The 57,671-nt window shown below is 45.2% G+C and carries 46 protein-coding genes and 4 pseudogenes (1 of these 50 running past the window's edge); 14 read left to right on the top strand and 36 right to left on the bottom strand.

The window, feature by feature from the left end; genetic code table 11:
- The 15 genes and pseudogenes from IEW93_RS16665 to IEW93_RS16605 all read right to left on the bottom strand — a co-directional run.
- Positions 1 to 279, bottom strand: partial view of a hypothetical protein gene (locus IEW93_RS16665; RefSeq protein WP_223419152.1) — the 5' portion only. The gene continues 114 nt to the left of window position 1, outside the view; only the first 279 of its 393 coding nucleotides appear in the window; its start codon is at positions 277 to 279; the stop codon falls past the left edge of the window.
- A gap of 176 nt (positions 280 to 455) precedes the next feature.
- A complete protein-coding gene (locus IEW93_RS16660) occupies positions 456 to 3,584 on the bottom strand; it encodes an efflux RND transporter permease subunit (protein ID WP_188740409.1) in 3,129 nt (1,042 codons plus the stop codon).
- A 2-nt stretch (positions 3,585 to 3,586) separates the two neighbouring features.
- Positions 3,587 to 5,125, bottom strand: a complete 1,539-nt coding sequence (locus tag IEW93_RS16655) for an efflux RND transporter periplasmic adaptor subunit (protein WP_150138785.1) — start codon at positions 5,123 to 5,125, stop codon at positions 3,587 to 3,589.
- Positions 5,122 to 6,555 (bottom strand): TolC family protein, encoded by a 1,434-nt coding sequence (locus IEW93_RS16650; RefSeq protein ID WP_188740408.1) that lies wholly within the window; start codon positions 6,553 to 6,555, stop codon positions 5,122 to 5,124. The genes IEW93_RS16655 and IEW93_RS16650 overlap by 4 nt, the downstream gene beginning before the upstream one ends.
- A 119-nt stretch (positions 6,556 to 6,674) precedes the next feature.
- Entirely contained in the window at positions 6,675 to 7,061 is a 387-nt protein-coding gene (locus IEW93_RS16645; protein ID WP_188740407.1) for a hypothetical protein, read from the bottom strand.
- Positions 7,062 to 7,232: 171 nt separating this feature from the next.
- A complete protein-coding gene (locus IEW93_RS16640) occupies positions 7,233 to 7,595 on the bottom strand; it encodes a cation transporter (RefSeq protein WP_188740406.1) in 363 nt (120 codons plus the stop codon).
- A gap of 195 nt (positions 7,596 to 7,790) precedes the next feature.
- Positions 7,791 to 8,141 (bottom strand): cupredoxin domain-containing protein, encoded by a 351-nt coding sequence (locus IEW93_RS16635; protein ID WP_188740405.1) that lies wholly within the window; start codon positions 8,139 to 8,141, stop codon positions 7,791 to 7,793.
- 10 nt (positions 8,142 to 8,151) lie between these two features.
- The gene (locus IEW93_RS16630) at positions 8,152 to 10,398 is read right to left on the bottom strand and encodes a heavy metal translocating P-type ATPase (protein WP_188740417.1); all 2,247 of its coding nucleotides are present in this window, start codon (positions 10,396 to 10,398) and stop codon (positions 8,152 to 8,154) included.
- Positions 10,398 to 10,868 (bottom strand): MerR family transcriptional regulator, encoded by a 471-nt coding sequence (locus IEW93_RS16625; RefSeq protein ID WP_160056747.1) that lies wholly within the window; start codon positions 10,866 to 10,868, stop codon positions 10,398 to 10,400. Before IEW93_RS16625 ends, IEW93_RS16630 begins: the two co-directional genes overlap by 1 nt.
- Positions 10,869 to 10,988: 120 nt before the next feature.
- Positions 10,989 to 11,423: a DUF2057 family protein gene (locus IEW93_RS16620; RefSeq protein ID WP_188740404.1), complete on the bottom strand. Its 435-nt coding sequence runs from the start codon at positions 11,421 to 11,423 to the stop codon at positions 10,989 to 10,991.
- 91 nt (positions 11,424 to 11,514) lie between these two features.
- Entirely contained in the window at positions 11,515 to 11,856 is a 342-nt protein-coding gene (locus IEW93_RS22055; RefSeq protein ID WP_229706706.1) for a hypothetical protein, read from the bottom strand.
- Positions 11,857 to 12,081: 225 nt separating this feature from the next.
- Positions 12,082 to 12,306: pseudogene (locus IEW93_RS16615) on the bottom strand (ISAs1 family transposase); the annotation flags it as partial.
- A 76-nt stretch (positions 12,307 to 12,382) separates the two neighbouring features.
- Positions 12,383 to 13,630, bottom strand: a complete 1,248-nt coding sequence (gene ltrA / locus IEW93_RS16610) for a group II intron reverse transcriptase/maturase (protein WP_188740403.1) — start codon at positions 13,628 to 13,630, stop codon at positions 12,383 to 12,385.
- 596 nt (positions 13,631 to 14,226) lie between these two features.
- Positions 14,227 to 14,440, bottom strand: a pseudogene (locus IEW93_RS22050) (ISAs1 family transposase); the annotation flags it as partial.
- A 359-nt stretch (positions 14,441 to 14,799) separates the two neighbouring features.
- Positions 14,800 to 15,849 (bottom strand): DNA-binding protein, encoded by a 1,050-nt coding sequence (locus IEW93_RS16605; RefSeq protein WP_140907661.1) that lies wholly within the window; start codon positions 15,847 to 15,849, stop codon positions 14,800 to 14,802.
- A 205-nt stretch (positions 15,850 to 16,054) separates the two neighbouring features.
- Here IEW93_RS16605 and IEW93_RS16600 point away from each other — a divergent pair, with 205 nt between their 5' ends.
- The 3 genes from IEW93_RS16600 to IEW93_RS16590 all read left to right on the top strand — a co-directional run bounded on the left by IEW93_RS16600 (position 16,055) and on the right by IEW93_RS16590 (position 18,785).
- Positions 16,055 to 17,068: a tyrosine-type recombinase/integrase gene (locus IEW93_RS16600; protein ID WP_188740402.1), complete on the top strand. Its 1,014-nt coding sequence runs from the start codon at positions 16,055 to 16,057 to the stop codon at positions 17,066 to 17,068.
- 26 nt (positions 17,069 to 17,094) lie between these two features.
- Positions 17,095 to 17,850, top strand: coding sequence for a helix-turn-helix domain-containing protein (locus tag IEW93_RS16595; protein ID WP_050991421.1), 756 nt, complete (start codon positions 17,095 to 17,097; stop codon positions 17,848 to 17,850).
- A gap of 74 nt (positions 17,851 to 17,924) precedes the next feature.
- Positions 17,925 to 18,785 carry a sterol desaturase family protein gene (locus IEW93_RS16590; protein ID WP_188740401.1) on the top strand — a complete coding sequence of 287 codons (861 nt, stop codon included), beginning with the start codon at positions 17,925 to 17,927 and terminating at the stop codon, positions 18,783 to 18,785.
- Between the two features lie 66 nt (positions 18,786 to 18,851).
- On the opposite strand, the gene lspA is transcribed toward IEW93_RS16590, so the two are convergent.
- The 7 genes from lspA to IEW93_RS16555 all read right to left on the bottom strand — a co-directional run bounded on the left by lspA (position 18,852) and on the right by IEW93_RS16555 (position 26,815).
- Entirely contained in the window at positions 18,852 to 19,388 is a 537-nt protein-coding gene (gene lspA, locus IEW93_RS16585) for a signal peptidase II (RefSeq protein ID WP_140907663.1), read from the bottom strand.
- A 4-nt stretch (positions 19,389 to 19,392) separates the two neighbouring features.
- Positions 19,393 to 19,713 (bottom strand): P-II family nitrogen regulator, encoded by a 321-nt coding sequence (locus tag IEW93_RS16580; protein WP_188740400.1) that lies wholly within the window; start codon positions 19,711 to 19,713, stop codon positions 19,393 to 19,395.
- Between the two features lie 77 nt (positions 19,714 to 19,790).
- Positions 19,791 to 22,931 carry an efflux RND transporter permease subunit gene (locus IEW93_RS16575; protein WP_188740399.1) on the bottom strand — a complete coding sequence of 1,047 codons (3,141 nt, stop codon included), beginning with the start codon at positions 22,929 to 22,931 and terminating at the stop codon, positions 19,791 to 19,793.
- Between the two features lie 83 nt (positions 22,932 to 23,014).
- Entirely contained in the window at positions 23,015 to 23,956 is a 942-nt protein-coding gene (locus tag IEW93_RS16570) for an efflux RND transporter periplasmic adaptor subunit (protein ID WP_188740398.1), read from the bottom strand.
- The gene (locus tag IEW93_RS16565) at positions 23,953 to 25,293 is read right to left on the bottom strand and encodes a TolC family protein (RefSeq protein WP_188740397.1); all 1,341 of its coding nucleotides are present in this window, start codon (positions 25,291 to 25,293) and stop codon (positions 23,953 to 23,955) included. Before IEW93_RS16565 ends, IEW93_RS16570 begins: the two co-directional genes overlap by 4 nt.
- An 83-nt stretch (positions 25,294 to 25,376) precedes the next feature.
- Positions 25,377 to 25,724: a hypothetical protein gene (locus IEW93_RS16560; protein ID WP_188740396.1), complete on the bottom strand. Its 348-nt coding sequence runs from the start codon at positions 25,722 to 25,724 to the stop codon at positions 25,377 to 25,379.
- Between the two features lie 191 nt (positions 25,725 to 25,915).
- Positions 25,916 to 26,815, bottom strand: coding sequence for a cation efflux transmembrane domain-containing protein (locus IEW93_RS16555; protein ID WP_011711494.1), 900 nt, complete (start codon positions 26,813 to 26,815; stop codon positions 25,916 to 25,918).
- A gap of 77 nt (positions 26,816 to 26,892) precedes the next feature.
- Here IEW93_RS16555 and cadR point away from each other — a divergent pair, with 77 nt between their 5' ends.
- Complete coding sequence (gene cadR / locus IEW93_RS16550; protein ID WP_188740395.1) at positions 26,893 to 27,300, top strand: Cd(II)/Pb(II)-responsive transcriptional regulator; 408 nt, start codon at positions 26,893 to 26,895, stop codon at positions 27,298 to 27,300.
- On the opposite strand, the gene IEW93_RS16545 is transcribed toward cadR, so the two are convergent.
- The 6 genes from IEW93_RS16545 to IEW93_RS16525 form a co-directional block, all read right to left on the bottom strand.
- Positions 27,278 to 29,278: a cytochrome c/FTR1 family iron permease gene (locus IEW93_RS16545; protein WP_188740394.1), complete on the bottom strand. Its 2,001-nt coding sequence runs from the start codon at positions 29,276 to 29,278 to the stop codon at positions 27,278 to 27,280. The two genes, cadR and IEW93_RS16545, sit on opposite strands and share 23 nt — an antisense overlap.
- Positions 29,279 to 29,508: 230 nt before the next feature.
- Positions 29,509 to 29,742, bottom strand: a complete 234-nt coding sequence (locus IEW93_RS22045) for a GDCCVxC domain-containing (seleno)protein (protein ID WP_140907623.1) — start codon at positions 29,740 to 29,742, stop codon at positions 29,509 to 29,511.
- A complete protein-coding gene (merP, locus tag IEW93_RS16540) occupies positions 29,742 to 30,029 on the bottom strand; it encodes a mercury resistance system periplasmic binding protein MerP (RefSeq protein ID WP_188740393.1) in 288 nt (95 codons plus the stop codon). The genes IEW93_RS22045 and merP overlap by 1 nt, the downstream gene beginning before the upstream one ends.
- 17 nt (positions 30,030 to 30,046) lie before the next feature.
- Complete coding sequence (locus IEW93_RS16535; RefSeq protein ID WP_188740392.1) at positions 30,047 to 30,406, bottom strand: mercuric transporter MerT family protein; 360 nt, start codon at positions 30,404 to 30,406, stop codon at positions 30,047 to 30,049.
- Between the two features lie 76 nt (positions 30,407 to 30,482).
- On the bottom strand, positions 30,483 to 30,887 hold the full coding sequence (gene merR / locus IEW93_RS16530; protein ID WP_188740391.1) for a mercury resistance transcriptional regulator MerR: 405 nt from the start codon (positions 30,885 to 30,887) through the stop codon (positions 30,483 to 30,485).
- Positions 30,884 to 32,122 (bottom strand): ATP-binding protein, encoded by a 1,239-nt coding sequence (locus IEW93_RS16525; RefSeq protein ID WP_188740390.1) that lies wholly within the window; start codon positions 32,120 to 32,122, stop codon positions 30,884 to 30,886. The genes merR and IEW93_RS16525 overlap by 4 nt, the downstream gene beginning before the upstream one ends.
- 181 nt (positions 32,123 to 32,303) lie before the next feature.
- Between IEW93_RS16525 and IEW93_RS16520 the strand changes: the two are divergent.
- Positions 32,304 to 35,189: pseudogene (locus IEW93_RS16520) on the top strand (Tn3 family transposase).
- Positions 35,190 to 35,783: 594 nt separating this feature from the next.
- The gene (locus IEW93_RS16515) at positions 35,784 to 36,467 is read left to right on the top strand and encodes a sulfotransferase (RefSeq protein ID WP_188740416.1); all 684 of its coding nucleotides are present in this window, start codon (positions 35,784 to 35,786) and stop codon (positions 36,465 to 36,467) included.
- On the opposite strand, the gene IEW93_RS16510 is transcribed toward IEW93_RS16515, so the two are convergent.
- Positions 36,464 to 37,909, bottom strand: a complete 1,446-nt coding sequence (locus tag IEW93_RS16510) for an MFS transporter (protein ID WP_188740389.1) — start codon at positions 37,907 to 37,909, stop codon at positions 36,464 to 36,466. The genes IEW93_RS16515 and IEW93_RS16510 overlap by 4 nt on opposite strands.
- 465 nt (positions 37,910 to 38,374) lie before the next feature.
- Between IEW93_RS16510 and IEW93_RS16505 the strand changes: the two genes are divergently transcribed.
- Complete coding sequence (locus IEW93_RS16505) at positions 38,375 to 39,256, top strand: hypothetical protein (RefSeq protein ID WP_188740388.1); 882 nt, start codon at positions 38,375 to 38,377, stop codon at positions 39,254 to 39,256.
- A 58-nt stretch (positions 39,257 to 39,314) separates the two neighbouring features.
- Here IEW93_RS16505 and IEW93_RS16500 read toward each other — a convergent pair whose 3' ends face one another.
- The 6 genes from IEW93_RS16500 to argC all read right to left on the bottom strand — a co-directional run bounded on the left by IEW93_RS16500 (position 39,315) and on the right by argC (position 46,007).
- On the bottom strand, positions 39,315 to 39,950 hold the full coding sequence (locus tag IEW93_RS16500; protein ID WP_188740387.1) for a chromophore lyase CpcT/CpeT: 636 nt from the start codon (positions 39,948 to 39,950) through the stop codon (positions 39,315 to 39,317).
- 503 nt (positions 39,951 to 40,453) lie between these two features.
- On the bottom strand, positions 40,454 to 41,818 hold the full coding sequence (gene argH / locus IEW93_RS16495) for an argininosuccinate lyase (protein ID WP_188740386.1): 1,365 nt from the start codon (positions 41,816 to 41,818) through the stop codon (positions 40,454 to 40,456).
- A gap of 178 nt (positions 41,819 to 41,996) precedes the next feature.
- The gene (locus tag IEW93_RS16490) at positions 41,997 to 43,220 is read right to left on the bottom strand and encodes an argininosuccinate synthase (RefSeq protein ID WP_188740385.1); all 1,224 of its coding nucleotides are present in this window, start codon (positions 43,218 to 43,220) and stop codon (positions 41,997 to 41,999) included.
- Between the two features lie 76 nt (positions 43,221 to 43,296).
- On the bottom strand, positions 43,297 to 44,202 hold the full coding sequence (locus IEW93_RS16485; protein WP_188740384.1) for an ornithine carbamoyltransferase: 906 nt from the start codon (positions 44,200 to 44,202) through the stop codon (positions 43,297 to 43,299).
- Between the two features lie 14 nt (positions 44,203 to 44,216).
- Positions 44,217 to 44,996 carry an acetylglutamate kinase gene (argB, locus tag IEW93_RS16480; protein ID WP_188740383.1) on the bottom strand — a complete coding sequence of 260 codons (780 nt, stop codon included), beginning with the start codon at positions 44,994 to 44,996 and terminating at the stop codon, positions 44,217 to 44,219.
- Between the two features lie 30 nt (positions 44,997 to 45,026).
- Complete coding sequence (gene argC, locus IEW93_RS16475) at positions 45,027 to 46,007, bottom strand: N-acetyl-gamma-glutamyl-phosphate reductase (protein WP_188740382.1); 981 nt, start codon at positions 46,005 to 46,007, stop codon at positions 45,027 to 45,029.
- 263 nt (positions 46,008 to 46,270) lie between these two features.
- On the opposite strand from argC, the gene argE reads away from it, so the two are divergent.
- The 4 genes from argE to IEW93_RS16455 all read left to right on the top strand — a co-directional run bounded on the left by argE (position 46,271) and on the right by IEW93_RS16455 (position 53,993).
- Positions 46,271 to 47,422 carry an acetylornithine deacetylase gene (gene argE, locus IEW93_RS16470; protein WP_188740381.1) on the top strand — a complete coding sequence of 384 codons (1,152 nt, stop codon included), beginning with the start codon at positions 46,271 to 46,273 and terminating at the stop codon, positions 47,420 to 47,422.
- Positions 47,423 to 47,575: 153 nt separating this feature from the next.
- Positions 47,576 to 50,224, top strand: coding sequence for a phosphoenolpyruvate carboxylase (ppc, locus tag IEW93_RS16465; RefSeq protein WP_188740380.1), 2,649 nt, complete (start codon positions 47,576 to 47,578; stop codon positions 50,222 to 50,224).
- Positions 50,221 to 50,760 carry a YceB family lipoprotein gene (locus tag IEW93_RS16460; RefSeq protein WP_188740379.1) on the top strand — a complete coding sequence of 180 codons (540 nt, stop codon included), beginning with the start codon at positions 50,221 to 50,223 and terminating at the stop codon, positions 50,758 to 50,760. Before ppc ends, IEW93_RS16460 begins: the two co-directional genes overlap by 4 nt.
- A 176-nt stretch (positions 50,761 to 50,936) precedes the next feature.
- The gene (locus IEW93_RS16455) at positions 50,937 to 53,993 is read left to right on the top strand and encodes a DUF2339 domain-containing protein (RefSeq protein ID WP_188740378.1); all 3,057 of its coding nucleotides are present in this window, start codon (positions 50,937 to 50,939) and stop codon (positions 53,991 to 53,993) included.
- 36 nt (positions 53,994 to 54,029) lie between these two features.
- Here IEW93_RS16455 and IEW93_RS16450 read toward each other — a convergent pair whose 3' ends face one another.
- Complete coding sequence (locus IEW93_RS16450; RefSeq protein ID WP_188740377.1) at positions 54,030 to 55,304, bottom strand: CinA family nicotinamide mononucleotide deamidase-related protein; 1,275 nt, start codon at positions 55,302 to 55,304, stop codon at positions 54,030 to 54,032.
- Between the two features lie 600 nt (positions 55,305 to 55,904).
- Here IEW93_RS16450 and IEW93_RS16445 point away from each other — a divergent pair.
- From IEW93_RS16445 to tnpC, 3 genes and pseudogenes are all read left to right on the top strand, one after another.
- Positions 55,905 to 56,240 (top strand): IS66 family insertion sequence element accessory protein TnpB, encoded by a 336-nt coding sequence (locus tag IEW93_RS16445; RefSeq protein WP_188740376.1) that lies wholly within the window; start codon positions 55,905 to 55,907, stop codon positions 56,238 to 56,240.
- Positions 56,237 to 56,587, top strand: a complete 351-nt coding sequence (tnpB, locus tag IEW93_RS16440) for an IS66 family insertion sequence element accessory protein TnpB (protein WP_188740375.1) — start codon at positions 56,237 to 56,239, stop codon at positions 56,585 to 56,587. The genes IEW93_RS16445 and tnpB overlap by 4 nt, the downstream gene beginning before the upstream one ends.
- Before the next feature lie 80 nt (positions 56,588 to 56,667).
- Positions 56,668 to 57,546, top strand: a pseudogene (gene tnpC, locus IEW93_RS16435) (IS66 family transposase); the annotation flags it as partial.
- Between the last annotated feature and the right edge of the window lie 125 nt (positions 57,547 to 57,671).

The following is a 57,671-nucleotide window of genomic DNA, read 5'->3' as shown; positions in this document are numbered from 1 at the left end:
CATAGTTAAAGCGACTGATAAACATGATCCGACAGGACAATGGCACGCTTGGGCGCAGCAACTATCATCCGCATCATCACTCATATCCATGTTCATGTTCATATCCATGTTCATGTTCATTTGCATACTAGCGTCATGACATGCTTTGCCATTTTCAGCAGGCATATTTGAAGTCGTCATTGAATTCATTGGCATAGTACCAGGCATAATCACAGACGCAAAAGTTTGACCGACAAACGTCAGTAAAACAAACATCATGATTAAGTGGATTCTACGCAAAATATATCTCCAATGATTATCAAATAATAGTAGTGAAAAATACTGCATTTAGCAATGAAAATTTATTTGAAAAACATAATTTAATGAAAATAAAAAAAATATGATAAAAATCAATCCAATATAAAATAACGATGCAATTTTTTATCTGCATCGTTATCCTAATCAACTAAATATTATCATTCCTCATGTATCAATTTAGTACGACGCCATAAAAAGAATACAACGGGGACAATTAATAGTGTCAGTATGATTGCACTAACCATTCCGCCGACCATTGGTGCAGCAATCCTACTCATCACCTCGGAACCGGTTCCAGTACCATAAAGGATAGGCAATAATCCAGCTATGATTGCTGCTGCCGTCATCATTACAGGACGTACGCGCATACCTGCACCTTGAATAACAGATTGAGTCAACTTTAGTTCATCAAATTTTTCTAGCTGCTGTGAACTATGATCAATCGCTTCTCTATAGGCTTGGTTTAAATAAACAAGCATAATGACGCCGATTTCGACAGCGACACCCGCCAATGCAATAAAACCGACTCCTACTGCAACTGAAAAATTAAAACCTTGTATATACATTAACCAAATACTGCCCACCATGGCAAAAGGCAATGTCCCCACAATAATTCCAACTTCAACAACATTGCGGAAATTCATGAACAATAAAATAATGATAATAAATAAAGTAAATGGTACTACGTAAGTAAGCTTTGCTTTAGCTCTTTCCATATACTCATATTGACCAGCCCAAGTAATAGAGTAACCGGCGGGTAATATCAATTTATCATCCACAACTTTTTGTGCTATATCAACATAACTACCAATATCAACATCCTCAATATCAATGTAAGCCCAACCATTAAGGCGAGCATTTTCACTTTTGATACCCGGAGGTCCATTTTCAATAATAACGTCCGCAACGTCACCCAAAGAAATTCTCAAACCTTGCGGAGTCACTATAGGCAATAAAGCTAATGCTTCAGGTGAATTGCGATAATCCTGAGGATAGCGTAGGTTAATGGGGTATCGCTCTAACCCTTCAACGGTTTGTGAAATACTCATACCACCAATCGCTGTGGCCACAACCTGTTGAACATCCGCTATATTCAAACCATATCGAGCAGCATTCTCACGCTGGATATCAACTTTAATATAACGTCCGCCTGCAACTCTTTCAGCATAAACTGACGAAGTCCCCTTAACATCTTTAAGGATTTCTTCTAACTGTTTACCAATTTTTTCAATTTCCTTGAGATTAGGTCCAGCAATTTTAATGCCTACAGGTGTTTTGATCCCTGTCGCCAACATATCTATTCGGGTTTTAATTGGCATTACCCATGCGTTAGTCACACCTGGTAACTTAACTAATGAGTCTAGTTCTTGTTTTAAACTCTCTGTAGTCAGGCCTTCTCTCCACTCGCTTTTGGGCTTAAGTTGAATAAACGTCTCCACCATTGTCAGAGGTGCAGGATCCGTTGCGGAGTCTGCTCGACCAACCTTACCAAATACAGTTTTAACTTCGGGCACAGTGTAAATTAACTTATCCATTTGTTGCACTAATTGGCGTGCTTTACCAATAGAAATACCAGGGTAAGTTGTCGGCATGTACATTAAATCACCTTCATCTAATGGAGGCATAAATTCACTACCAATTTTATTTAGTGGCCACACACCAATCAACAACACAAATAATGCAAATAACAGCGTTATCTTCGGAAACGCCAGTACTTTTCTCAACACAGGCACATATACTGCTGTTAAAAGTCGATTAACCGGGTTTTTGTGCTCAGGAAGTACTTTTCCGCGAATAAAGTAACCCATTAGCACTGGAACTAATGTTATAGCTAACGCTGATGACACAGCCATTGCGTACGTTTTAGTAAACGCAAGCGGTGAAAACATCCTTCCCTCCTGTGCTTCGAGGGTAAATACCGGTAAAAAACTAACAGTAATAATCAGTAAACTAAAAAATAAAGCAGGGCCAACTTCGCTGGCAGACCGAGCTACAACCTGCCAACGGTTTTCTGGCGTCAATGGCGTTCGTTCCATATGTTTATGCATATTTTCAATCATGACAATGGCGCCATCGACCATGGCACCAATTGCAATTGCAATACCGCCTAAAGACATGATATTGGCATTCAAACCCTGCAAGTGCATAATAATAAATGCCGTTAAAATACCAACTGGAAGGCTAACAATCGCCACAAGTGATGATCTTACATGCGCCAAAAAAACCATACAAACTAAAGCAACAACTAAAAATTCCTCTAGCAGTTTAAACCCTAAGTTTGATACGGCTCTCTCAATTAAGCCACTGCGGTCATAAACCGTCACAACTTCCACGCCCTCAGGAAGGCCCTTTTTTAATGTCTCTAATTTAGCTTTAACGCCATCAATTGTTTTTTGGGCATTTTCACCAAATCGCATCACAATAATGCCACCGACCGTCTCACCTTCACCGTTTAGATCAACAACGCCACGTCGCATTTGCGGTCCAGTCCCGATATCCGCAACATCTTTTAGCAGTAATGGGGTGCCATTATTGTTCACGCCTAATGGGATATTGCCGATATCCTCTTTATTCTCAAGATACCCTGTAGCACGAACCATATATTCAGCTTCTGAGAGTTCGACAACAGAGGCACCAATTTCTTGATTACCACGGTTAATCGCCATTTGAATAGCATTTAAAGGTATACCAAAGGCACGCAACTTATCAGGGTCAACCTTAATCTGATACTGTTTAACCATCCCCCCTAGAGCGCTCACTTCAGAAACCCCTGGGACAGTTTGTAATTCATACTTTAAAAACCAGTCCTGTAGACTGCGTAACTCACTAATATCGTGTTTACCGGTTCTATCTACGAGTGCATATAAATATACCCAGCCCACACCTGTTGCGTCAGGTCCTAATTGAGGCTTTGCATTATCAGGTAACGTTGAAACGACTTGGCTAAGATATTCCAACACACGACTACGAGCCCAATATAAATCGGTTTCTTCATCAAAGATGACATAGACATATGAATCACCAAAAAAAGAGAATCCCCTGACCGTTACCGCACCAGGCACAGACAGCATAGCCGTAGTTAAAGGGTAAGTGACTTGATCTTCAACTACTTGTGGGGCTTGACCTGGATAACTTGTTTTAATAATTACCTGAACATCAGATAAATCAGGCAAAGCATCAATAGGGGTATTTTTAAGTGAAAATAAACCCGCGCCGACGAGAATTGCACTGGCGAGCAAAACAAAAAATCTGTTTGCTACAGACCATCGTATTATTGATTCAATCATGGTTATTCTCCCATCTCCATTCCTGAATGATCTGCTTGATGTGTTGTATTAGATACATCATCAGTAGCTTTGGGATTGTGTATATTTACCACTTTGACCAAGCCGTCTGATGTTTTTTCTAATTCAATATGAAGCACAGCACCAACGGTAAATACAGAGAAATCCACACTGTCATCAACAGTAAAGTCCATGGTCATTTGTGGCCATTCCCATTCACTGACAGCTTGATGGTCCACATTAATCATTCGATGTGCAGCCATTAAGCTATTTACTTTTGCTTCTACCCAAGCCGTTTCTGGAGTGATGGCTTGAATATTTTCTTGCTCATCGTCAGGTGCTCTCATACGTTTAAGGTCAGAGGTTTTATTTGATTCAGAATCCAATAGGAATTGTGCTGACGAGACAACAACATCTCCGTCATACAGGCCTGATTTTATTTGAATTTTATCATCATCGAATCGCCCTAACGTTACTGCTACAGATTTATATTTACCTTCACCGAGGGCAAGTACTACTCGGTCTGAGTTTCCTGTTCTAATCACTGCTTCCCTTGGTAGCAGTAATACATCCTCATCACTTCGTGTTTTTATCGACACTTGTGCAAACATATTCGGTTTTAATGCAGCATTGGTATTATCGAAGCGCAATCTCACTTTTAGCGTTCTTGTTTTACTATCTAATGCGGGGTAGACATAATCGACTTTTCCTTGCCAAGATTGACCAGGTAAATAATCTAATTTCATTTCAACTTCTTGCCCAACTTTAACCATGTTTGCTTGACGTTCAAAAACTTCAGCTTCAACCCATACTTGTGTTAATGAACCAATTGAAAACATTGTCATACCCGGTTTTACAAACGAGCCCTCCCTTACATTCAAATTATCAATAACACCACTTTGATCAGCATAAAACGTAATATTTTGTTTGACTATTCTATTTTTTCGTAACGCTTTAATCTCCTCGCTTGGTATTAATAATGCTTTCAACCGAGCTTCAGAAGCTGTAATCAAACGCTGATCATTTCGATTTAAAGCTAATAACATTTCTTCTTGCGCATTAACTAAAGCAGGAGAATAAATCGAATATATAGGTTGCCCTTTAATAACCGGATCACCAGAAGCTTTTACATAAAGTTCTTCAATCCATCCTTCGACTCTTGGATTAATATGAATAAGTTGATCTTGATCATATTGAACATATCCAACTGTTTTAATGCTTGTTTGTAGTGTGCCAAACGTTGCTACGGATGTCCGCATACCAAGTTTATTAATCACTGCAGGTGATATTTTAACGGCACCAGGTCCAAAATCTGTCGAATCGGTGCCATCTTCGTATACAGGTATAAGATCCATACCCATTGGTGATTTCCCTGGTTTATCACTACGATAATTAGGATTCATAGGTGCGACCCAATATGATGGCTTAGCTTTTGCGCTGTCCTCTGAAGCTATTTCATTCTTCGGTGTATATAAGATTGATGCACTAATACCAGTAAGAATACCGATAACTAATATGCTGATCATTTTTAAATTGTTGTTCATTTTACTTCTCCATCAACATAAGATTTATGTAAGATGCTAACTGGACCCACATTGGGGGTAAAAAAATAGTTCAATTGAACTTTAAGTTTCTGTAAATCAACGTTAATAGCCAAAGCATCTAATTGAGTATTCAATTGAGCAATGAGGGAGCGAACGACTTCAGCGAAATCTCCCTTATCATTCGTGTAAGCCGTTAATGACGCATCTGCTTGATCTTGCATTTGAGGTAATAAAAAATCGTTATAGAGTGTCTGACGTTGTTCCAATTTAAGAAATTGCACTTTCGCAGTACCGTATGACGCCATCATGTTTCGAAGCAGTAACCACTTTTCTGTTTTAATTGACTCTGACTGAGAAATAGCGGCTTGAACTTGCTTATCTTGCTTTGAAGAAGTAAATATTGGTAAATCAAAACTCACACCTATTGACAACAAATCATCGCGAGAATTACCCATAGGATCATCGCCTCGATAACTATATCCAGCATTTACACCCCATTCAGGCTTATACAATTGCTTTGTTAACTCGACACCTTTTCGGCTTGACTCAATTCTTTGCTCCAATGCTGAAATGAGTGGATGAACAGAGAACGCTTCATACAGAGACTGTTGGTAATGTTGGCTATTTTCCTCATCGAAATAAAGATTAGGATTCGTTAGTTTAATTTGAGGAAGTATATTAGGGACGGTAAACGTCGAAAATAACAGCTCATAATCTTGTTCATGACCTATTCGATATTTATCAACAAATGCCTTACCAACCCATTCAGATAATTTCTGTTTAAACATATCTTCTTGCTGAGCCAAAACAGTCAGCTTATCTTCGAGACGGGTCACCTCTAACTGAGCACGAATGATATCCTGCTGATTAGATTTAACTAAAGCAGATGAATATCCTGCTTTTGCGACATCAGATAATTGTTCGAATAAGTTCCGATTACGCTCAATCAGTGCAATACTCTCTTGCGTTTTATATATATCAAACCAAATTTGAGCGGTGGTGACACTTAACTTAGCTCGTCTATCTTGTCTTAAAAATGGGTATTGCTCAGCCATTAACTCAAGTTGTTGTTTGCGTAAACTTAAGCTATCACCACGGGGAAACATTTGAGTGACACCAATGTTCAATTGAGTCATTGCTTCTTGTCCAAAATCAAAAGTGTTAATGGACAAATTCGCTAAACCAACACTGATTTTTGGATCTGGTAAGGTTCCTGCCGCGATACTTTCAGATTTAATAGCATCTTGTTGATATTGATTACTGACTAACCAAGGATCGTTCGTCTGAGAAAGATAAACCGCTTCTTCCAATGTTAATTTTTGTACTGGTCCTGCCGCATATACCGCAGCACTCATTCCAATAGAAAACATCACTACTATCAGAATAGATTGAGTGTATATATCACCCAACCTCTTGTAAATTAAAGACATAAAGCCTCCAAATTAGTTACCTACATTCGAATTAAATTCGAACAAAGTAATATCTTGTTAATTTATAAAAAAGATAAACGCATAGAAAAACGAGCGAAATTTGCTCAAAACTTTCCTATCTAACAAGAAAATATTGGAGGACGATATAAAGAAGAGTTATATTGTGGAGTCGTATTTTGAGTTAAACCTGATATAAAATGACTCAAACTTGAAATAGTGACTGACTGAAAAGTATCCATTTCAAGGGCAATTGAAAAACAAGTACCTATCGGACAATCACATTGACTATCACAACAGTCAGGAATGTCAGTGGTAGATGTTTTAACGGTATCGACATCTGATGTTAATTGGTGATGGCAAGCGTTAGTCGCAGCGATATTAACAGGGTTTGATTTACTTAACATTGAATTCATATCAGAGGGGCATGGCAAAATCACAGACGCAAAGGCTTGATTGACAAATGTCATCAAGATAAGCATCACTGTAATAATTCGCATACGACTCAAGATAAAACTCCAATATAATTAGTTGTATTAATGCTAACTTAACTTTACTAAATAATCATAGTTAACTGTAATATTTTTTACTATAAACTACTAATACTTGACGTAGATCACACTTCAAAAGATCTCACTAATAAGGTAATAATTACCGATAAAAAAGATCTTCTAATTTTCTTAACTGGTCTTGGTTCCTGGAACTTTATGGCAACAATGTGGTTGATGTTTTGCGTTATCTTTTATGTTTTGATCCACAAATTGATAGTAATTTACCTTTATATAGGTCCACCAATCATTATGAGTATCAGCACCATGCTTTCTGATAACTTCCTCAATATTTTCTAAATTGATATGACTGACATCATAGGTAAGATAAATAACTTCCGATTTTTCATTATAAGTCACGTCATCTATGCCAAACAGTTTGACTATATCAGTCTGTAATGTTTCTAAATTTTGATTATCAACTCCAGTTAATCTTAGGTTTCTGACAACTAAAGTCGCTTCTTTAACGCCCGGTCTATGTTCACAATCACTCATAATCTCTCTCTTAATCATTAACTCATCATTTATCTGAAGTTCTAGATAAAATGGCCAATATTCTAACCTAGACCGTAAACAGCTTAGGTTAGAATCAAAATATTGATGGCAAAGTTAAAAATGCTCATTTTAATACTGCTATTATATGCATCACTGATACCAAAATATTGAAAAGTACGCATAGATATCTAGTGTTTACTCAACAATCAATACACCCTTATACATTTGCATCTGGCAATGAAATGGATACTCACCTTTTTCCAGTGCCGGTAAGGCTATCGTCGTCGTTTTATCCAGCGCTAAATCTTGGCTAATCTCCAAGTCTGGTAGCAAGACAGTGGCTGAACATCCGGATTTATCTTGGCGTAAAAAAGTTATCTCTGTTGGTGTATTAGCCGAAATTTTAATTCGTGCTGGCGTATACACACCGTCTTTAACCAGTATCAATGTACTAGCGTCAACACTAGAATCGTTTGTCGGTTTATATAGCCAAAACCACCAAATGATAAAACCGATTAATGCGATACACAGTAAATTAATTAACATATTGAAGCTCCTAGTGTTCTTTGGCTTTAAACAAACGTAAACGGTTAGCGTTACTCACTACGGTAAGTGATGAAAAGGCCATCGCAGCGCCAGCAATCACTGGATTTAGCAAAATACCAAAAACAGGAAAAAGCACACCTGCTGCTAAGGGAATACCCGCGACGTTGTATATAAACGCGCCAAACAAGTTTTGTTTAATGTTGCGCAGCGTTGCTTTACTAATGGCTATCGCATCGGCTAAACCATGAAGTGATCCGCGCATTAAAGTCACATCAGCGCTTTCTATCGCCACATCAGTGCCTGTTCCAATAGCAAAGCCAACATCGGCTAACGCTAATGCGGGGGCGTCATTAATCCCATCGCCAGTCATGCCAACCACTTCATTTTGTTGCTGAAGTTCAGCTACTTTATTGGCTTTATCTTCTGGCATGACTTCTGCGAAAAAATCATCAATACCAACTTTTTTAGCCACTGCTGCGGCGGTCGCTTTATTGTCCCCGGTTAACATAATCACTTTGATGCCATTGAGTTTCAGTCTCGCAATCGCTTCAATTGAATCAGGCTTTATCGGATCTGATACCGCAATAATGGCCAGTAATTGCCCTGCAAGCGCTAAATACATTGGTGTTTTTGCATTTTCAGCTAACACTTGAGCCTTAGCTTCGTGAAGGCCAATATCAATGTGTTTGTCTAACATCAGTTTTAAATTACCAAATAGTAATGTCTGGCCATCCACTTCAGCTTCTACACCTTTACCTGAAATGGCATTGAAGTGCTCAGTGTCAATGGCTTCTATACCTCTATCATTCGCACTTTCTACAATGGCTTGCGCAAGTGGATGTTCGGAGTGACTTTCGATTCCAGCAGACAAGGCAAGTACCTGTTCTTCACTGTCGGCATTAACCAAAATAATATCTGTAACTTGCGGTTTACCTTCAGTAATGGTGCCGGTTTTATCTAATATCATGGCGGTTATTTTAGACGCGGTTTGCAATGCTTCACCGTTACGAATAAGCACCCCCGATTCAGCTGCCTTACCAACGCCAACCATCACTGACATTGGCGTTGCGAGACCTAGCGCACAAGGACAAGCAATAATTAATATTGTTGTTGCAGACACGATGGCAAATACACTTGACGGCTCAGGGCCAAAATTAAACCACACCATGGCACTGACTATAGCGATAATCATAATGGCGGGCACAAAGTAAGCGGCTATGACATCTGCTAAACGCCCAATCGGCGGCTTAGAGTTTTGCGCCCGTTTGACCATACTAATAATGCGAGCCAGTGCGGTATCCTTACCTACACGAGTGGCTTTAAATATGATTGAGCCTGATTTATTCAAGGTGCCAGTGACCACATCGTCACCTATCACTTTTTCAACAGGCATTGGCTCACCGGTCAACATTGATTCATCAATGGTGCTGTTACCTTCAAAAACCACCCCATCGACTGGAATTTTTTCGCCAGGGCGAACTTTTACATGATCATTAAGTAATACATGAGCAATATCGATGTCGAGGTCTTTCCCATCACGGATAACCCGAGCAGTTTTAGCTTGCAAACCAATGAGACGCTTAATCGCTTCAGAGGTTTTACCGCGCGCTTTAACTTCTAGTGCTAAACCAAGATTAATTAAACCAATAATCATTGCGGTCGCTTCAAAGTAAACATGTCTTGCCATCTCGGGGAACAATTGTGGAAATGAAACAATCAACATCGAGTAAACCCAAGCAGTACCGGTACCTAAGGCAATGAGGGTGTCCATATTGGCATTATGGTTTAAAAATGATTTCCAAGCGCCGATATAAAAATGCCTACCTGATATAAGCATAATTGCCAGAGTCACCACACCGACCAGTCCCCACACAGTTTGCTCTAATAGGGTTGATACCGTCATTTCGCCAATAAAAAGTCCATAAATCATCAACGGGATACCGACGGACAAGGCGATAATGGTATGGCGTAATAAACTTTTATAATGTTGTAAATCAGCCTGTTCTTTCTCGTTCATGGCATCTTCTGCCGACTCAGCCTGTATTTGAGTGGCATTATAACCAGCGCTTTCTACTGCTTTTATAATCAACTCGGCAGATGCGTTACCCGAAACAAGTACTGTTCTGTCGGCAAAGTTCATTTCGGCCGAATCAACGCCTTGCACGTTGTTAATCGCTTTTTCAATTTTGCCAACACAACTCGCGCAACCTGCGCCGAGGATATTGAGTTGTATTGTAGTATGGCCTGTTTTAGTCATCACTTAATCTCCATTGAAGCTTTATCAACATAATGGGGAACTCCTAATTCTTCTGAAACTATATCCTCTTGATTTGTATTCTCTATTAAATGGCAAATCATGTTTCCTGTGGGTATGTTGTCAGGCATTTGAGACCAATCTTGTATCGCCTTAGAAAGCTTACTTCTTAATTGCACCATTTCGTTGAACTGTTGCTCAGTTTCAAGCAGCTTTACTTTAATTAATTCGCGTACAAGTTGACATGCACTATCCCCAAGATCAGTCTTAGAAAAAATAACTTTAATATCTTCGACAGAAAAGCCTAAATTTCGAGCACTCAAAATAAATTGCATCCTCACCATATCTTTATGGTTGAATGTTTTATAACCATTATTGGGAGATTTGCTTGGATTGAGTAATCCAATTCGAGTATAAAAACGCACAGTATCAGCGGATACACCCAATTTATTAGCGAGTTGAGCCACTTTCATACAACCTCCAAACCATCATAAATAACTACGATAGTTCAACTATAACTCTGTGTGTAACACACAGCTCAAGAAGTATATTAGGTATTGATAGGGCGCTATGATAGCGCCCTATTAATCCAATTAATGATTCATCATTTTACTGTGTTGTTTCATAATGATAGACATTAACTCTGCATGGTTAACCAGCTTAACTGATTCGCCTTTTAAGCTAGCCGTGTCTATTGTGATCTGAGGGGAGTCGATAAATTTGCGAGCAGATTTTGTAGTGAAAATATCCTTAGCTCTAACCTGAATATCTTCGTTCTTAGTTAAATTCAAACTCCAATATAATGCATCAGATTTTACAAAATTAGTATCATCTGCTCCCGTTGAAAAAACGTCAAAAAACTGAAGTTCAAGTAAATGTTGACCAGGTTCAATGTCAATCTGCCCCTTATTAGTCACAGACTGACCATCAACTGAAGTAAAAACAAGATAATCAGGTAATGTAATAGTAGCAGCCATTGAAGCTGTACTAGCTAAAGATAAAAGTGTAATTGCGATAAATTTTTTCATGATAAACTCCAGATGCTTTATGATGCTCATAAGTAAACGAGCAACGAAAATCTTTATAAATTAATAGTAAGTGATTAATTAAAATAAAGAATTAAGCAATTGGAGGGGGATTTTGACTTCCAAGCGAAGCCGGAGTTGATATCCATAAAGTTGAGTTAACTTTAGAACTTGTGAATAGAGCATTAACTAAATTTGAATCTGATAACAAAACAAATACATTAGCGACTGCATGGCAATGGCTAATACAGTGGCTTGAATCTTCGGGACAACAGTTATCAGTATCATCACAATCATTGTCCATCGTAACTGAATGTGACATAGAGCTAGTTTGCATACTTGATTCAGACATTTCGCTAGACATAGCATTATTTGGCACTAATAACTGTGTTATTAATGTCAATATAACTGCTAAATTTAGCAAAATCTTAATCATGCTATTATACTCAATTTAATCATATGGACTACGTTAGCAAATTTTAGAATCAAATTCCATGATGTAAGTCACAATCCTAGGTCTATTAAGATATTCAACTTACAATTATTAAACTATTCAATGAATCCTTACCCTGACATAACACTGGGGAGATGCAGACCTGGGCGGGATATGTGCTCTGTACTATGTAGATATGCCCAAGGGATATTGCAGAGAGCACAGGACTCAGGGCCACCGCATGAGTATTTTATTTGTAACCGAGCTACTAAATCCAGTCTTTAATACTACTTTAAGCATCGATGGATTCATCATGCATCGCTTTTGTTTTCTAACAATGCTTATCTTCGTCGGCTCTGCTCCTAACATATTCAAGCTCATATGATGCAGGCATGATAGATTTTCCGCCCCGTGAGCATTGTATATCAGACATACATCCTCACTCATACTGAGGAGAGTAGACCGCTGGAACTTCCCCAGCGGCCCCTCGCAGAACGGTACGTGAGCCTCTCGACTCATACCGCTCCCATTAAACCATCGACCCTCTCATTCCTGCTCGCCAATGGGCAAACAAGTAACGATGAGTGCGGGCAAGGTTTTCCATAAACTTACCGGCTCTCGTTTTGCGTCGTTGAAGTTTCTTGTACTTGTGCCTCGCCCACCAGATTAACGCTTTGTTTACCTCGCGGAAGACCCTGTACAACTCAGAACGACAGAAGCTGCCATAGTAGTTTATCCAACCATTGATGATTGGGTTGATCCACCTGGCTATTTGCTCAAGACTTAAATCTGTTCGCTTTCGGATACCTAGCATTCTAATTTTCTTTATCATCCCTTTTTGAGCATTTCTGCTCGCTGCGGGCGTAAAACTGATAAAGATACCCTGTGTTTGTCTATTCCGACAAAGACGTGGTCTGAAAGTGTACCCTAAAAAGTCAAAACTAATGTTCTCGTGCTTACCTTTTCTTGAACCATCTTTGCAATACGCAATTTTGGTTTTCGTTGGGTGAAGCTCAAGCCCACAGGCTTCAAACCTCTCTTTAAGCTCTACTAACATTTGTTGAGCTTCCTTCTCACTATCACAGTGAACAAGCCCATCATCTGCGTATCGACACCATTTAACATTGGCATGATTCTTTTGCATCCATTTATCAAAAACATAGTGGAGAAATAAGTTGGCTAACACTGGACTAATGACACCACCTTGTGGCGTCCCTTGCACTCGCTCAATTATTTCACCATCCGCTTTTATCATAGGCGCTTGTAGCCATCGCTCAATATACAGCAGCAACCATTTGCAACCCGTATGTTTGCGTACTGCTTTCATTAGCAAATCGTGTGAAATGTTGTCAAACAGCCCTTTTATATCAAATTCCAGAACCCAGTCGTGATACCAGCAGCGTTTTCTTGTCACCCGCACTGCATCTATCGCTGATTTCTTTGGTCTATAACCATATGAGTCATTAAGAAACTCAGGTTCAACCAAAGGCTCAAATGAAAGTCTCGCTACCATTTGGGCGATACGGTCTTGGATCGTAGGGATACCGAGTATCCGCTCACCACCTGATTTCTTTGGTATCGCCACAGCTTTAACTGCGGGTGGAAAATAGCAACCAGAAGACATCCTATTCCAGATTTTATAAAGGTTGTTTTTTAAGTCTTTTTCAAAATCAGCCATTGATTGCTTATCAATGCCTGCGGCTCCTTTATTCGCTTTTACTAATTGATAGGCTTTAACAACTTGCCATTTATCAATATTGAATCGATGTGCATTCATCAAGATATCTCCTCCTGCTTAACAGTTGGATATAAGATGAATACTGTTTAACACGACCCCTTCGCTCCACATTCATTACAAATGCTTCTTCACTATTACAGGTCGTTCCGCCCCAGTGCCAGACATTGGTACTCTCATACTTACCATTTTAGTGATTTGTATTTCTCCCTTAACATTCTGACGACTGGTTCCCACAGTTCCTGAAAAGAGCCTGAAAATGAGATCACGCCCACTTTACACCGGACACCACTTACACAGCCTTCGGAGCAACCTGTAAATTTATCACCAGTCTTAGACGCTACTGGCTTTTGATGTCGAGTCTTTGGTTTACGATGCGTCATCATGGGTTCGATAACTCGTCTTCTCATTTCTCACCTGAGCATTTAAATATGCTCGTTTCTTCAACGCTCACCACGAACACTCTTAATATTCGCAGCTTGAAGCGGTTTGAAGCCAGCTTCCGACAGCAGACTTCGATGGGCCAAACCATCATCTCTTCTCAAGCTTAGCCATAAGCTTTTAACATATCCTTATGCTGCAAACCTATGTGCCTGTGGCACACCATCAAGCACCCAGCGCATCGATTCTATGCCCTAATGTTCTCGAACGACTATCGCTGCTTGTTCGGCAATTAACGCCTCAGAACTAATATAATAACGATACTCCAGCTCGATTGGTTTTCCTTTCTCAAGGCGACAACTTTCAACCATAACGTTTTTTTAACCTTTTCCACTTTGAAAAGTCACCGACTAAGTTTTTACTATCAATAACATAGCGCTGGCGACATTCAGTTCACCCATGACCGTGCTCAATTGCAGATTTGTCCGTATTGGACCAGCGGGGGCATTTGAACGAAAACCTACGGTTTTGAATCCTGTGGCACCCTCGTAACCGTAGGTTTTCGTTTGATAGCCGTTAATCCCTGTATTTGAGGTTCGGCTGCATTCGGCCGGTAAAAGCGTTGAAATTAGCCACAAAACCTATAACACATTGATAATATGTAGGAATATCAATATTCTTTTTCCACCTGACGTTTGTCGAATCGATGCTTCTCCTTGGCCTGCAGGGTCTTGTGGAAGAACCGACAAATTTGCCAAGTTTGCTCGTTTAGGGGCTGGCAACGATTTCTGCATTTGCAGCCAGACGATCAAAACACATCCATTAAATCGTTATAGCGAACTTTGAAGCTGTTTAAACTGCCCTTGGATCACTGCTTTTTCCTGAAGAATCACCTTATTCTCATCGGTCAGAAATGCCACTTTATCCTGGGCGGTTTTCAGTTCGGCTTTGGTGGTCTCCAGTGCGTGGGATAACACGGCCACTTGCTTATCGACATCTGCTTTCTGAGTGGTGAGCGCGGCCATGTTTTCCGACAATTGCTCATTTTTATGCTGGTATTCCCGGCACCTTGTCACGGCTTCTTCATACTCGTGTTCCTGGTTCTGGATATCTTCCATCTTTGCGTTCAAGTCGCTATTTAGCGCCGCATTGGCCCGTTTTAATTCATCGGCATTTCGTTGTAACTGCGCGTTGATGTCGAATAGCTCGGACGCTCTCGACTCAGTCTGTGCGAGCCGGTGTTGCAGATCCTGAATCTGATCATTTAACCCCTGGTTAACTATACGGAACTGTTCGCGCTCCTGCTGGCGGTCTTCGGCAGTGCGCTGCTGGTAATGTTCGAAATGATCGCGGATATCCCGGTTTTCCTGCTTGAGTTCGGCAACGCTTTCTTTCAATTCAGTGGTTCGTGCAAGAGCTTCATCCCGCTGGGACTCGGCTTTGGCCAGGCCGACACGGGCGTCTTCCAGGGACTTGTCTTGCTGGCTTTTTTTCTCAATAACACGTGATAGTTGGTTGTTCAGATCCTGTTGGCGAGCGGTAAGCTGCGCGATAGTGTTGCGGGCCTCGGTCAGTTCTTTTCGGAGTTCATCATTCGAAACCTTGAATTCGTCGCGAGCCTGTTCGATCCGATGGTCGCCCATCTGCTGCACCCGCTCATACAGGGACTTTACCACTTCGACGAGGTCGTTCGGTAGTCCACTGACATCGGCCGCCGCCCCATTGTCTAACCGCCAGCGTTTGAGCAACGGCGCGATGGTGCTTTTGCTGCCGGTGCCCAGGTGCTCGCGCACCCGGTCCACCGTGGGTTCCTGGCCGTGCGTGCTAATGGCTTCGGCGGCTTTGACAATATCGTGATAAGTGACTCCGGCACGGGCCATGGCAGGTTCCTCTCAGATTATTTGGTAATGTATTACGTAACACGTAATATAACATTATCTTTACTGTTTTCTAGGCTGCTTGAATATCAATTATTAACCAACGATAATCACACTTATCGTAGGTTAATGGATCTTGACGTAAATTTTCGACTTGTAACGCCGGTACATAGCCGCCTTTTGAGCGACATCGAAGGAAATCCTATTCATGAACAACAAACCGCCAAAACCGGCTAGCAACTTGCCATTACGTAATGAGGAATCGACCCTGATTGAACGTCAGGAAGCCGAATCATTGCGGCACTACCTCCAGGCAGCGACGTCCGACAACACGCGCAAAGCCTACCGCTCGGCCATTCGCCAATTTGAAAAATGGGGTGGTCGCCTGCCCTCGGATCGGGATACTGTCGTGCGTTACCTGCTGGCCAGAGCCGAATCGCTCAACCCCCGGACCTTGGATCTGCACCTGACCGCCATTAGCCAATGGCACCATTACCAAGGGCTCATCGATCCGGTAAGTGATCCGTTGGTCCGCAAAACCATGGAAGGCGTTCGTCGTACTCAAGGCCAACCCAAACGCAAAGCCAAGGCATTACGTTTGGAGCACATTGCCCAGATGGTGAATCACTTGCGGCAACTGCCTGACACCAAAAAGAAACAGCGGGATATCGCGCTGGTGTTGACCGGCTTTTTTGGCGCCTTTCGTCGTAGCGAATTGGTGGCCATTCAAATCGGTGATCTGGTGTGGGAACCAGAAGGACTTCTCATCCGGCTGTCTCGTTCCAAGACCGATCAACAAGCCATGGGCTTAGTGCGAGCATTACCTTTCGGTGCACCAGGCTGCTGTCCTGCTATGGCCATGAAGAACTGGATAGAATTGGCTGATATCAATGAAGGTCCGGTTTTTCGTCCCGTTAACCGTTGGGATAAGGTTCAACCCAAAGCACTGAATCCCGGTGACATTAATCAATTACTCAAGACTCTGGGCAACGCCTGTCAGTTCGATTTCGTGCCGGACTTGAGCAGCCATAGCTTTCGGCGTGGCCTCTCTACATCGGCAGCGAGGGAAAAAATCGACTTTGAGTTTATTAAGAAACAAGGCGGCTGGAAGAGCGACGCTACCGTATGGGAGTACATCGAAGAAGGACAGCAATTCACCAATAATGCCTCATTTATCCTCCTAGAAAAGTTGCAAGCGCTTATAGACAGTCAACTACAATGAAAAGCTGCCTTTGTAGAGATAGGGTAATGATCACAACAAATACTTTAGTGAACCCATGGCGCGGCTCAGTAGCGATAACACCAGGTATCGGTGCGTTCCTCGGCGAGTCAGGAGACAATAAGCCCCATAAACATTGGGCGCATCAAATCGCGATCGGTTTAGATGCAAACGTTGAAGTCATTTCCAGCGAAACACGGCACAAAGAAAAGGGGTTATGGATACCGGCTGGAGTTACTCATCAATTGATAATGGCCGAGGTACTGTGTATTTATATCGATCCAACCCATGATATTTGCAAAGCCTTGCTGCCTCACATAAAAAATCCGTTGATGCAACCCATTGGGACACTCCGTGAGGAATTCAATACGGCGTGTTTATCTCGCTTTACTGCCACGGAAAACCTTTCATTCGAACTGGAGGCTTTCGAGCGTCACTACCGGCACGATCAAACATCTGATCCAAAGAGCAGATTGAGCCACATTTTAAAAGCATTACATGCCGAAGCCATGGATGGGCGATCAATCTCTAGAGCCGAGTTGGCAAAGAAAGTTCGTCTTTCCCCAAGTCGTTTTTCCCACTGGTTTTCCGAAAGCACCGGCTTACCTTTACGCAGCTATAAAAAGTGGTTAAAACTATTAACGGGGTTTGAGTTATCACGCCAAATGTCACTCACTGATGCGGCAATTGCATCGGGATTTTCCGATCAGGCCCATTTCTGCCGGTCTGTTACCGAGGCTTTTGGTGTTTCCCCGGCAGTTATTCAACGGCTTTTGTCAGAATAAACAGCACTTTCGTTCAATGTGGCTACGTGTAAACATGAGATGCTGAACACTCTCAATCAGCGAGGAGTGTTAAAATGATTCGTAGCATAACGTGGTTGGTTAGGCTCCTGTATTTGCCGTTGTTTTTGCTCGTCGGAAATGGCGTCGCTATCTATCTTGTTGCCGAGGGTTACAACCAAGGTTGGCTGGTATTTTTGATCTTGGTATTTATAGGAATTTCCTTCGCCACCGAAAAACTGACACCCTATGATCGTGCGTTTAATGAACCGCAACAAGATCAGCGACGCGATCTGCTTCACGCCTTTATGAACGAGTCACTTAATGTTATTGGCGTTGCTGTACTCCCGTTATTTGGTGGCTTGCTGGTCTTGGCACCGATATGGCCTTCCGGGTGGCCGCTGGCTTTCCAGTTACTTTTGGCGATCCTCATTTCTGATGTTGGCATCACCCTGGCGCATTTTGCCAGTCATCGCCTCTCTTCACTGTGGCGCCTTCATGCCGTTCATCACAGCGTAAAACGGCTATACGGTTTTAATGGTCTTATGAAACATCCATTGCATCAATTGATAGAAACCGTCGCAGGAACGACACCATTGCTCTTTGTAGGAGTGCCACAAAATGTCCTGATGTTGTTGGTGGTTGCAGAAGTGCTTCAGTTACTATTGCAGCACTCGAACGTGGCGTATTTTACTGGACCGCTGAGGAGGGTTCTCGCAATCAACGCGGTGCATCGTTTCCACCACTTAAATACGGCAGAAGAAGGCGATGTGAACTTCGGGCTTTTTACCACCTTGACGGATCGCTTGTTGGGAACGGCTTATTTTGACTCTGAACGAACGATCTGTACTAAAGATCTTGGTATCGCTTCAACGCCGAATTATCCAGCTGACTATTGGCAACAGTTGATGCAGCCTTTTCGACGGGACAAGACATGAGGTTATTTAGTAATTGATAAATCCGAGAACACGCTCCACATGCCACAGCGGGAGCGTGTTCTCCACTTACCTCATTCCTTTGTTGTTTTCATGGTCGCTGTTATCGCCTTCATCATGAACTTGATGATTCCTACTACCTATGGTACTCACAATAAAAATACATACCCCTATGAATATCGCTGTATCAGCCAGATTGAATGCTGGCCAATGAGAATAGCTCCAGTGAAAATCAAGAAAGTCCACTACCGATCCACGCCATACACGATCAACCAGGTTGCCCAATGCACCACCAAGCAGCATCGAATAGCTCGCCGCTTCAAGCCGGGTTGGACGCCGCCGCATTGTCCAAACCAACCAAACCGATACGCCAGAGGCTAATGCAATAAAGAAATAGCGTTGCCAGCCACCAGCATCAGCTAGCAAGCTGAATGCAGCCCCAGGATTCATCATGTGTACGATATTAAGAATTGAGTTAATCTCCACGCGCTCACCGTACTCTATCGTACGCTCAACGGCATACTTACTCGCCTGGTCCATCAGTAATATCAAACCGGAAAGACACAGCCAACCACAAAAGGTGTTTGTCGGGTTAGAGTTCGCCATGAAGTTAATTTTCTTTTCCTCCAATCGGTAGCGCTTGCTCGACAGGGGTGACGTATACCCAACCGGATATGTTGGGTCCGATTTTCCCGGTTTTGCGAATGATGGTCGTCACCTCATCCACCTGATTGTCATCACAGACCAGTGATAATTGGACTTCTGAGATAACCACGCCAGCTTCGGCAGAATAGGCCAACTCCTGCTCGCCTAAGGGCTTTAAAGTCCCCTTGATGTCGAGTAATGATAGGTTTTTGTAGCCTGCGTCACGCAGTGCATCGATGACATCGGCGGATCGAACGTGGTGGATAAAGGCGGTAATTTGTTTCATGTAAATACTCCAAAAAAATTCGCTATTACTGTTAGATGGATCGCGGCAAGGGAATACTTGCCGCGATCCAGCGGGTATTACTCAGCGATCGGTTCGCCATTGTTATCAATCGCTTTTGGCCTTCGCCAAGCCAGTCGATAAAGGCCGGGAAGTACCAATAGAGTGAGTAACGTGGATGAGATAATGCCGCCGATAACCACCGTGGCCAGTGGCCGCTGGACTTCCGCCCCGGTGCTGGTATTGAGTGCCATCGGCAGGAAACCTAATGCGGCCACCAGAGCGACCATCAATATCGGCCGCAATCTCAACATGGCGCCGCCCAGAATCGCCTGCTCGACGGATTCACCGCGATTGAGCTCATCTCGAAAGGCCGACACCATCATGACCCCGGTCAGTACCGATACACCGCATAAAGTAATAAACCCAACACCGGCGGTAATCGAGAGGGGGATGTCCCGTAACCACAAGGCGATAACGCCACCGGTCAGCGCCAGCGGTACGCCACTAAAGACCAATGCCGCATCTTTTGCTGAGCCAAAGGTCATCATCAACAGTGCAAAAATCATCACTAGGGTAACGGGGACAAGCAGGCTTAACCGCTGCGTGGCCGATTGCAGTTGCTCAAAGGTGCCTCCATACTCCAGCCAATAGCCGGGCGGCAATTTCACCTGCTGCGCAACTTTGCCCTGAACTTCAGCCACAAAACCACCCAAATCACGACCGCGAACGTTCGCGCTGACAACCAGTCGCCGCTTGCCGTTTTCGCGAGAGATCTGATTAGGTCCAGGGGCCAGGGTGAGACTAGCCACTTCCCGCAGCGGCACGTAGCCGCCGTCTGGCAGCGGTATCGGCAAACGCTCCAACGCGCGCAAGTCACCCCTGACGCGCTCGGCTACCCGCACCACTATCGAGAAACGCTGATCGCCCTCAAAGATCAGGCCGGCCTCTTCACCACCCGTGGCGGCGGCGACTACGTCCTGCACATCGGCGACATTCAAGCCATAGCGATACATGGCTGAACGGTCGGCATTAATGGACAGAATAGGTAACCCAGACACCTGCTCGACCTTAACCCCTTCGGCGCCCTTGATACCGTTCAATACCGCCGCGATTTCGCCGCCCGATTTCAGCAGTTGCGTCAAATCGTCGCCAAACACCTTGATCCCGAGATCGGAACGCACACCCGATATTAACTCGTTAAAACGCAGCTGGATCGGCTGACTGATCTCGAAGGCATTACCCGGCAATAATGATAACTTCTCACCGATTTCCTCCAGCAACTGCGCTTTGGTTTTGTCAGGGTCAGGCCATTCACTGTGATCCTTGAGCATGACATAACCATCGGAAATGTTCGGCCCCATGGGGTCACTGGCGACTTCAGCCGTGCCGACGCGCGAGAAGTAGGTTTTGACTTCAGGGATTTCCAGCACCGCTTTTTCCAATTGAAACTGCATATCCAAAGATTGAGTGAGACTGGTACCCGGTATTCGCAGCGCCTGGATGGCAATATCGCCCTCATCCAGATTCGGGATAAATTCCGTACCCATCCGCGTTGCCAGTGCGCCGACCAAAACCACAAAGATCAGGGCCGCAGACAATACGAGTACGCGAAATTTGAGTGCCCACGCCAAAACCGGGGCGTAAAACCGTTTGGAATGGCGAACAATGAAATTGTCCTTCTCCTCAATATGCCCCGTCATAAACAGCGCCACGGCGGCAGGCACAAAGGTAAGTGACAGCACCAGCGCAGACAGCAAGGCCATGATTACCGCCATGGCCATGGGCGTAAACATTTTGCCTTCCACGCCGGTCAGCGCCAGGATGGGTAAGTTCACCAGAATCACTACCAATACGCTGATCAAACTCGGTGTAAATACCTCGCGGGTGGCCGCAAACACCGTTTGAAAACGTTCGTCCAGCTTTAAGGTGCGCCCAAGGTGGTGCTGACGTCCGGCCAGGCGCAAAATGCAGTTTTCGACAATGATCACCGCGCCATCCACAATCAAGCCAAAATCGAGTGCGCCCAAACTCATCAGATTGGCACTGACCTTGGTTTGCACCATGCCTGTCATCAACATCAACATTGACAAAGGGATCACCATTGCGGTGAGCAAGGCCGCCCGCACGTTGCCCAGCATGACCAGGAGCACGACAACAACCAATATCGCGCCTTCCGCCAGGTTGGCCTGTACCGTGGCAATGGTTTTATCGACCAGTACCGTACGGTTATAAACCGGCTCAGCAATCACGCCTTCAGGCAGCGTTTTATTGATCTCCAGCAACTTGGCCGACACCGCCTGGGAAACCGTCCGGCTATTACCGCCCAACAGCATGACGGCGGTACCCAATACTGTCTCCTCACCATCGAGCGTCGCAGCACCGGTGCGCAATTCCTTGCCGAATCCCACCTCGGCCACGTCAGCCACGGTAATAGGTAAGCCGTCACGACGGGCGACGATGATTTTTTCGATCGCCGGGATGTCAGCTACCTGTCCGGGTGCGCGGATCAAATATTGCTCGCCATTTTTTTCAATATATCCGGCACCGATGTTGGCGTTGTTTTTCTCCAATGCCGCCACCAGATCGTCGAAGCTGAGCTGGTAGGCCAGCAGCTTTGCAGGCTCAGGGGTGATGTGGAACTGCTTTTCAAAGCCGCCAATGGTATTGACTTCGGTAACACCTGGAACCAGACGCAACTGGGGACGGATCACCCAATCCTGCAAGGTGCGTAAGGCCGTTGCATCATAGGGCTCACCGTTTTCTTGCAAGGCGCCCGGTTTTGCATGCACCGCATAGTGAAAGATTTCACCGAGACCTGTGGCAACGGGTCCCATAACCGGTTCGATCCCCGAAGGCATCTCGCTTTTCGCCTGCTGTAATCGTTCGTTGATCAGGTTGCGGGCGAAATAGATGTCCGTGCCTTTTTCAAACACCACGGTCACCTGAGACAGGGCGTAGCGTGACAGCGAACGGGTGCTCTCCACATAGGGCAACCCAGTGATGGCCAGTTCTACCAGGTAGGTAATGCGTTGCTCCACTTCCAGTGGTGAATAACCTGGGGCTTCCGTATTGATTTGCACCTGGACATTGGTGATATCGGGTACCGCGTCAATGGGCAGCTGCTGATAGTTCCAGACACCCAGGGCCCCAATTACCAGCACCAGAAACATCACCAGCCAGCGGCGCGCGATGGAAAATTGAATGAGTTTATCGATCATGGTGAACTCCTATTGTGGGTTCATATGACCGGTTAAAGCCGTGTAGGTGGTTCGACGTCGTAAATGGTGCCAAGAATACTGTTTTAGTGTCCATGTTCAGCATCCTCCTTGCCCAGCTCCGATTTCAGAGTAAAGCTGTTTTTGCTGACATACACTTCATCTGCGGACAGACCTGCCACCACTTCGCTTAGCTCACCGTCGGTTCGCCCCAAAGTCACTGTACGTGGTTCAAAACCTTCCTCACCCCGAACAAAAACGACAGGGTTATCCTCGACGATTTGCAAGGCTTCGTTGCGGATCACCATTGGAGCGGCTATTTCTGCGCGGGTGATTTGCGCGTTGACAAAGAGACCGGGTTTCCAAATGCCATTCGGGTTGTCGATCAAAGCGCGCGCCATAATGGCCTGATTACCAGCTTGGCCAAGCGGCGCAATATAGATGATTTTTCCCTCTGCGATTTGGGTCGAATCGAGACTGAGAATGCGAACCCGCTGGCCTAATTCAACCTGGGCAACATCCTTGGGAAAAATCGACAGCTCTACCCAAACCGTTGAGAAATCCTGTACTACCAACAACGGGATATCCGTAGTGTGCTCGCCAGCGTTTGCATTACGCTGGGTAACGGCACCATTGAGTGCGGATACTATCGAATAGGTTTTCAGACTTTCATTCGCTTCCACAGTCACCAGGGGTTCGCCTTTGCGAACCGGATCACCAACACTTTTTTTAACTTCCCGAATAACGCCGTCGAAGCGTGCCGTTACCGACTGTACACGCTCTGCGTTGGTGGCGACGACGCCATATACTGGCAAAACATCGCGGATGGTGCCCGAGGTAACGGTTGCCAGCGTAATGCCGGCATGTTTTATCTGCTCCTGGGTCAGCTCGACGTGGCCTTCTTCACCGTGCTCTTCCTCTTCTCCGTGACCCGTCTCGGCGAAAGTTTGTCCAGACAACAGGGTGATCGCAAAGCAACACGTAATTAGACGGATAAATGATTTTTTTAACTGGGTATTTGATTTCATTGTGGGGTTCCTGAAAATGTGTTGTCTTCGCCATACTGTGTCAAGGCCAAGGGCTCTGCTGTTAGCTGCTCAATTTCTGCACCATAGGTTAAGGCGGCTGCGGCCGCTTCGATCTGGGTGCGCCTGGCGCTCAATAATTCCTGCCGCGCGCTGACATAGTCGAGATACCCGTAGCGACCGCGTTGATAGGCCGCCTGAGTTTCTACCAGGGCCTGCTCAAGGGCGGGAATGATGGCGGTGCGCAGTGCCTCTACCGCGACAATGGCTTGTTTGCGGTTGTGAAAAGCCCGGAACAGTTGCGTGTGTAGATCCAGCAGCATTACATCGCGCTCTGCCAACACCTGATTTTTTTCGGCCAACGCGGTCGAAACGGCGCCGACATTTCGCTTGCCGGAAAACAACGGCATGCTGAAACCCGCTACCAACGCGGTGTCATCGGTTTCCTGCAAGCGACGAACCCCCACCGACCAACTGATATCGGCACTGGATTGGGTTTGAGCAAGGCGTATTTCTGCTTCTTTGAGGCGGGACTCTGCTGCGAATACTTCTATCGCAGGATTTTTTTCAACTTTGGCGTACAACAGGTCGAATGCCACGTCCTCGCCAAACTGGAATAGATCACCTTCCACTTTGTCAAAGTCCGGTGAGGTTACCCCCCACAGGGCAGACAACGACACTTTCAAATAAGCAAGCCGTTGCTGCTCCGAAAGCAAAGCGAGCTTCGCTTGCTCGGCAGCGGCCTGTGCCCGTTTGACTTCCGCCTCGGGTGTCGCTCCCGCCGTAGCCCGCTTTTTCACAATGCGTAAGCTCTCGCTCGCCAACTGGGCGGCCTCGCCAGCCAGGGTGACCTGCTCCTGTGCCGCTAGCACATCGACGTAACGGCGGGTGACTTCGCCCAATAAGGCCAAGGATTCCACCTGTCGGCTGGCATTGAGCACCGACCGACTGTGGGAGATTACGCCTTGCCGTGCCGCGCGCTTATCCCCCATTTCGATGACCGAAGACAGCGCAATGGTGAGTTCAGCACCACCTGCGCCGCTGAAGTCCCCAGTGCCCCCGACATTTTCAGCGTCAAATCCCAGCTCATACGCCGGCCTTAACCCGGCTGTTTCGGCCTGCCCTTGAAGGGCTGCGTAGCGGTAGGGAAAAACTTTTAAAGACGGGTTTTGTGACAAGGCGCGCTGCACCGCATTGGTCAGCGTGATCGTTGAGTCCCCAGGCTCGGCGCTAAGCCCCGACGAAGAAATGAAAAATAATAAACTGAACAGAATACATCGGCTTTTGATATTCCTCCGCCCCAAAGCGCCAGAACCCGGCGCAGTACGTATTGATAGCATATGGTAGATCCTACTTATTTAAGATAATTCAAACCGCGCGTTGCAGCGATAACGGCAACACAGAAAAAACTTAATCGGTAAAATCAGGCGATTGGAGGGCGGTACAGCGACGAGGATGGGGCCTCGGGAATGAGGGCTTGATAGTTGTTATGCAACGAATGTTTATGCAAAAAGTTTGAGTGAGTCAGGTTACCGGATAAATAGACATGGCAATGGCAGCCATGGTGATGGCAATGAAACAGATCGTCAGGCGCGGTATTTTGATCTGCAGGATCAATAACGGTCGAGCTATCCAGCATTGCCGATGATGAGCCATCGGAGGAATAAGGGGCTGTATCCGAATAATCAAGGGGATGAACGTCAGCCATAGCTGTCACTGATTGCAGTGCAATCAAGACTAACAGCAGATAAGACAGTGCTTTTCGACTCATAAACCGAATATAACCCCAATGAAATGGAATAGCCTGCGAAGCATACCACCTTTGATTGCGGAGTCAATCAACGATTGTCCCGGCGCCTTTCGTTTACCTGTTATCCGCCTGTCAAAGCGAGCCAGGTCGAGGATCTTTATTGGCGGTGTATCATAAGACGATTGCTTGTTGTTCATATTGTGCCCGGTGTCTCAGGACTTAAGTTGCAAGATGCGGCGCGCGCCATTCAACACAATCAAACCGATGATAAGGCCAATCACCAAGTCTGGATAACGTGAGCCCGTCCAGGCCACCAATCCACCGGCAAGGATCACCCCTAGATTGGCAATCACGTCATTGGCGGAGAAAATCCAGCTGGCTTTCATATGGGCGCCGCTATCCCGGCTTTTGGCAATCAACAGCAGACAGGTCACATTGGCCGCCAGGGCAACAAGCCCGAAGCTCATCATCAAAGTGGAAACCGGTTCACTACCCAATACCAATCGCCTTACCACCTCGCCCAAAGCGCCCAAGGCGAGAATGATCTGAAGCCAACCGGAAAAATGGGCTGCACGCAACTTCATCCGCACACTGTGCCCTACGGCATACAGCGCCACGCCGTAGACGGCGGCATCAGCGAACATATCCAGGGAGTCCGCAATCAAACCAGTGGATTGCGCCCACCAGCCGACAGTGATTTCAATGACAAACATGATGCCATTGATTGCCAGTAGCCACTTGAGAATGCCAGCTTCTCTTTCTGCCTCCTGTTTTGCAGACGCCTGCGCACGGGCGATGGACTCGCTGGCGACGGGCATTGTACTGACAAGTCTCGCGCCCAGACCGACTGATTGCATTCTTTTTTTAATAAGGTCAGCGTTATCACCATGGTAGACACTCACCTTGCGCTTGGGGGTATCGAATTCCAATGTGACTTTAGGATGCACACTGTCCAACGCCATACGGATCATGCCTTCCTCTGAAGGACAGTCCATCTTGGGGACATGATACTCACTAACAAAGCCGCCATGAGAAGCGTCGTGTACTTCGGCAATTTGGGGAGTGTTCTCCGTCGCGTTATTTTGGCAATTGCCACCGCATGTGGTCGTCATAAAAAACCCTTGTTCTATCCAAGGTGGGCAGTTTAAACTCTATAGTTACTATAGAGTCAAGCACAGAGATTGAATAAATGAAGATTGGCGAGCTGGCAAAAAAGACGGATTGCTCGGTGCAAACTATCCGTTACTATGAAAAAGAACAGTTGCTGTGCACGACACAGCGTAGTGACGGCAATTTTCGACTTTACGATGAAGCTGCTGTCGAACAGCTGCTATTTATCAAGCACTGCCGTAACCTGGATCTCAGTTTGTCCGAGATCCGCCAGCTACTCACATTAAAACGCTCACCGGGTGCGCAATGTGATCAAGTCAATCGCATGATGGATACGCACATTCAACAAGTGGAAACGCGCATTCAGGAGCTGGTTCAGCTGCGCGAGCATTTGAAATCACTTCGCCGCAGCTGCTCCAGTGAAAGGACGATCGAACAGTGCGGCATCTTGCAAACGTTAACCACTAATCAGCATCAGAAGCGGTAACACTTACGCGCTTGAAATCGGACGCCTGTGTTATCGGCGGTGATGTTGCGCGTTTTGATTTGGACAGTATTAAAAATACCAGGTAAACCAGAAGTACCGAAAGTTGCGCAAGCACGCCTTGCCAGGTGGATTTGACGCCAATCCAGTCAATCTCAAAACTCACAGGTAATGGCGTCATACCGATGATGGCCGCCTCCTGTAATGCCGACACAGCTTTGCCCATCAGGACAAATGCCAGCGCTAGCAGCAAGTAGGTGGTGGCTGAAAAGAATTTGGCGATCGGCAGCTTGACGGAAAAGCGAATCAACACCCACGCCAATATGGCTAACAGCAACAAACCGAGCGCAAAGCCACCACCAACAGAAGAATATTGGGTTGATACCGCCTGCGTTAACAGCGATTGATAAAATAATACGGTTTCAAACACCTCCCGGTAAACCGCCACAAATGCCAACGCCACCAGCCCCCACAAGGTGCCAGACTTAAGTTGGGTATCGACATGTTGCTGAATGTAGGCTTGCCATTGTGCAGCCTGGGTTTTGCTATGCATCCAGATCCCAACATAGAGCAGTACCAACGCGGCCAATAAAGCGGCAATTCCCTCCATGATTTCACGATTGGCACCACTGATCGTGATCAACGATTGAGCGGCGATCCAGGTGGCACCACCGGCAAGTAATGCCGCAATCCAGCCTATGTGGACATATTTAAGCGCATCCCGACGCCCGGTTCTTATCAAAACCGTCGTTAAGGCAATGATAACCAGCAATGCCTCCAGGCCTTCGCGCAACAATATGACCAGACTAGCAGTGAATAAAGTTCCTTCGGACAAGGTGGACTCTGATAACAAACGTTGTGCGTCATCCAACAAATGCCGCGTCTCCGCCATTAGCGCACCCAATTCTCCGTTTACGTCGGGGCGGCTGGTCAATTGTCGTAGTGCCATCATGTTGGACTCGATGGATTGGCGCAGTGCTTTGTCATGCGCATCGAGGCTGTTTTCAATCAGTTCAAAACCGTCCAGATAAGCACTGACGGCGAGTTCACTTGCGGTTGAAAAATCTCCCTTCTGATGCGCTTTTTGGGCGGCTTGAAGTCGATTCCATGTGATTGCCAAGGGATCTTGGGATGCCTTGAATAATGCCGAGGGGTTAGCGCGTAAACTCTCCAAAGCTTGTAGGGTTATATCAGGGCGTGCTGCTGCCAGTTGCAGTGGGTTGTGATTAATCAGCTGCAGTTTGGTAATATTCAAATCATTGTGAGCAGGTTCGCTGGAATGAAAAGCGAGTCCACCGACATAGAATGCCAGTGACCAACGCTCTTGCTCCGATAGCTGTTGAAAAGCGGGCATGGCGGTGTCGTCGATGCCATTGGTAATGGCGTCGTATAAACCCAAAATTGATCGATTTAATGCCCGCTCTTTATCGGTAAAGTCTGTGGGCGCGGGATCGAGTTGTGCTGCCAGCACGCCGTCACCCTGACCGGATACGCCGTGGCACGATCCGCAGTTAGTCTCAAATACCGGCTGGATTTTTTCTTGAGGTAACATCCGTTCCGGCAGGGATAATTGTGGCATCAATCCTAACAATGTGCCGCGTAGGCTGGCACTCATTTGACGGATCTCATCAACACCTTTCTTATCATGGATGGCCCTCTGCAAGGCCTTTGCTTGCACTGCGAGTGACTCTGCATCAGCAGTGGCGGCCAGCGAGCTCTTGCTAACAATCAGTTGTGAAAACTCCACCATCTCCTGATATTCATTGTCATTAATCACCTGACCGTCTTTCACCGCTTCGGCATAATCAACGCCTATGTATTCAGCGAGCTGTGCCAGTTGCCGGAGTTGAGTAACGTTGTCTGGGATCTCAGCTTCATTCGCCCCGGTAGATAGAGAAAGTGGCAGCATCAGAAATATGATGGCATGAAGGGTGGCTCGTTTCAGGCGTTGCAATAACAGTGGGTTCCTGCAATCAAACATCTCGGTGTTCTCTTATTCATGAATCGCTAATGATTATTGATCGCAATTGTAAACTCTATAGCAGCTATAGAGTCAAGAGAAGTATAAATTACAGTCGATTGGAAACCGTTTTGATAGAGGGGCTTTACCAAGGCTCGCTCCTTTATCTTCCAGAGATCATGACAGGTGGATTGATACTGGAAAATTATCGACTTAACCGGGTGAGTGACATGCAGATTTGCGAGGTCCAATTAACCGCCACAACAGGTTCCTGTGTCTTTATTGCCTTGTGAGAACTGTATCGGCGGGCAAGGTACCGAGCCATAGGAACAGTACACACAGCAGTCACCGAGCTTCGGCTTCAATAAAACATGGCACTGTTCACACTCGTAGAACCACTGGCAGGCGTCCGTGGGCATGGTTTCTGTTTTTTTATGGCCGCATTCGGGACAAGTCAGCTCGGACTGCAAAATCACCTCTGACATCATGGTGTTTCCTTTTTTACAATAGTTGACGGATAACCGGCATTGGTGGTCGCTTCGACCAATCTGTCAGCGTTGGTCAGAGAATCCTCAAAGGTCACTACGGCTTGCTTATGCTCATAACTGACCTCGGCTTCTATCACGCCTTGGACCCTGGTCAGCGCCTTTTTAGCCGTGATCGGGCACATGGCACAGTTCATGGTTGGCAGATCCAGCGTGATGGTTTGTGGCTTGGCCCAGGCCGAGAAGCTAGCGATGGTGAATACGAGACCGAGAATGATTTTCTGCATGGTTAGCTCCAGGGTGTTCATGCGAACAGAGGAATCCAGTGGGTACTGGTAACAAGAACCAGCGCGACGATTACCGCGATCCAGAAAACTATTTGCCGCCGTTTCGGAGTATGCGGCACAGCGCAGGCGGTTCCCGGTTCACAGGCCTCGACCGGTCGATGTATCTGCCAGCCCGCCCAACCGAACAACAGCATAACCAGCATGACGAATACGGGACGGTAGGGCTCCAGCAGGGTCAAATTACCAATCCAGGCCCCGCTGATACCTAGTGACAAGAGCAGGAAAGGCCCAATACAACACAGGCTCGCGCCGATGGCAGCGGTAATGCCACCGATGATAGGTAGCCTTGTGTTGGTGAATGACTCTTTTCCCGGCATCGCCGACTCCATTTTATTGACCTGATGAAATCAGTGTAAATGCCGTACCAAGGTACGGAGTCAAGTCCAATGCCTTTTATTGACGAGGATCAGGTTGGAGGGATTCAACAATAGGACAAGCCGCATTATCAGGATTGGTCCGACACTTTGTGACGAGTTCTTCCAACACCTGTTCCAGGCGGTGCAGATCGTTAATTTTTTCACGCACGCTGGCCAGCTTTGCTTCGGCCAGTTCCTGGACTTCCGAGCAATGCGACCCGCCCAATGACAGCAGGTTGTTGATCTCATCCAGCGTAAAACCCAGTTCCTGAGCGCGTTTGATGAATAAAATTCGAGCCAAGGTTGCGTTTGGGTAAGTACGGTATCCCTCCGCGGGTTTGGGTGGTTGACAGATCAACCCACGGCGTTCGTAGTAGCGGATGGTTTCGACGTTGACACTTGCTGCCTTGGCCAGCTGGCCAATGGTGTGATTTTCGTTCATGACCAGAGCGCTCCCAGCGGGATAGCATATAGATTGTCACCAAAAGCCGTCGTATGATCGCCATCGTATAGCAGGACACCGATTTTAAAGCGCTCGCCGGCCACACTTTGAAAGCGTTTCAAGCCGGTAAAATCTTTCGTGCTCAAGGTTGCCGCCGCTTTGACTTCAATGGCAAAACAATCGCCCATGGCGTTTTCAATGATCACATCGACCTCCACCTTGTCCTTGTCACGGTAGTGGTAGAAGTTCAAGGGCTCCTCGATCCACACCGCCTGTTTGCGCAATTCGTTGTAGACGAAGGATTCCAGCACCAACCCAAAATCACCTGGCTGTTTCAGCAGGCGCTCCCGATTGAGGCCCCGCACGGCGCACATCATGCCGGTATCAATGGAGTGCAGTTTGGGTGTTTTCACAAGGCGCTTATATTCGTTGGAATGCCAGGCCGGCAGCTGTTCCACCAGAAACAACTGCTCCAACAACGCCATGTATTTTTTGATGGTCAGTCGATCCAGCCCAAGTTTAGCGCCCAGTTCGGTCAGGTTAACCAGTTTCCCGGCATAAAAGGCGGTGAGTTTGAGTAACTTGGCCATCAAATCGGGGTGATCGATATGGGTCAGATCGCGGATATCCCGCTGGATCAATGTACTGACGTACTGTTGATACCAAGCGGTGCTTCGCCGCTCATTGGCACGTTGCAGAGGCTCGGGGAAACACCCCGTAATCAACCGTTGCAGTAGATGATCCCGCACACGAATGTCCTGAGCCGAAGGCGCTTCCTGGTTCAGTAGTTTGCTTAAAAAGCTGGGGGGTCGTCCGTGGATCTCGCATTCGGAAAGCGTTGTCAGGCGAACCGACTCCATTCGGCCGGCCAGGGAATCTGATAGCCGGGGCAATAACAAGGCATTGGCGGAACCCGTCAGAAGAAAGCGACCGGCTGTGCGTTGTTCATCCACAGCCTGCTTGATGGAGACGAACAGTTCAGGCAGGCGCTGCACCTCGTCAAGCGCAATTCGTTTCGGTGGCAGATTACGGATGAACCCGACGGGATCAGCTTGTGCAATTTCGAACTGGGCCTGATCGTCTAGGGTAATGTATTCCCAGTTTTCAGCGCCCATCTCACCAATCAACGCCTTCACCAGAGTGGTTTTACCGACTTGGCGAGGCCCCATCACAAAGACCACCGGGGTGTCGCTCAGCGCTTCTTTGACATTGATTTCAGAATAACGTGGGTACATAAAATAAGCGCTCGGCTAATTGATGGTTGAAATTCGTCTATTCGTTATTTTATTATCGTCTATTCGTGATTACAATGCCGTCTGATTGTTAGATGCGACAATGGCGACTCACGAATGTAAAAAAATCAATAAAAACAACGCTATAGGAGTAGTTGGCGTGACTGAGCCCAAGTGAGAACCCATGACAGCCAAAGAGCAGTTCTTAACCAACCAGCAGCGATACCAGCCGTTAATGCTGCCACAACGATTTTCCGAGGAAGAAATGGTTCGCGATTGGACGCTGAGCCGACGCGATTGCCAGGTGGTCAACAAGTACCGTAAGCAATACCGTCTGGGATTTGCTATCCAACTGTGCGCCATGCGTCTCTATGGCCGGTTTCTTTACCAACTCCATGATCTATCCTCCCGGGTAATCAGCTACCTGAGCAGTCAACTCGACCTCCCGCCCACGCTAACCGTGGACGTGCCCGAACGGGAGGCGACACTATTGGAGCATCGGAACAACATCCTCAAGTATCTGGGCTTTCAGCGGTTTGATAACAAAGCGGAAGCGGATCTGGACCGCTGGATTGAAGAACATGCTCGCCAGGGGCTGCTGCCGGATGAACTTTTTCACCGGGCAGAGCGCTACCTGCTGCTGAACCGTATTGTGTTACCCGGGCCCTCGACCATCGAACGGCAGATCATCCGTATTTGTAACCAGGTTCACACTCAGCTTTTTGAGCAGGTGTTTGATCAGATGTCCCCTGAACTGCGCGGTGCCATCGACGATCTGTTGCAAACCACAGACGGTAATCAGCGAACCTACTTCAACCAACTCAAAGAGTATCCACCGGCCGCCAAAATCTCATCACTGAAACGCTATTTGGAGCGCTATGACAATCTGGTGGCCACCGGCATTAATGAATTCGAGGAAAAGGTCATTGATACCGCTTTTCTTCACTACCTGTATCGACTGACCAAGCGCTACACCGCCAAGGACATGAAACGCTTCAAAGACCACAAGCGCTATGCCCTGATGGTGTGCTTCCTGTTAGAATCCCGCAAGATTCTGCTGGATAACCTGGTCAAAATGCACGATCAGTACATGACGGAACTGTGCCGACAAACCAGAAACAGTCACGACAAAAAGCACAAGGAATTCCGTAAACGCCAGAAGAAAGCCATCGATGCTGTGCTCGATACCACGCATGTTTTGCTGGAATGGCCGGAGGAACAGCCGTTGTACAAGAATGACTTATGGCAGCGTATTGACGAGAAACACTTGCTGGCCTCCATTGAGGATCTGCACATTTTTAAACGCCTGGAAGAACGCGGCTATTGCGATTTGTTGCTGACCCGTTACCCCAGTTTACGAAAGTATTTTTCCGACTTTATACGGTTACCGTTTGAAGTGGCGAAAGGTTCTGGGCCACTGATAAAAGCCATCCAGTTCGTCCGGCAGTTGGATGACGGCGATCTGAAAAAACTGCCGGAGAATACACCGACTGCGTTCATTCCCCGCGAGCTGCGTCGCAGCCTTAAAGATCAAACCGGCAACATCAATCGCAATGTTTGGGAAATGGGTCTTGCTCTCGCGATGAAAGATGCGTTGCGTTCCGGCGATTTGTATTTGCCACAGAGCAAACAGCATGTGTCGTTCTGGGATCTGACCTTGAACGAGCCCAACTGGGATGAAACCAAACACACTGTCTATACCGAGCTACAGCAGCCTTTGCCGCACGAAGTGCGTTCCGCCATTTCAACCCAGTTCCACGAAGCGGTGTCAGCAGCGCAAAAGCGTTTTGGACTGGATAATTTCGCCGAGATACACAATGGCAGGCTGAAACTCAAGCGTGACGACAAGCTGGACGTACCGGATAAAGTCAACCAACTGCTGATGGAGGTGGATCAAATGACGCATTACAGTCGTCACTTTGTCCCTATCCAGCATCACCAGTCACGACCCAAAAACTTTTACAAAAGCCTGATGGCTGCCATTATTTCACAAGCCACAAACCTGGGCGTCGTGTCCATGAGTAACAGCGTCAATGGCGTTACTGTCGATATGCTAAGGCATATCCTGCAATACTATATTCGCGAAGAAACCCTGGTCAACGCCAGTGCTGAAATTGTGAATCAACACCATGAGCTGCCGTTGAGTGCGGTGTATGGCTCCGGTACATTGTCCTCTTAAGATGCGCAACGCTTTAAAATCCGCGCCGACAGTCTCTTGGCTTCATACTATCCCCGCTATTACGGCTACTATGAAAAAGCCATCGGGATCTACACCCACGTATCCGATCAATATTCCGTGTTCAGCACCAAGATCATTTCCTGTAGCCCTCGTGAAGCCCTGTATGTTCTGGACGGCCTGCTGGAAAACAACACGATTCTGAAAATCCGAGAGCACACCACCGATACGCACGGGTACACTGAAATCGTCTTCGCCCTCTGTCATTTGCTCGGCTTCTACTTTATGCCACGTATTCGGGATCTGAAGGATCAGCAGCTATACCGTATCGACAAATCCGTCGATTACGGTGACCTCAACCATTTACTCACGAAAACAGCTGGTCTGTCGATCATTGAGGAGCAATGGGAATACATGATGCGGGTGGTCATTTCTCTGAAGCAGAAAACTGCGCCAGCACACGTCATCGTTCAACGGTTGACCAATAGTTCACCCTCCGATCGCCTCACCAAGGCCTTTACCAACCTGGGCCGGATCATCAAGACCGAATACATTCTGCGGTACCTGACTGACAAAGACCTGCGCCAAACCGTCCAGCGGCAACTGAACAAAGGGGAATACCGGCACAAACTGCCGCGCTGGATATTCTTTGCGGACCAGGGGGAATTCACCACTGGAGACTATGAGGAAATCATGAACAAGGCCAGCAGCCTCAGCTTTGTATCCAATGCCATTCTGTACTGGAACACGATCAAGATAAATGACGTGGTTGAGCAGCTCCGGCAGCAGGGGGAGGATATCGACGACAAGACCTTATCCCATATCTCGTTATTGCCCTATAAGCATGTGTTGCCCAATGGTACGTACTTTATTGAAGATGAGGGGAAGGGGTGATTCTTCGGAAACCTACGGTTACGCGGAGGGCCTGGGAGTCAAAACCGTAGGTTTTCGTTCAAATGCCCCCGCTGGTCCGTATTGTTGGTTTACTTGAAACTGTTTGCTGGAACGGTATATGTACAGGCTCTGTACAAAGTTTTAAGTAAATGCAGCATTTTAAAAAAAATACTCACATACAAGATCTTAACGTATCATCATTCCGTTTCAAAAACTTGATTTTGTTACTTTATCAAAATGAATACTGTCCATTAATCTGAGCTGAAGTAAGTGCAACAGTTTCTCTTATAGAGATTTCTGGTATATCGAGCTTGAGTAAGCCAACTTAATCACATCACACCGGATTGCAGCTAACGATCATCATTAGCTAGCTCATTATTGAAGAATATTACAGTGACTGGAACAAATTTTTATTATTACTTTATTCACGTAAGTTAACTTAAACACGAAGCAATCTTTTAGCAGTGAAGGACTACTGATTACACATTAAAATTCATGTTATTAATAAACGCTCCAATATAATACATGTTGTTATTGGACCATATGTATTGTAGAAGTCCTTAAAATCAATACTCATAGCATATATGTACATAAATAACTCCTCCTAAGCCATGTACCGGCACGACTAGCGTGAGCGTGGCGCTGCTTGAACATGGCTTAACCGTGGCCCACCAAGCGTTTACTAAACAAGCGTTTATGTTGGCCGATGCGGTGTCTGATGCGCCGTGTTTTAGCGATTACCGGCAGTTAGATGTGTTATTTCCCAATGCTAAATTTGTCTATTTAGATAGGCCGTTAGATAAGTGGTTGCCGTCGATGCAAATGTTACTGGGCCGCATGCTAGTGCATTTAGATAAAGACAGTGGCCGCTTTCATCCGGTGATGAAGCGCAGTTTTAATCATTGCTTTGATATATGGCGGGTTAAAGATGTGTTTGATGAAACGCATTTAACGGCCTGTTATCAGCGCCACCAGCAGCAAGTGTTTAGCTACTTTGCAGATCGTGATGATTTTATGGCGATTGATATCAGTGTGGCTGGTAGTTTAAGTACACTTTTGCAATTTATTGAGTTGCCCTTGCCTGATGCGGCAGCGCTGTCGCAGGCAAGCTTACCTCGAATAAGTTTTCCGCAGCTAAGCTTTCCACAATTAAACTTTCCACAGCTAAACATTGGCCGCAATGTAGCCAGCTGGGATGAGTATAAACACCCTAATAAAATCAGTGCGAATGCATCAGGCCCTGATAAACGTAAGTTTTTTGATTACCGCCTCGATTAATCTTTATCTTTCGCATTTTTGTTATCGCGCTTTTTCTTGGCCACGGTGAGCCAGTCCAGGCTGACACCCGAAATAGCATTAAAGCCTCGAATACGAAAAATAAGCGTAAGCAGCTCTGGCCTTGGGCGCGCTTTAGGCTCAACCGAACGTGGAATAAACCACAGAGTTACCAGTGTGCGCATGGTGGTTGAAACAATAAACACCACAAAAATGGGGTTATCGAGCCAGGTTTTTAAGCCTGTCCACACCAAAAAAGCCTCTGCATATGAGGCAATAGAGCCACCCACCATAGCGCCTACAAATACAAAACCAGCACTTAATGCTGCCTGTAATGCCGCGTAAGTCGCAAAGTCGCTGCGAAAAGGCCGAATGTCGTAAAGGTAGTTGGCTGTACTTAAGGTAAAGCCGCTCCAGGCAAAACCTGAAAATGCTTGAACAGCTAAAATGTACATATAATTATCTGAAAATAGCCACAATAAAGGCAAACCTGGTATTAAACAGCTGGTGATAATCATCACTAACCGGTTGCCGTATAAGTCGCTAAAGCGGCCCCAAAAACGCAAGGTGATAAATTGGGTAAAGATGGAAGCGACACTTGATAATACAAATTCAAAGTAAGTAAACTGCAAGTCTTCTAGCATGTACACCGCAAAAAACGGCGCCGAAATGGCGACCATGCACTGCATACCAGCAACAAACAAACTGTAATGACGGAAGGTTTTGTCTTTCCACGCTTGACGGAAGTTATATAAGGTTTGGTTAAACACCCCAGAGGCTTTAGCCGCTCGAGGTTCAGGGTCGTGCATTTGCAACAGCAACCAGGCGGAAACAAATCGCCCCATTGCCGCAATCGAAAACAGCAAGCTAAACCCAAGCCAGGCCATTTGCATTGAGTCGGTTAGGGTTAATATGCCGCCGCCAACAAAAAAAACACTCAGCGAGGCCATCATGGTTAAACGGGTGCGAGAGGCAAAAAAGGCCCCGCGTCGGCGCTGAGGGACTATCATGCCCATCCACGCCCGCCAATGGGGTTGGATTAAGTTAATAAACCCTTGATAAAGCACAGCTAAACCAATAAAAAGCCACACGGCATTTTCAGGCTGAAACGCGGCTAACGCGCCCATGCCTAATACCACACCGGCCTGTAGCCCAGCGCAGACTACAATAAATTGCCTACGGCTAAAGTGGCTCGCCAGCCACACAGACAATAACTGAGCCAAGGCGCCAAACAGTTGTGGTAATCCAGTCACCCAGCCCATTTGGCCTAAACTGGCACCTAAAAAAATCGCATACGCATTAAAAAAGTTATCACTGGTGGCTGTCATGGTAGACGATGCCACAGCCTCTTGCTGGCTGCGGCGCAAGGTACATCGAAGCCACGACAATCTGTCGCGACTGCGAGAACAAGGGTTATTGCTGCTAGACGAATGTTCTAAAGCCATAAATTATTGAGATGCACGCCATTGATAAGTGGTTAACTAACATTACAGATTAACGTCGCCAATTGACATTAGTGGCTAAAATTATGGCTGATAAATGCCCTGCTAACAATCAAGAATACTCACATGGTCAACGATTAACCTTGTAAGCTTAAGTGTGCACTTTGACAAGGTAACCGCATAATAAAACAACATAAAAGTGTAACTGAGTCTATCAAAATCACCTTTAAACTAATAATTATCTTGACCAAATTGAAACAAAAATTTTACATTAGTCAAATAATGAGTGCTATGGAAAGTGCTTTAATCTTTAAAGTGAGCATTGCCGCTTTGCTGTTCAGCTTAATGACACCTAGTGTTATCTCCTTCCATCAAGTCTTCATTTATACCAATGGTCCATTTACCCAATGCTTAAGGCACGCAAATAAGTGTTGATGTGTTTACTTTTTCTAAAAAAGCAAAAATAAAATGAAATTACCTTTAATAATCGGCTGTTTGTTTTTAACGGGATGTCAATCCACCCCATACGCAATCATTGATGGCAGCCAGAGTAAAGTCTCTGATGCTAACAATTACAATGTTGAAATTGTCGCTATTGATGGTGCATTTCAATCAGGCAAGCTGACAAAAAATATTAAACCGGGTTATCACACTATTCATTTAAGTACTACGGGTCCTCTGCGCAGCAGAAAAGCAATGTCAACGTTGGTGTATCCGCTGGTTGCTAAAGAATGTATGCGGTATGTAGTCACCGCACAACACGGTCCAGGTAATAAAGATGACTGGGAAATTAGAGTATTAGATGAGCGGCTTATTCCGGCATGCACGCCGTCGCCAGTAGAACCTGAAGTCGCGGTCGTCATCCCTGATTATGCTAAACCGACAGGCGATATTAGCTGCTTAGCCAAAGAGCAACTGACAAATAAAACGACGCCTGTAGCGCTATTACATTCGGTTGCAGCTTGCATTAAATCGCAAGATTATGATTCTGCAATTAGTGGCTACTTTTTAGCGGGTGCTTATGCTTACTTTGATACCTTGCGCGTGCCAAATAAGCCGTCACATGAGGTGGTTGAATTAATCAAAAAAGATTCTATTTGGACTTTGTCTGCCCTTGAGCAGCAAAACTTTGAACAAAAGTTAGCTGACTACTTAGGATCTGAGCAAAAACAAACAGCGTGTGGCTGGGTGGCTAGCGTTGGCGAACCTGATTACACGCCGCTGTATATGCTGCAACATCAGCCTAATACATCGGTACAGGCTGACATGACCACTGAATTGTCGTCAGAGATAAAAGACACATTGTTTAAGGCGACACTGACAGATTATCTTGGTTGTCCGCTACCATAGAGGCGCTAATACGTTCAGTGAGTAAAAACCGCCATTATTGGCGGTTTTGTAGTATGTCTTACTGGGCTTTTATAAATTCATAGCCGCCTTTTACGGCGCCCCAAACTTGCTGGTCGTTACTGTCAAAACCGCGATCCCAACTCACAATCTTATCTTTAGTCACCACCACTTCTGAGGTGGCATAACTGGCGCCACGTAATTGGCTTAAGCATTGTTTGTCTTTGGTTGAGCCTGCAAAATGTTGCTGCTGTGCAGACCAAGTTAAAAACACAGTACATCCTTGCCTTTCGATTAAATCCTTAGGGGTTAACTCACCGAGTGGGTTGGTAGATTTGTATGCTCCGGCATAGTGTTTGTCATTGCTAAAACCATAAACTTTACTGGCGAACTCAGTGTCTGACACTTGCGTTACCTGATATACCCGCTGACGATAAGGCTCGTCTAAATGGGTTGCAGCAGCTTGCTCGACATACAGCCAATTGCCAGGATCATTCGGCCACATTGCCGCCATATTAAGGTGAATATTATAAAACTCTTTGTCGGCTATTGATTGTTGTTCGCTGTCGAAGTGACCTTGCATCCATGTAAGCAGTAATTCTTTTTTATCGAGATGTTCAGTGTTATCAGCGAATACCGGAATTGAAGATACCGACGCGAGTAAGGTGATGAGAGCTATATGTGTGGCGGTTTTCATTGGAGGGTCCTTTCCTATTTTTTATCATGTTACTCAGCAATTTAACAAACAAGTTAATCGATAACAAAGCGTTTATTAATGGTGCTTAATACCAATTCCACTAATTATCTGGTCATTCAGTGGGAGTTCTGTACTTTCTAGGCAAGTAATAGGATTGTAGGCAAAATTACTCTCGGCAACTGCTCCTGCGTTGCTCTATCTCCTGCGTCCATGCAGTCGTCGGCAACTGCTCCTGCGTTGCTCTATTTCCTACGTCCATGCAGTCGTCGGCAACTGCTCCTGCATTGCTCTATCTCCTACGTCCATGCAGTCGTCGGCAACTGATCCTGCGTTGCTCTATCTCCTGCGTCCATGCAGTCGTCGGCAACTGCTATTATTCACCGCCCGCAGGAGACGCTCAAAGAGCACATCAGCTGTGGCAAATCGAGTAAGCATGGCACAAATAACAAAAGCCCTGTTGCTGAATACTACAGGGCTTCTTTAAAGACTGACTTGCGGTAAAATTACGCTTTTTTAGCCGCTATAGCCGCTTTTACCTGGTTAACTGCCGTACCACCTAATACATCACGTTTTTCTAAACACGCCTCGATGGTAAGGTTTGGATACACATCATCGCTAATTACTTTGGCAAATTTTTGCAACTCTGCCACGGTTAGCTCTTCAATTGGCTTTTGCTGGCTAATAGCAAATACTACTACTTCACCCACGACATGGTGCGCTTCGCGGAACGGCATGCCTTTAGCGACTAGGTAATCTGCAAGTTCGGTTGCGTTTGCATAGCCTTGTTGCGCGGCAACTAATGCTTGTGGGCGATTCACTTTAAGGCCCGACAATACTAAGGCGGCCATGTCTAAACAAATGGCCCAACTATCGACCACATCAAACAAGCCTTCTTTGTCTTCTTGCATGTCTTTGTTGTACGCCAATGGCAAGGCTTTCATGGTGGTTAAAATACCCATTAAGCTGCCATAAACACGGCCGGTTTTACCACGAATAAGCTCTAATGCATCTGGGTTTTTCTTTTGCGGCATTAACGATGAGCCTGAAGTGACTTCGTCTGCGAGCGAGATAAAGTTAGCTTCACCAGAGTTAAAGAAGATTAGGTCTTCTGCCATACGGCTTAAGTGCATCATGCTAATTGATGCGGCGCTGCATAACTCAACCACGTGGTCACGGTCTGACACGCTGTCTAGGCTGTTTAACGTTGGGCGGGCAAAATTTAATGCCGCCGCTAATGCGTGGCGATCAATGGGGTAAGCTGTACCGGCTAATGCGCCAGAACCTAGCGGACATGAGTCGGCACGATTAAGTGCATCTTGTAGGCGGCTAATGTCGCGCTCGTACATTTCAACATAAGCTAATGCCCAGTGGCCAAATGTCACGGGTTGTGCACGTTGTAAGTGAGTGTAACCCGGCATAACGGCGTCAACTTCGCGCTCTGCTAAATCAATTAACTCTGCGTGCAAGGTACCTAAACGAGCCAGTAATGCCGCACCTTCTTTTTTGCACCACAGTTTTAAGTCGGTGGCGACCTGATCGTTACGTGAACGGCCAGTGTGGAGTTTTTTACCTAAATCGCCCACTTTGGCAATCAGCTTTTGTTCAACAAAGCTGTGAATGTCTTCGGCGCCTGTGCTGATTATGGCTTGCGGGTCATTACCTACCTCCACCAGCAATTCGTTTAAGGCGGCTTTCAAATCGGTACATTCTTTTGCGGTAATAATGCCTACGCTGGCAATGGCGTCTGCCCATGCGATTGAGCCGACAACGTCTTGTTCAAATAAGCGATAATCCACTGGCAGTGAGTCATTAAATAACTTGAAAAGTGCACTGGTTTCGCCCTGAAATCTTCCGCCCCATAACGCCATGTCGGTATCCTCTGTGTTGAAAACTGTTTAAGAACTGGGTGTTCAATAATGTAGGTGTTAAGTCACCTGATTAGCGTTCAGGTTAACTATTTTCTTTCTTATAATGACTCTTTTAGATCACTCAAAAGTCATTATAAGAAAGGCGCTTTGCAGCGCCTTAGTCGTATTGGCGTAAACCTTATTTGGTGTTTAACGCACGAATACGGCTTGCTAAAGAGTACAAACGGATAAAGCCTTCAGCATGTTTTTGGTCATACACGTCATCTTCACCAAAGGTAGCGAAAGATTCTGAGTATAAGCTGTTTGGTGAACGCTTTTTCACTGCTGTAGCCTGGCCTTTGTATAGCTTAATCACCACATCACCGTTAACAGATTCTGCTAATGATTCTGACGCGGCGATAAGTGATTTACATAAAGGCGTAAACCAACGACCGTCGTATACTAGATGCGACATTTGGCCAGCAATTTGCTCGCGCCATGTACGGCTGGTTTTGTCTAATACCAATTCTTCAATGGCACGTAAGCCTGCAAACATGACGGTGCCACCTGGTGTTTCATAACAACCACGAGACTTCATGCCCACTAAACGGTTTTCAGTAATGTCGATACGACCTACACCGTGCTTACCAGCGATGTCGTTTAGCTTCATCAATGCAGCGTAAGGTGACAATGCTTCGTCATTAACATGAGTAACACGGCCGTTTTTAATGGCTAGTGACACATATTCTGGCTCGTTTGGCGCGTCTTCTGGGGCAACGGTTAATGTCCACACGCCTTTTGATGGCTCGTTCCATGGATCTTCTAACTCGCCACCTTCGTGCGAAATGTGCCATGCGTTAGCATCACGGCTGTAAATTTTAGTCGCTGATGCGCTGGTTTTAATATTACGCTCAGCAAGGTATGCAAGTAAGTCTTCACGGCTACGCATTTCCCATTCACGCCAAGGTGCAATCACTTTTAAATCTGGCGCAAGGGCAGCAAAACAACCTTCAAAACGTACTTGGTCGTTACCTTTACCGGTACAACCATGACATACCGCGTCTGCACCCACTTTACGGGCTACTTCAACTTGCGCTTTAGCAATAATTGGACGCGCCATTGAAGTACCTAGTAGGTAAGTACCTTCATAAATTGCGCCTGTAGCGATAGTTGGGTAGATGTAATCGGCAACAAATTCTTCTTTAAGGTCAACGATATGACACTCGCTAGCACCTGAAGCGATGGCTTTTTCATGTAAGCCTACGAGTTCTTCTTCGCCCTGGCCTACGTCGGCACAGAATGCGACAATTTCACAATTATCGTAGGTTTCTTTTAACCATGGGATAATGGCCGAAGTATCTAAACCACCTGAGTACGCGAGTACGACTTTTTTAACGCCGGTTTTTTTCACTGCATTAGACATGTTCAATTCCTACAATCAATCATTTATGTTTTTGTAAACGACATAACGCCATTGGCATTATCAATCAATTTTGTGACTAACTTAATAAGGTAACCAACACTGCATTTTGCGCATGCATGCGGTTTTCTGCTTGGTGTAAAATCAATGAACCTTCGCCGTCCATCACCTCATCGGTTACTTCTACACCGCGGTGTGCTGGTAAACAATGCATAAAGTATTTTGCACCGGCTTTTGCCATTAACTCACTGTTAACCTGGTAAGGCGCAAAACGTGCTTTAATGTCAGCAAGCGACGTATCATCACCCATAGAAATCCAAGTGTCTGTATAAATAGCATCATGGCCTTCAATAGCATTAATGTCAGCACTTAGGGTTAGCTTGCCGCCATTTTTGTGTGCCAACGCTTGCGCTTCGGTCACGATTAGCGCGTCGGGAAACGCGCCTTCTGGGCAAATCACTGTCATGGTTAAGCCTAAAATGGCTGCCCCATAGATTAATGAGTGTGTCACATTATTGCCATCACCAACATAGGCAAGTTTTGCCTGGCTTACATCATCAAACTGCTCTGATAGCGTTAAAAAGTCTGCAAGCGCCTGGCATGGGTGATACAGATCAGACAAGGCATTGATTACCGGTACACTGCCATGCTCTGCAAGTTGTTCAATGGTAGTGTGCGAGTATGTTCTTGCCACTATTGCATCGGCCCAACATGAAAGGTTAGTGGCAAAGTCGGCAACGGTTTCACGTTGGCCTAATGCACCATTTTGTTGATCTAGGTATAAGCAGTGACCACCTAATTTATTAATGCCAATGTCAAAGCTGACTCGAGTGCGAAGTGATGGCTTTTCAAATAACATCACAACGCTTTTACCATCTAAGGCGCGACGGTACTCAGCAGGGTTGCGCTTAATTTTTTTAGCCAGTTCGATAATAGCTAAAAGCTGAGATTGAGTTAACTCTTTGATCGACAATAGGTGCTGCATATACTACTACTCCATTAAGGTTGTATTTGAGTCCCGACGGACCCACCTTTTACTAAGGTTTTTAACTGTTCGGCGTCACGCCATGAAGCAACTTGCACAGGCTTGCCCATCCATTGAGCAACTTCTAGTGCGGCTTCTACTTTGACTTTCATGCCTTTTTCAATCACCCCTTGGGCAACTAAATATTCAATTTCGCTTTTGTTTAAGCTGTTAATTAGCTGGCCTTTGCCATCTAACACGCCAGAAACGTCAGACAATAAAACCAGGGTGCCGTTAACTAACTTAGCCAGTGCTGTAGCGGCTTGGTCTGCATTAACGTTTAGCATTTCACCTTGGCCAGAAATCGCAATCGAGCTGCAAATCGGCATCCAACCCTGGTTTAAAATAAAGTTTAAGTAGGTTGCATCTTTTGGCTCAACTTCACCGACTAAGCCTAAACGTTCATCTTTTATTTTGGCGGTTACCACATTGCCATCGCCTAGGCTCATGCCTACGCTAACAATGCCTGCTTTTGCCGCGGCCGCTTGTAAAATTTTGTTTGAAGTACCGGCAAGTGCTCCAACTACAATAGGGATTTGATCTTCTGGCGTGACGCGTAAACCGTCTAACTTAATGGTTTCTTTGCCGTTAGCAGTTAATTGCTCATCAACTAAACAACCACCACCATGAACTAGCAGCACTTGCTGACCCGCTGCGATCATTTCTGCAGCTGCTGTCATTAAACGTGCCATTCCCATTTCACATTGCAGTAATGCACCACCGACTTTAAGTACTAACACTGGTTTTGTAGCCATTATTGTTGTTCCTTTACTTATGTGACCTAATTACACACCAAAATGGATCTTGATGCATTGCAGCCCTTGGCTTGCAGCGCCTTTCATTAAATTATCAATTGCACTGGCAACGACTAAATAGCCGCTGTTGGCATCATACTTCCACCCCAGGTGACAATTAGGTGTATTAACCACATCATCCACTTTAGGAAATTGATTGTGTTTTACCGTTACGATGGGGGCGTTGTCGTACACGCTATACGCTTTGGCAACATCGGCCTCAGTTGTACCCGGTTTTAACTGCAGTGTAATCGTGGCCAAGATCCCACGCTTAAAATTACCTAAATGAGGTGTAAAAATAACTTCTTGACCTAAATGGGTGGCAATTTCGGGTTGATGTCTGTGACCTAATACACCGTATGGCGTTAAGCTCACTTCACAAAAACTGGTATGCAGCTGTGCTTTACGGCCTGCGCCTGTAACACCACTGACAGCGTTGATCACAGGATACATGTCAGTTAAGAAGGGCTTTAGGGGTTTTAGGGCGGTTAACGACGCCGTTGGGTAGCAGCCTGGCACAGCGATCATTCTGGTATTTTTAACTTGCTCAGCATTCCATTCAGCTAACCCATACACAGCTTGGGCTAACACATCTGGGTGAGTGTGTTCAAAGCCGTACCATTTAGGGTATTGCGCAACGTCTGCAAAGCGGTATGCACCACTGAGGTCAAATACGGCTAAGCCTTTTTTGTAAAACCAGGCCGCTAACTCCAAGCTAACTGAATGTTCAGTCGCAAGTACCACACCATCGGCCTGGTCTACGATTTGTTGTTTTGCTTCATCTGTTAGTGGAGAAAGCGTATAAGCCATATGACTGTATGCAGGGTACAAGTCGGCTAATTTACGCCCTTTGTCTAAACTGTTTTCCGACACATATAGACCTTGAACCGTTAAGTTACTGTCGGCATTAATCAACGAAGTAATTTGTGCGCCTGTGTAACCACTAGCGCCAATAATTGCGATGCTTTTCATAAGTTTTGTTTCTTTTGAGTAGTTAAAGACAAGAGTCAGCATAGCCCATTTAGACAAGGGACGTCTAATTTGGTGCTATCGTCGCAGGAAGTTCACGTTGATAATTGATATAGTGGTTTTAACTGTCAAAAAGCAGATATTTATTTTCATGTGCAGCGTTCAATTATTGGTGTCGGTTAATGCTGTTTGCTAGACTAACACACATTATTAATTATGCAATATATGTGAATAAGTATTTTACATGTAATTTTCTAGGATGGTCTATGAGTACATTACCTGATCTTAAAAGTTGTTTTACGCAGCTGATTGCAGCGCCATCGATTAGCGCACTCGAAGTTGAAAACGATATGAGTAACCATGCAGTTATCAACTTGTTGCAAAATTGGTTTAGCGAGCTGGGTTTTGAGTGTGAAACCCCAACAGTTGAAGATTCACGCAATAAACAAAATTTAATCGCGCGTATTGGCCAGGGCAGCGGCGGGCTATTGCTGGCTGGCCATACAGATACCGTACCGTTTGACGAGGGTCGCTGGAGCCAAAGCCCGTTTGAGATGATTGAAAAAGACAATCGTTGGTATGGTTTAGGCACCTGCGACATGAAAGGTTTTTTTGCGTTAGTGCTTGAAGCGTTAAAAGACATGCCACTGGATCAATTTAAACGTCCACTCACTATTTTTGCTAGCGCCGATGAAGAAACCACCATGAGTGGCGCTAAAGCGTTTGCCGAATCAAAAGTGGTTGCGCCTGATTACGCAGTTATTGGTGAACCCACCAGCTTAAAACCTGTCTATATGCATAAAGGCCATTTAGCTCAAGGGATCCGCGTTATTGGTCGCAGTGGTCACTCGTCAGATCCTGCTCGTGGATTAAATGCCATTGAAGTGATGCATAAAGTGATTAGCCAACTGATGAAGCTTAAACAGCATTTAAGTGAAAACTATCGCGAAGATGCCTTTACTGTGCCTTACCCAACCATGAACTTTGGCCATATACACGGCGGTGATGCGGCTAACCGTATTTGTGGATGCTGCGATTTACACTTAGATATTCGTCCATTACCGGGTATGGAGTTAGCAGAACTCGAATTAATGGTATTGAACTACTTAGCTGACATCAGCAAAGAGTATCCTGGCAGTATTAGCGTCAGCACCCTATACCCTGGTGCCGAGTCTTTTGCAGGAAAAGCAGATAACCCATGGACCAAACTGGTTGCTGAATTATCGGGTAATGAAGCAGAGGTTGTTAACTACTCGACAGAAGCCCCTTACATTAACAAGCTTGGCTGCCAAACCCTGGTACTTGGCCCAGGAAGCATTAATCAAGCCCACCAGCCAGATGAGTTTATTGGCCTAGAATACTTAACACCAACGGTAGAATTGATTAAAAAAATGATTTACCACGCGTGCATCAAATAGCTGTTAGTTTGGAGTTAACAATGTACGAGAAATGTAATATTTTTACGAAATAAAATTACAAAACACCCTACCAGTGTATTGACCAAATTAGATACGCTGGGTATTGTGATGTAAGAGATATTGGCAAGATCGTTCTTTTTTTCGGGAGTAAGTATGGCAGAGCAAACGGCAGATATGTATGCGTCACTTCGATCAAATGTGGGGCATTTAGGCCAGATATTAGGCGAGACAATGCAAAACCATTTAGGTGATGCATTTTTAGAAAAAGTAGAACAAATTCGAATTTTAGCGAAAAAATCTCGCCAAGGTGACGAAGCGTCTCGCGAGCAAATGTTGGCGTTATTAACTGCTTTACCAGACGAAGAACTGGTACCTTTTGCAAAAGCATTTAACCAATTTTTAAACCTAGCCAATATCGCCGAACAGTTTCACACCATCAGTCGCAACTGCGACGAATTGGTATGCGTACCTGACCCTGTAGAGCAACTACTTGGGCGTATGCTTGATACTGACTTAGATAAAAAAGACGTAATTGCATGCCTAAAAAACCTAGACATTGATTTGGTGCTAACGGCTCATCCAACTGAAATATCGCGCCGAACGTTAATTCAAAAATATGCCGCTGTAGTTGATTGTTTAACCGAGCAAGAAAACAGCCAACTAACAGATCGTGAACGCAGCCAAAGTACACTCCGTTTACGTCAACTTATTGCACAAATTTGGCACACTAACGAAATTCGCAATGAGCGCCCAACGCCAGTAGATGAAGCCCGCTGGGGTTTAAGCACCATCGAAGCCTCTTTATGGCAAGCCATCCCTGACTTTTTACGCCAACTTAACGATCAAGTTGAGCAAAAAACCGGTCAACAGCTACCCATTGATGTATCTCCTGTGCGCTTTTCAAGCTGGATGGGGGGCGACCGCGACGGTAACCCTTTCGTAACGTCTACAGTAACGCAAGAAGTGCTCGACCGAAATCGCCATGCCGCTGCAAGACTTTACTTAAAAGACATTGTCGCTTTACTTGGCGAACTGTCTATGGAACAAGCAAACGAAGAGTTATTGGCATTCACCGATAACAGTAAAGAACCGTATCGCGATGTATTGCGCAAGTTACGTTGTCAATTACGTAACACCATTGACTACCTTAATGCGCGCCTAGAAGGCAAACATCCTGACACGGATACCAACGAATTAATTTGGCATAAGTCTGATTTACAGCAACCGCTTGAGCTACTTTATAAAAGCTTATCCGACTGCGGTATGAAGCTAATTGCTAACGGTTTATTGTTAGATATTTTACGCCGTTTGGCCTGTTTTGGTATTCACATGCTGCGCCTTGATATTCGTCAAGATGCAACACGCCATAGCGACGTCATTGCTGAATTAACACGCTACCTCGGGATGGGAGATTACAATCACTGGGATGAAAACGAAAAACAAGCGTTTTTATTACGCGAGTTAACCAGCAAGCGTCCATTAATCCCGACCAATTGGAAGCCTACTGACGACGTTGCTGAAGTGGTGAGAACCTGCAACCTGGTCGCGAAGCAACCCGCTAACGCACTTGGCTCATACGTTATTTCGATGGCAAGTAAGCCTTCTGACGTGCTCACTGTGCTGCTGCTGCTCAAAGAAGCTGGCTGCACAAACCCTATGCGTGTCGTGCCATTATTCGAAACCCTTGCCGATCTCGAGGGCGCAGCAGCCTGTATGACAGCGCTACTGAACATTGATTGGTATCGTGGTTACACCAAAGGCATGCAAGAGGTGATGATTGGCTACTCTGACTCAGCTAAAGACGCTGGTGTTATGGCAGCGGCTTGGGCGCAATATCGTGCTCAAGAGCAATTGGTGGCTGTATGTAAAAAGGCCGACGTTAAACTGATGTTATTCCATGGCCGTGGTGGTTCTATTGGCCGTGGCGGCGGACCTGCTCATAAGGCCATTTTATCGCAACCACCGGGGTCAGTTGATGGCCGCATTCGTGTTACAGAACAAGGCGAGATGATCCGCTTTAAGTTTGGCTTGCCAAAATTAGCCGTACAAAGCTTAGCGCTGTATACATCAGCAGTAATGGAGGCCACATTATTACCTCCTCCTGAGCCTAAAAAAGCCTGGCGCGAATGTATGCAACGTATTGCTGAAGAATCAGTTCAACATTACCGTGGCATTGTGCGCGAAGAGCCTGATTTTGTGCCTTATTTCCGCGCGGCGACCCCAGAGGTTGAGCTAGGCAAGCTGCCATTAGGTAGTCGCCCTGCCAAGCGTAAAGTTGATGGTGGCATTGAAAGTTTGCGTGCTATTCCATGGATTTTTGCCTGGTCGCAAAACCGCTTAATGTTGCCAGCCTGGTTAGGTGCTGGTGAAGCATTACAAGATGCGGCAGAACGCGGCGAGCTTGAACTACTTCGTGAAATGGAAGACCAATGGCCATTCTTCGAAACCCGTATTTCAATGCTAGAAATGGTTTACACCAAAGCAGAGCCTAATCTCGCTAAATACTATGAGTCATGCTTAGTAAAACCAGAGTTGCATCATTTGGGTGAAAAGCTGCGTCAACGCCTCCAATTGGGTATTGATGCTGTATTATCGCTCACTCAAGCAACCGAGTTAATGTCGCACACCCCATGGAACCGCGAATCTGTTAAACTGCGCAACCCTTACATAGACCCATTAAACTTTTTACAAACCGAGCTATTAGCCCGTACGCGTAAAGAAGTGGAACCGTCTGCATCTGTTCAGCTAGCGCTTATGCTGACCATTGCCGGCGTTGCAGCAGGAATGAGAAACACTGGATGATAACCTTGGTTAAAAGCCTCGGACTTGGATTATTGTTGTTACTGACTGGCTGTGCCAGTCAGTACAGTATTACCGAGTCTGAAATCGAGCAATACCTTAACAACGACATGCATTTTGAAGTAAAGCAGGGGAACAAGTTAATTGGTGTGTCACTTAAGCTAAATGACATGCAAGTGGTACTTGGTGCAAAACCAAATACCATGGCGGTGACAGCCGCTACCATGATAACCGTTAACAACCCACTGATGCCGATCCATGCTAAGTTGAAAACCACGTTTGAGGCGGTACCTTGGTACGACAGCGAAACTAAAAGCATTTATCTGCGCCAGCTAGACTTAGTCAAAATTGAGTCAGAGCCGGTCGATATTGAACGCTATATTAGTCAGGCAACACCGCAATTAATGGGGTTTTTACGTAATTACCTTGAAACCCAGCCGGTGTACACCTTAGACACTCGCGACAGTAATCAAGCATTAATGGCCAAGATGACTAAAGAGATTGCGGTTCAGCAAGGTAAATTAGTGGTTAAGTTTTAACGCTTTAATTTTTTAGTTTTAATAAAGCACCTTTCGAGGTGCTTTTTATTGCGCAGAATCTTTTGAAATCTTTCATATTTATTCCAACTATCAAAAACTGAACATTTCCTAATCAATTAGAACCACGTACAATCATTTGGCAATATTGGAACTGCTCAATAATCATGGGATAAATAATGCCGTTAATGGATGACGTCACTAAGTTAAAAGCTCAGCTGGCTGAGTTAATCTCGCAGCAAGATCAGCAGCAAGCTGATGTCATGCAGCAGCTTGCTAAATTCAGCCAGCAACTTGATGCTTTAACCCAGCAAGTACAAGCGCAAACTAGCAATGAACAACCAAGTAACTTAGCCAATAATTTACTCAATCCAGTGCATGAAAGCTCTCCAATCGATTTAGCCAGCAGTATTGTTGCCGATAAACCTCAATATTCGACTTCTGCCTGGGAACGACAAACTGCCAACGTCAATGACTCAGTATCAACAGCATCCATAACAACACCCCAATCCATACAACCGATTAATTCACCGGCAAGACAAAGCGCACTCAGCGCAATGATTTCACAATTAGCCAACGCTATTGGTGAATTTAGCGCATCTGCACTTGCACCTCTTTCTGGGTTAACCGATCAAGCAAAGCAATTCTATCAACACTACCAAGCAAAAGGCTTAGGCCCTGTATTTTTGATGACCGTAGCAGGGATCATCACTCTTACCCTAGGCTTTGGCTACTTATTACAATTTTCAATTAACAATTGGTTGTCAGAATTAGCTAAAGCCTTATTTGGGCTTGGTGTAGCTAACAGTATTATTGCTGGCGGTATTTTTATTCGACATAAACGCGCTGGAATGGAAGATTTTGGTTCAGGGCTAGTGGGTCTTGGGCTTATTCTTAACTACTTGTGTTTGTATTTCCTCGGGCCTTATTTCAACCTTATTCCTGACACTGCTTGCTTTGGCTTATTACTGCTTAATACCTTACTCGGTTATGGTTTGTCATTTAAACTCGACACCAAAGTGGTTGCAATTATCGCCTTATTAGGCGGATCGTTGGCGCCATTAATGTTGCTCGATGGCGGGCAAGCTCCATTACTCTATTTACCTTACTTATTACTTATTGGCATTTGCTCTATGGTACAAAGCCATAAGTTAGCCTGGCCAATTTTAGTTGAAGTGACCGCTCTACTGCATATTGCCTGTATCCAAGTGCTTAGTGTGTTTATTCTATTACCATTTGATTCAATTGACTGGCAAATAGCCCTGACATTAGTCGCGATTAACGGGTTATTTTATCTCTACAGTATTGCCAGCTTATTATTTGTCATTAAGTCGTCACTGACACCACGTTTACTCGCGGTGCCTGTCGCACTCATGATATTTATCCTTTACACACTGACAGAGTGGAGCCGTTTTGCGGGTGAGTTATTTGCGGTAAATGCGCTTTTATGTACGTTATTGTATTGGGCCTTAAAACGCGACAAAGACATCAGCGCTCTAGCACTTGCTTTTGCAGGTAGCTTTGCCGGCTTTGCTGCACTCTTTTTACTCAGTGCTGAACTGATGGGACTCGTGCTGTTGTTAGAGGGATTATTGTTACTGTGGATAGGCTGCAAACACCGATTTAGTCCAATTAGAGCTGAAGCTTATGTGCTGTTAGTGTTAGGTATTATCAGCAGCTTTATTAATCTGCTCGATGTACTAACACAATCACATTACCCACAGCAAAGTATATTAAGTTATCAGGCATTACTAAGCCTATCGATGTTACTCACTTGCGCACTGACGTTTATGGCTCAAAAGCTTATTAGTCAGTATCAAATTGATTTAATGAAGTTTGATCGCCTAGCTGTTCACTTTATTCGCGAGCTGCTTGGTGTGCTTTACTCAGTAACTATCTTAGTTATTTGTTATTTTGTCTCTGATGAGTATTGGTTAAACACCCTACCCTTGATTAGCCTATTACTGATTTACATGAGCGCTAAACACACGCTACGCTTTAGCGAAGTATTAGCTTGGTTAGTGCAAATTCCTCTACTAGGATTAGTGATTGTAGGGATGGTAGATGCCAATAGCTTGAGTTTTACAGACCAAGCGATGAACGCTAAATTAGCTCGTATTGAGCTATTTATTGGACTGTTACTCGCTTATTATTGGTACAAAAAATATTATGTTAATGCCAAATTAATCCGCTTTGCATATTATGCTCAATTGCTTTGTTATTTGGCGTTACCATTACTGTTATTACCTAAAATCATGCGGAGTTATCCTGACTATATAGCTATTGCATTATGGTGTAGCAGCCTAGTAAGCCTAGGATTAGCTTACTTTGTTAATCACAAGAGTCTTCGCTATGAAACGCAAATACTGACTGTGTTAGCAATCATGATTACTACGGCAATGTGTTTAGCAGAACTATGGCAAGGATTTATCGCATTAGTTCTTGGTTTGTTATTTATTGGGTTTATAAGCTGGCGCTATGTTCAGTTATCAAAAAAGTGGCAACTAGCTACTTCGCTACAATGGCATATTGCGCCATATTATATGGCCCTGGTCATCGCAGTATTAAGCCAAACCCTCACTAGTCTAGTTTATCCCTCGTGGGCTATCACTGCGTTAGTCTTATGTGGATATTTCAGTGTGATTAGCGAACGAGATACACGTATCGGGCAGCATTTTAAACAAGCATTAGCACCAGGTTACAGCCTTGCGTATGCGGCTATTTACGCCTGTAGCATCTTACCCATTTTTTTTCACACAGAAACCCAGTTAGCTTTTAACCTCAATAACATGCTCATTAATGTAGCCGAATTGGGAGTATTAGCACTACTCGCAAGATACTTACTCAAACCTAGATTGGGCATTAGGGTGCACAGTAAAATTATCTCTCGTGTATATCTAACGTGGGCATGGCATGCGTTATTAGTCACCAGCTATGTGCTTTGGAGTTACCAATTCAACAAAAGTATTGCAGCACCGATGAGCGCAGTTTTATTAGTCGTGCACGCCAGTGTCGTCATGTTTATCAGCTTACGACCTCATCAAGCAAGCCTGATTAGATTAGCAACCTTGTTGTTTGCTTTTGCATGTATCAAAGTCATTTTTGTTGATATGGCATCTTTTGAACTAATACAAAAAATAGTTGCGTTTATGTTAATCGGGGTAATTTTACTGACTGTGGCTTACTTTTATCAAAAAGCAAAAAATAGGCAGTTAACTGATAGCGTTACGATATAGCTTGCCTACTTTAAGAGTAAGCAAGCTAAATGAAACTTATTTGGCAAATCGTGGAATTGATGGGTAATCGACAATAACGGCTTCTTCTAGTAATGCACGACGAAGCATATCGTAAGCTATTGCTGTGCTCATACTTCTAACTAGTTGGCGTGAGCGTTTGGGTAGTTTCACCATCTGGCTATACACGCCATGTTTAGTCGCTAATGCAATTGCAACCGTTCCGACCGGTTTATCATCAGTACCACCATCAGGGCCAGCAATACCACTAGTCGCTAATGCAAAATCACTGTCTAAAATGCCTCGAATACCTTGCGCCATCGCTTCAACAGTAGGGATCGACACTGCACCATGATCATCTAAAATCTGTGGATTAACGCCAAGCACTTTCACTTTAGACTCATTACTGTAGGTCACTAAACCATGATGCAAATATGATGAGCTTCCTGCAAAATCAATCAGTTGACTGGTGATCATGCCACCAGTACAAGATTCAGCCACACTAAGGCTGAAACCAGACTGATATAATCTATGGTGTATTTCGGCAGCCAGTGTTGGGCGATTCTCGGCTACAACAGCCGTACCCAGAACGCCTTTAACCTGTCGAGTAACATCCTGAAGTTGACGTATCGCTTTATCACCACGGGCAAAAATCTTAATCTCTATATGTGGCATTGAAGACCGATAGCCCAACTCAATCCCTTCGGGTAACGTTATATCAGACAAGGTATCTGCTAGAGATGACTCTCCATGACCTATTGTGAGCAGTTTTTCTAAAGCTGACTTTTGTTGAACACCAAATTCTTCACTAATAAAAGGGATAAATTGCTCCCTAATCATCTGTTTTAATTCAAAAGGTACACCAGGTGTGAAAAACAGCCACGCATTATTGAGCTTTACTCTAAAACCGCAGGCTGTACCAACAGGATTATCGACCATCACAGCAGATGCTGGTAACCATGCTTGTTTTAAATTACTTTTAGCCATCACACGGTTATTGCGCGCAAACCAATCTTCTAAATGTTCACGCCATTGAGTATTTTCAACAAGCTCTTCACCTTTCGCTTTTGCCATTGCTAATGCAGACATATCATCACTGGTTGGCCCCAAACCACCATTAACAATAATCACATCAGCATGCTTACTGCGCTCTTTAAATACAGCGATAAGATCATCAAGGCGGTCACCAACCGTTACTCTATGCTGCATCTCTATACCCAACTCCATTAAGGTATTAGCAACCCAGGCAGCATTGGTATCAACTATCTGGCCAGAAAGCACTTCTTCGCCTGTGCAAATCATTTCTAACTTCATTGTCATTCCTTATCCCAATCAATTGGCACTTAAGTTAGGGGAGCGATATAAGAATGGCAAGAAAATAGATCGATTTGGATTAAAATAACGCTTAGCTAAATGAATGGATTACAACTATCCAACATAAATTGGCCATCTCATCAATATTTGTAAAAACGCACATTGAACTTATTAATGACTTTTAAATTTCAGATACAAACAACCTTCTTTTAAATGAAGATGTATTTGGCAGAGCTAATGCTAATAGCTGCAAGAGTGAACCAGCGCCTCACCAGCGTGACAGGCCGGTATCTCTAATATAAAGCCTTAACCAACTGAACTACCGCTTTATCTTTAGTCTTTTCGCCCGTGTTAAATACGAAAAAGGCCTTTGCATTGCTGCAAAGGCCTTTATCTTAAGCTGGCGGAGCGGACGTTGCTTGCAATAAGAGTGAACCCGCGACCCCCGGCGTGACAGGCCGCTATCTCTATTAAAAAGCCTTAACCAACAGAACTACCGCTCTATCTTTAGTCTTTTCGTAACCGTCTAGCAAACCACACCTCGCATCATTAATCTGCCTATTTGAAAATACCTGCTCAATGATAAATTTGGAGCAGGTGATGAAAACATACAGAACAGCGGCACAGTGGCTAGGGTTACTTCAGCAGCGTAGCAATTTCAAAGGCACTAATGTTGAATTCTGCCAACATCATAATGTCTCGATTACCACTTATTATAAACAACGTGCTTTACAGGCTGAGAACCAGCAAAAAATAACCTTACCAAAGCGCGCTACATCATCACGCTTTATTCAACTAAAACAAACCACCACTGACGTCTGCGAGTACACTCATCAAAATGCACTGCAGTATGATACCCGCACAGGCCAGCTCATGCTTCCTGCCAATTTAGCAACGACCGATATCGTTACCATTATTAAAGGGCTAATGGCATGAAGATGTTTGTTGATGTGCCCACCGTTTATTTATGTGCCGATGTGGTCGATTTTCGTAAATCGATTAATGGATTAGCCGCCTTAGTGGAAGCAGAGCTTGAACTCCCAGTGCTCAGTGGTGCGCTATTTGTCTTTTGTAATAAAGGCCGTGACAAACTCAAATTGCTTTATTGGGATAATACCGGCTTTGCCCTGTGGTATAAGCGATTAGACAAGCATAAGTTCAAATGGCCCAAACTCATGTCACCCACCATGACATTAACCGAGCAACAATTACACTGGTTATTAGGGGGGTATGATGTCATTGGCCACAGTAAAATTGATATAGCAGGTAAGCAATTACTTTAATATTTGCGATCGATTGATGATCATCAAAGGATGTTCATTTAGCACTGGAAACCCGCTGGTTACGCCTTAAAATAGGCGTCATGAAAAATGTACTCGCCCTTCAACAGCGCATTGCTGAACTGGAAAAACTGCTCGAAAATGAGCGGCAATTATCTTTACAAAAAGATGCGCAAATCGCTGCGCTAGAAGAACGCTGGCGTCTGGCCCAACAAAAACAATTTGGCAAAAGTGCTGAAGGCTTTGTAGGGCAAGGCGAGTTATTCAATGAAGTGGAAGAGATTATTGAGGCCGTTGAGGCTGAGCAACAATCCATTAGCTATACCCGCAAAAAACCGGTGCGTAAGCCACTGCCAAAAGACTTACCCCGTGAGCAAGTTATCCACGAAATTGAAGATAAAACCTGTGATTGTTGTGGCGGTGAGCTACATAAAATGGGTGAAGATAAGTCAGAAAAGCTTGAGTTTATTCCAGCGCAAATAAAAGTCATTGAGCACATTCGGCCTAAATACGCGTGCCGTCACTGTGATAAATCCTCGACGAATACGCCGATAAAGCAAGCCTCAATGCCTGCAATGCCTATCAACAAAGGCATTGCAACGAGCAGTTTGCTCAGTCAGCTTATCACCAGTAAATACCAATACGGGTTACCGCTTTATCGCCAGGAAGCGATGTTCAAGCAATACGGTATTGAGCTCAGTCGCCAGACCATGAGCAGCTGGTTAGACAAATCCGCCACACTGTTTGCACCACTGGTGGAACGGCTTAAAGCCGAGCTGTTAACGCAGCCCACGTTGTTTGCCGATGAAACGCCATTAAAGGTGGTGAAATCCGATAAGGTGAACAGCTACATGTGGGTGTATTGCTCAGGTCGAGATTCACCTGAGCCAAACCATCCTACCCCCAATATCGTGCTTTACGATTTTCACAATAGTCGGGCGGCCGCCTGCGTGGTCAATTATACCATTCCGCGAAAAAATGTGATCTAATTGCTATATCCGTTACTCACCTTTTTTAGCAATGAAACAACACACCAGTTTCGAATTAATCAGGCTATCCAAGCAAACAGCAGATGCCCGAATGCGTT

The sequence above is a fragment of the Shewanella inventionis genome (assembly GCF_014641855.1).
Classification (GTDB): domain Bacteria; phylum Pseudomonadota; class Gammaproteobacteria; order Enterobacterales; family Shewanellaceae; genus Shewanella; species Shewanella inventionis.
The sequence above is the reverse complement of the archived record's forward strand: the minus strand, read 5'-3'. Positions and strand labels throughout refer to the sequence as shown.

Excerpts from the sequence above, each read along its gene's own strand:
- IEW93_RS16445 (WP_188740376.1), top strand. The coding sequence starts at position 55,905 with ATGAAAACATACAGAACAGCGGCACAGTGGCTAGGGTTACTTCAGCAG.
- lspA (WP_140907663.1), bottom strand. The coding sequence starts at position 19,388 with ATGGCGAACTCTAACCCGACAAACACCTTTTGTGGTTGGCTGTGTCTT.
- ppc (WP_188740380.1), top strand. The coding sequence starts at position 47,576 with ATGGCAGAGCAAACGGCAGATATGTATGCGTCACTTCGATCAAATGTG.
- merP (WP_188740393.1), bottom strand. The coding sequence starts at position 30,029 with ATGCAGAAAATCATTCTCGGTCTCGTATTCACCATCGCTAGCTTCTCG.
- IEW93_RS16535 (WP_188740392.1), bottom strand. The coding sequence starts at position 30,406 with ATGCCGGGAAAAGAGTCATTCACCAACACAAGGCTACCTATCATCGGT.
- IEW93_RS16575 (WP_188740399.1), bottom strand. The coding sequence starts at position 22,931 with ATGATCGATAAACTCATTCAATTTTCCATCGCGCGCCGCTGGCTGGTG.
- IEW93_RS16510 (WP_188740389.1), bottom strand. The coding sequence starts at position 37,909 with ATGGCTTTAGAACATTCGTCTAGCAGCAATAACCCTTGTTCTCGCAGT.
- IEW93_RS16490 (WP_188740385.1), bottom strand. The coding sequence starts at position 43,220 with ATGTCTAATGCAGTGAAAAAAACCGGCGTTAAAAAAGTCGTACTCGCG.
- IEW93_RS16560 (WP_188740396.1), bottom strand. The coding sequence starts at position 25,724 with ATGAGTCGAAAAGCACTGTCTTATCTGCTGTTAGTCTTGATTGCACTG.
- IEW93_RS16565 (WP_188740397.1), bottom strand. The coding sequence starts at position 25,293 with ATGCTATCAATACGTACTGCGCCGGGTTCTGGCGCTTTGGGGCGGAGG.
- merR (WP_188740391.1), bottom strand. The coding sequence starts at position 30,887 with ATGAACGAAAATCACACCATTGGCCAGCTGGCCAAGGCAGCAAGTGTC.
- IEW93_RS16650 (WP_188740408.1), bottom strand. The coding sequence starts at position 6,555 with ATGTCTTTAATTTACAAGAGGTTGGGTGATATATACACTCAATCTATT.
- IEW93_RS16570 (WP_188740398.1), bottom strand. The coding sequence starts at position 23,956 with ATGAAATCAAATACCCAGTTAAAAAAATCATTTATCCGTCTAATTACG.
- ltrA (WP_188740403.1), bottom strand. The coding sequence starts at position 13,630 with ATGAATGCACATCGATTCAATATTGATAAATGGCAAGTTGTTAAAGCC.
- IEW93_RS16580 (WP_188740400.1), bottom strand. The coding sequence starts at position 19,713 with ATGAAACAAATTACCGCCTTTATCCACCACGTTCGATCCGCCGATGTC.
- IEW93_RS16485 (WP_188740384.1), bottom strand. The coding sequence starts at position 44,202 with ATGCAGCACCTATTGTCGATCAAAGAGTTAACTCAATCTCAGCTTTTA.
- IEW93_RS16655 (WP_150138785.1), bottom strand. The coding sequence starts at position 5,125 with ATGAACAACAATTTAAAAATGATCAGCATATTAGTTATCGGTATTCTT.
- IEW93_RS16595 (WP_050991421.1), top strand. The coding sequence starts at position 17,095 with ATGATCACAACAAATACTTTAGTGAACCCATGGCGCGGCTCAGTAGCG.
- argB (WP_188740383.1), bottom strand. The coding sequence starts at position 44,996 with ATGGCTACAAAACCAGTGTTAGTACTTAAAGTCGGTGGTGCATTACTG.
- IEW93_RS22045 (WP_140907623.1), bottom strand. The coding sequence starts at position 29,742 with ATGTCAGAGGTGATTTTGCAGTCCGAGCTGACTTGTCCCGAATGCGGC.
- IEW93_RS16640 (WP_188740406.1), bottom strand. The coding sequence starts at position 7,595 with ATGAGTGATTGTGAACATAGACCGGGCGTTAAAGAAGCGACTTTAGTT.
- argC (WP_188740382.1), bottom strand. The coding sequence starts at position 46,007 with ATGAAAAGCATCGCAATTATTGGCGCTAGTGGTTACACAGGCGCACAA.
- IEW93_RS16630 (WP_188740417.1), bottom strand. The coding sequence starts at position 10,398 with ATGACTAAAACAGGCCATACTACAATACAACTCAATATCCTCGGCGCA.
- IEW93_RS22055 (WP_229706706.1), bottom strand. The coding sequence starts at position 11,856 with ATGATTAAGATTTTGCTAAATTTAGCAGTTATATTGACATTAATAACA.
- argE (WP_188740381.1), top strand. The coding sequence starts at position 46,271 with ATGAGTACATTACCTGATCTTAAAAGTTGTTTTACGCAGCTGATTGCA.
- IEW93_RS16450 (WP_188740377.1), bottom strand. The coding sequence starts at position 55,304 with ATGAAGTTAGAAATGATTTGCACAGGCGAAGAAGTGCTTTCTGGCCAG.
- IEW93_RS16545 (WP_188740394.1), bottom strand. The coding sequence starts at position 29,278 with ATGTTTGATTGCAGGAACCCACTGTTATTGCAACGCCTGAAACGAGCC.
- IEW93_RS16660 (WP_188740409.1), bottom strand. The coding sequence starts at position 3,584 with ATGATTGAATCAATAATACGATGGTCTGTAGCAAACAGATTTTTTGTT.
- tnpB (WP_188740375.1), top strand. The coding sequence starts at position 56,237 with ATGAAGATGTTTGTTGATGTGCCCACCGTTTATTTATGTGCCGATGTG.
- IEW93_RS16505 (WP_188740388.1), top strand. The coding sequence starts at position 38,375 with ATGAAATTACCTTTAATAATCGGCTGTTTGTTTTTAACGGGATGTCAA.
- IEW93_RS16455 (WP_188740378.1), top strand. The coding sequence starts at position 50,937 with ATGCCGTTAATGGATGACGTCACTAAGTTAAAAGCTCAGCTGGCTGAG.
- IEW93_RS16525 (WP_188740390.1), bottom strand. The coding sequence starts at position 32,122 with ATGTACCCACGTTATTCTGAAATCAATGTCAAAGAAGCGCTGAGCGAC.
- IEW93_RS16500 (WP_188740387.1), bottom strand. The coding sequence starts at position 39,950 with ATGAAAACCGCCACACATATAGCTCTCATCACCTTACTCGCGTCGGTA.
- IEW93_RS16625 (WP_160056747.1), bottom strand. The coding sequence starts at position 10,868 with ATGAAAGTGGCTCAACTCGCTAATAAATTGGGTGTATCCGCTGATACT.
- cadR (WP_188740395.1), top strand. The coding sequence starts at position 26,893 with ATGAAGATTGGCGAGCTGGCAAAAAAGACGGATTGCTCGGTGCAAACT.
- IEW93_RS16620 (WP_188740404.1), bottom strand. The coding sequence starts at position 11,423 with ATGAAAAAATTTATCGCAATTACACTTTTATCTTTAGCTAGTACAGCT.
- argH (WP_188740386.1), bottom strand. The coding sequence starts at position 41,818 with ATGGCGTTATGGGGCGGAAGATTTCAGGGCGAAACCAGTGCACTTTTC.
- IEW93_RS16590 (WP_188740401.1), top strand. The coding sequence starts at position 17,925 with ATGATTCGTAGCATAACGTGGTTGGTTAGGCTCCTGTATTTGCCGTTG.
- IEW93_RS16555 (WP_011711494.1), bottom strand. The coding sequence starts at position 26,815 with ATGACGACCACATGCGGTGGCAATTGCCAAAATAACGCGACGGAGAAC.
- IEW93_RS16600 (WP_188740402.1), top strand. The coding sequence starts at position 16,055 with ATGAACAACAAACCGCCAAAACCGGCTAGCAACTTGCCATTACGTAAT.
- IEW93_RS16635 (WP_188740405.1), bottom strand. The coding sequence starts at position 8,141 with ATGTTAATTAATTTACTGTGTATCGCATTAATCGGTTTTATCATTTGG.
- IEW93_RS16605 (WP_140907661.1), bottom strand. The coding sequence starts at position 15,849 with ATGGCCCGTGCCGGAGTCACTTATCACGATATTGTCAAAGCCGCCGAA.
- IEW93_RS16460 (WP_188740379.1), top strand. The coding sequence starts at position 50,221 with ATGATAACCTTGGTTAAAAGCCTCGGACTTGGATTATTGTTGTTACTG.